This window comes from Actinomycetota bacterium (genome assembly GCA_030017835.1).
In the GTDB taxonomy this organism is placed as follows: domain Bacteria; phylum Actinomycetota; class Aquicultoria; order UBA3085; family Oleimmundimicrobiaceae; genus Yes70-04.
In genome coordinates this window covers 1-57,671 of record JASEGU010000003.1, presented here as the reverse complement: position 1 = coordinate 57,671, position 57,671 = coordinate 1, and the positions used below count along the sequence as shown (strand labels likewise).

Annotated in this window: 54 protein-coding genes, 1 tRNA gene and 1 pseudogene (1 of these 56 running past the window's edge); 52 read left to right on the top strand and 4 right to left on the bottom strand. The window is 50.3% G+C overall.

What is annotated here, in order from left to right; translation table 11 throughout:
* The 5 genes in view from QMD53_01650 to QMD53_01630 are tightly spaced (at most 60 nt apart) and all read left to right on the top strand, a layout consistent with a single transcriptional unit that may run on beyond the window.
* Positions 1–1,164, top strand: the 3' portion of a protein-coding gene (locus tag QMD53_01650; GenBank protein ID MDI6799382.1) for an argininosuccinate synthase. The gene continues 39 nt to the left of window position 1, outside the view; 1,164 of the gene's 1,203 nt are visible here — the last part of the coding sequence; its start codon lies beyond the left edge, outside the window; its stop codon occupies positions 1,162–1,164.
* Positions 1,165–2,556: an argininosuccinate lyase gene (argH, locus tag QMD53_01645; GenBank protein ID MDI6799381.1), complete on the top strand. Its 1,392-nt coding sequence runs from the start codon at positions 1,165–1,167 to the stop codon at positions 2,554–2,556. It abuts the gene before it with no gap.
* A gap of 33 nt (positions 2,557–2,589) precedes the next feature.
* Positions 2,590–4,308: a DNA polymerase/3'-5' exonuclease PolX gene (gene polX / locus QMD53_01640; GenBank protein MDI6799380.1), complete on the top strand. Its 1,719-nt coding sequence runs from the start codon at positions 2,590–2,592 to the stop codon at positions 4,306–4,308.
* A 21-nt stretch (positions 4,309–4,329) separates the two neighbouring features.
* Positions 4,330–4,905, top strand: a complete 576-nt coding sequence (locus tag QMD53_01635) for a DNA-3-methyladenine glycosylase (GenBank protein ID MDI6799379.1) — start codon at positions 4,330–4,332, stop codon at positions 4,903–4,905.
* A gap of 60 nt (positions 4,906–4,965) precedes the next feature.
* Positions 4,966–5,262 (top strand): hypothetical protein, encoded by a 297-nt coding sequence (locus QMD53_01630; GenBank protein MDI6799378.1) that lies wholly within the window; start codon positions 4,966–4,968, stop codon positions 5,260–5,262.
* On the opposite strand, the gene QMD53_01625 is transcribed toward QMD53_01630, so the two are convergent.
* Positions 5,246–7,285, bottom strand: coding sequence for a copper-translocating P-type ATPase (locus QMD53_01625; protein ID MDI6799377.1), 2,040 nt, complete (start codon positions 7,283–7,285; stop codon positions 5,246–5,248). The genes QMD53_01630 and QMD53_01625 overlap by 17 nt on opposite strands.
* A 171-nt stretch (positions 7,286–7,456) precedes the next feature.
* Between QMD53_01625 and QMD53_01620 the strand changes: the two genes are divergently transcribed.
* Positions 7,457–8,410 (top strand): NGG1p interacting factor NIF3, encoded by a 954-nt coding sequence (locus QMD53_01620; protein ID MDI6799376.1) that lies wholly within the window; start codon positions 7,457–7,459, stop codon positions 8,408–8,410.
* Positions 8,411–8,425: 15 nt separating this feature from the next.
* Here the strand turns inward: QMD53_01620 and QMD53_01615 are convergent, their stop codons facing one another.
* Positions 8,426–10,633: a PBP1A family penicillin-binding protein gene (locus tag QMD53_01615; protein ID MDI6799375.1), complete on the bottom strand. Its 2,208-nt coding sequence runs from the start codon at positions 10,631–10,633 to the stop codon at positions 8,426–8,428.
* 143 nt (positions 10,634–10,776) lie between these two features.
* On the opposite strand from QMD53_01615, the gene tyrS reads away from it, so the two are divergent.
* The 37 genes from tyrS (at position 10,777) to QMD53_01430 (ending at position 47,235) form a co-directional block, all read left to right on the top strand.
* Positions 10,777–12,003 carry a tyrosine--tRNA ligase gene (gene tyrS, locus QMD53_01610; GenBank protein MDI6799374.1) on the top strand — a complete coding sequence of 409 codons (1,227 nt, stop codon included), beginning with the start codon at positions 10,777–10,779 and terminating at the stop codon, positions 12,001–12,003.
* An 18-nt stretch (positions 12,004–12,021) separates the two neighbouring features.
* Entirely contained in the window at positions 12,022–12,228 is a 207-nt protein-coding gene (locus QMD53_01605; protein MDI6799373.1) for a hypothetical protein, read from the top strand.
* Between the two features lie 16 nt (positions 12,229–12,244).
* The gene (locus QMD53_01600) at positions 12,245–14,890 is read left to right on the top strand and encodes a valine--tRNA ligase (protein ID MDI6799372.1); all 2,646 of its coding nucleotides are present in this window, start codon (positions 12,245–12,247) and stop codon (positions 14,888–14,890) included.
* Between the two features lie 5 nt (positions 14,891–14,895).
* Complete coding sequence (locus QMD53_01595) at positions 14,896–16,209, top strand: folylpolyglutamate synthase/dihydrofolate synthase family protein (protein ID MDI6799371.1); 1,314 nt, start codon at positions 14,896–14,898, stop codon at positions 16,207–16,209.
* Positions 16,210–16,697: 488 nt separating this feature from the next.
* On the top strand, positions 16,698–17,129 hold the full coding sequence (ndk, locus tag QMD53_01590) for a nucleoside-diphosphate kinase (GenBank protein ID MDI6799370.1): 432 nt from the start codon (positions 16,698–16,700) through the stop codon (positions 17,127–17,129).
* 14 nt (positions 17,130–17,143) lie between these two features.
* Positions 17,144–18,475 carry an electron transport complex subunit RsxC gene (gene rsxC, locus QMD53_01585; GenBank protein ID MDI6799369.1) on the top strand — a complete coding sequence of 444 codons (1,332 nt, stop codon included), beginning with the start codon at positions 17,144–17,146 and terminating at the stop codon, positions 18,473–18,475.
* Entirely contained in the window at positions 18,475–19,428 is a 954-nt protein-coding gene (locus QMD53_01580) for an RnfABCDGE type electron transport complex subunit D (protein MDI6799368.1), read from the top strand. Before rsxC ends, QMD53_01580 begins: the two co-directional genes overlap by 1 nt.
* Complete coding sequence (locus QMD53_01575; GenBank protein MDI6799367.1) at positions 19,425–20,009, top strand: FMN-binding protein; 585 nt, start codon at positions 19,425–19,427, stop codon at positions 20,007–20,009. Before QMD53_01580 ends, QMD53_01575 begins: the two co-directional genes overlap by 4 nt.
* Positions 20,009–20,617, top strand: coding sequence for an electron transport complex subunit RsxE (rsxE, locus tag QMD53_01570; protein ID MDI6799366.1), 609 nt, complete (start codon positions 20,009–20,011; stop codon positions 20,615–20,617). The genes QMD53_01575 and rsxE overlap by 1 nt, the downstream gene beginning before the upstream one ends.
* Positions 20,618–21,229: an Rnf-Nqr domain containing protein gene (locus QMD53_01565; GenBank protein MDI6799365.1), complete on the top strand. Its 612-nt coding sequence runs from the start codon at positions 20,618–20,620 to the stop codon at positions 21,227–21,229. It begins immediately after the preceding gene.
* A 23-nt stretch (positions 21,230–21,252) separates the two neighbouring features.
* Positions 21,253–22,071 (top strand): RnfABCDGE type electron transport complex subunit B, encoded by an 819-nt coding sequence (locus QMD53_01560; GenBank protein MDI6799364.1) that lies wholly within the window; start codon positions 21,253–21,255, stop codon positions 22,069–22,071.
* Positions 22,072–22,127: 56 nt separating this feature from the next.
* Positions 22,128–22,505, top strand: coding sequence for a NusG domain II-containing protein (locus tag QMD53_01555; protein MDI6799363.1), 378 nt, complete (start codon positions 22,128–22,130; stop codon positions 22,503–22,505).
* A 5-nt stretch (positions 22,506–22,510) separates the two neighbouring features.
* Positions 22,511–23,080, top strand: coding sequence for a Gx transporter family protein (locus QMD53_01550; protein ID MDI6799362.1), 570 nt, complete (start codon positions 22,511–22,513; stop codon positions 23,078–23,080).
* Between the two features lie 200 nt (positions 23,081–23,280).
* Complete coding sequence (locus QMD53_01545) at positions 23,281–24,276, top strand: rod shape-determining protein (protein MDI6799361.1); 996 nt, start codon at positions 23,281–23,283, stop codon at positions 24,274–24,276.
* 35 nt (positions 24,277–24,311) lie between these two features.
* Positions 24,312–25,166 carry a rod shape-determining protein MreC gene (gene mreC / locus QMD53_01540; protein ID MDI6799360.1) on the top strand — a complete coding sequence of 285 codons (855 nt, stop codon included), beginning with the start codon at positions 24,312–24,314 and terminating at the stop codon, positions 25,164–25,166.
* Positions 25,167–25,685, top strand: a complete 519-nt coding sequence (gene mreD / locus QMD53_01535) for a rod shape-determining protein MreD (protein ID MDI6799359.1) — start codon at positions 25,167–25,169, stop codon at positions 25,683–25,685.
* An 18-nt stretch (positions 25,686–25,703) separates the two neighbouring features.
* Positions 25,704–27,560, top strand: coding sequence for a penicillin-binding protein 2 (gene mrdA, locus QMD53_01530; GenBank protein MDI6799358.1), 1,857 nt, complete (start codon positions 25,704–25,706; stop codon positions 27,558–27,560).
* Positions 27,561–27,568: 8 nt separating this feature from the next.
* The gene (gene rodA, locus QMD53_01525; protein MDI6799357.1) at positions 27,569–28,672 is read left to right on the top strand and encodes a rod shape-determining protein RodA; all 1,104 of its coding nucleotides are present in this window, start codon (positions 27,569–27,571) and stop codon (positions 28,670–28,672) included.
* Between the two features lie 40 nt (positions 28,673–28,712).
* On the top strand, positions 28,713–30,578 hold the full coding sequence (locus QMD53_01520) for a TIGR03960 family B12-binding radical SAM protein (GenBank protein ID MDI6799356.1): 1,866 nt from the start codon (positions 28,713–28,715) through the stop codon (positions 30,576–30,578).
* Positions 30,579–31,262 (top strand): TIGR03936 family radical SAM-associated protein, encoded by a 684-nt coding sequence (locus QMD53_01515; GenBank protein MDI6799355.1) that lies wholly within the window; start codon positions 30,579–30,581, stop codon positions 31,260–31,262.
* Complete coding sequence (locus tag QMD53_01510) at positions 31,263–32,807, top strand: Rne/Rng family ribonuclease (GenBank protein MDI6799354.1); 1,545 nt, start codon at positions 31,263–31,265, stop codon at positions 32,805–32,807.
* Positions 32,808–32,878: 71 nt separating this feature from the next.
* A complete protein-coding gene (rplU, locus tag QMD53_01505) occupies positions 32,879–33,583 on the top strand; it encodes a 50S ribosomal protein L21 (GenBank protein ID MDI6799353.1) in 705 nt (234 codons plus the stop codon).
* A 49-nt stretch (positions 33,584–33,632) separates the two neighbouring features.
* The gene (gene rpmA / locus QMD53_01500; protein ID MDI6799352.1) at positions 33,633–33,887 is read left to right on the top strand and encodes a 50S ribosomal protein L27; all 255 of its coding nucleotides are present in this window, start codon (positions 33,633–33,635) and stop codon (positions 33,885–33,887) included.
* A gap of 98 nt (positions 33,888–33,985) precedes the next feature.
* Entirely contained in the window at positions 33,986–35,278 is a 1,293-nt protein-coding gene (gene obgE, locus QMD53_01495) for a GTPase ObgE (protein MDI6799351.1), read from the top strand.
* Between the two features lie 34 nt (positions 35,279–35,312).
* On the top strand, positions 35,313–36,419 hold the full coding sequence (gene proB, locus QMD53_01490) for a glutamate 5-kinase (GenBank protein ID MDI6799350.1): 1,107 nt from the start codon (positions 35,313–35,315) through the stop codon (positions 36,417–36,419).
* Positions 36,420–36,452: 33 nt separating this feature from the next.
* Positions 36,453–37,703, top strand: a complete 1,251-nt coding sequence (locus QMD53_01485; GenBank protein ID MDI6799349.1) for a glutamate-5-semialdehyde dehydrogenase — start codon at positions 36,453–36,455, stop codon at positions 37,701–37,703.
* 42 nt (positions 37,704–37,745) lie between these two features.
* Positions 37,746–38,363, top strand: coding sequence for a nicotinate-nucleotide adenylyltransferase (nadD, locus tag QMD53_01480; protein MDI6799348.1), 618 nt, complete (start codon positions 37,746–37,748; stop codon positions 38,361–38,363).
* Positions 38,360–38,965: a bis(5'-nucleosyl)-tetraphosphatase (symmetrical) YqeK gene (yqeK, locus tag QMD53_01475; protein ID MDI6799347.1), complete on the top strand. Its 606-nt coding sequence runs from the start codon at positions 38,360–38,362 to the stop codon at positions 38,963–38,965. The genes nadD and yqeK overlap by 4 nt, the downstream gene beginning before the upstream one ends.
* 47 nt (positions 38,966–39,012) lie before the next feature.
* The gene (locus QMD53_01470; protein ID MDI6799346.1) at positions 39,013–39,993 is read left to right on the top strand and encodes an LCP family protein; all 981 of its coding nucleotides are present in this window, start codon (positions 39,013–39,015) and stop codon (positions 39,991–39,993) included.
* A 43-nt stretch (positions 39,994–40,036) separates the two neighbouring features.
* The gene (rsfS, locus tag QMD53_01465; protein MDI6799345.1) at positions 40,037–40,372 is read left to right on the top strand and encodes a ribosome silencing factor; all 336 of its coding nucleotides are present in this window, start codon (positions 40,037–40,039) and stop codon (positions 40,370–40,372) included.
* Positions 40,373–40,586: 214 nt separating this feature from the next.
* Positions 40,587–40,661: transfer RNA gene (locus QMD53_01460), tRNA-Ala, on the top strand.
* A gap of 82 nt (positions 40,662–40,743) precedes the next feature.
* Positions 40,744–43,221 (top strand): leucine--tRNA ligase, encoded by a 2,478-nt coding sequence (gene leuS, locus QMD53_01455; GenBank protein ID MDI6799344.1) that lies wholly within the window; start codon positions 40,744–40,746, stop codon positions 43,219–43,221.
* Complete coding sequence (gene lepB / locus QMD53_01450) at positions 43,222–43,815, top strand: signal peptidase I (protein ID MDI6799343.1); 594 nt, start codon at positions 43,222–43,224, stop codon at positions 43,813–43,815.
* 45 nt (positions 43,816–43,860) lie between these two features.
* On the top strand, positions 43,861–44,400 hold the full coding sequence (locus QMD53_01445) for a hydrolase (protein ID MDI6799342.1): 540 nt from the start codon (positions 43,861–43,863) through the stop codon (positions 44,398–44,400).
* A 258-nt stretch (positions 44,401–44,658) separates the two neighbouring features.
* A complete protein-coding gene (locus tag QMD53_01440) occupies positions 44,659–45,054 on the top strand; it encodes an EamA family transporter (protein ID MDI6799341.1) in 396 nt (131 codons plus the stop codon).
* 116 nt (positions 45,055–45,170) lie between these two features.
* The gene (locus tag QMD53_01435) at positions 45,171–46,289 is read left to right on the top strand and encodes a glycosyltransferase family 39 protein (protein ID MDI6799340.1); all 1,119 of its coding nucleotides are present in this window, start codon (positions 45,171–45,173) and stop codon (positions 46,287–46,289) included.
* Positions 46,282–47,235 (top strand): glycosyltransferase family 2 protein, encoded by a 954-nt coding sequence (locus QMD53_01430; protein MDI6799339.1) that lies wholly within the window; start codon positions 46,282–46,284, stop codon positions 47,233–47,235. The genes QMD53_01435 and QMD53_01430 overlap by 8 nt, the downstream gene beginning before the upstream one ends.
* Positions 47,236–47,242: 7 nt before the next feature.
* Here the strand turns inward: QMD53_01430 and QMD53_01425 are convergent, their stop codons facing one another.
* A complete protein-coding gene (locus QMD53_01425; protein ID MDI6799338.1) occupies positions 47,243–48,058 on the bottom strand; it encodes a polysaccharide deacetylase family protein in 816 nt (271 codons plus the stop codon).
* Positions 48,059–48,267: 209 nt separating this feature from the next.
* Between QMD53_01425 and QMD53_01420 the strand changes: the two genes are divergently transcribed.
* The 8 genes from QMD53_01420 (at position 48,268) to QMD53_01385 (ending at position 56,554) form a co-directional block, all read left to right on the top strand.
* Positions 48,268–48,501 (top strand): hypothetical protein, encoded by a 234-nt coding sequence (locus QMD53_01420; GenBank protein ID MDI6799337.1) that lies wholly within the window; start codon positions 48,268–48,270, stop codon positions 48,499–48,501.
* A gap of 70 nt (positions 48,502–48,571) precedes the next feature.
* Positions 48,572–49,771 carry an alanine--glyoxylate aminotransferase family protein gene (locus QMD53_01415; protein ID MDI6799336.1) on the top strand — a complete coding sequence of 400 codons (1,200 nt, stop codon included), beginning with the start codon at positions 48,572–48,574 and terminating at the stop codon, positions 49,769–49,771.
* Between the two features lie 5 nt (positions 49,772–49,776).
* On the top strand, positions 49,777–50,592 hold the full coding sequence (locus tag QMD53_01410; GenBank protein MDI6799335.1) for a CDP-alcohol phosphatidyltransferase family protein: 816 nt from the start codon (positions 49,777–49,779) through the stop codon (positions 50,590–50,592).
* Positions 50,593–50,620: 28 nt separating this feature from the next.
* The gene (locus QMD53_01405) at positions 50,621–51,361 is read left to right on the top strand and encodes a phosphocholine cytidylyltransferase family protein (GenBank protein ID MDI6799334.1); all 741 of its coding nucleotides are present in this window, start codon (positions 50,621–50,623) and stop codon (positions 51,359–51,361) included.
* A gap of 180 nt (positions 51,362–51,541) precedes the next feature.
* The gene (locus QMD53_01400) at positions 51,542–52,168 is read left to right on the top strand and encodes a helix-hairpin-helix domain-containing protein (protein ID MDI6799333.1); all 627 of its coding nucleotides are present in this window, start codon (positions 51,542–51,544) and stop codon (positions 52,166–52,168) included.
* 44 nt (positions 52,169–52,212) lie between these two features.
* Positions 52,213–54,483: a DNA internalization-related competence protein ComEC/Rec2 gene (locus QMD53_01395; protein MDI6799332.1), complete on the top strand. Its 2,271-nt coding sequence runs from the start codon at positions 52,213–52,215 to the stop codon at positions 54,481–54,483.
* A gap of 57 nt (positions 54,484–54,540) precedes the next feature.
* Positions 54,541–55,515: a DNA polymerase III subunit delta gene (gene holA, locus QMD53_01390; protein ID MDI6799331.1), complete on the top strand. Its 975-nt coding sequence runs from the start codon at positions 54,541–54,543 to the stop codon at positions 55,513–55,515.
* 49 nt (positions 55,516–55,564) lie between these two features.
* A complete protein-coding gene (locus QMD53_01385) occupies positions 55,565–56,554 on the top strand; it encodes a DUF4349 domain-containing protein (GenBank protein ID MDI6799330.1) in 990 nt (329 codons plus the stop codon).
* Between the two features lie 258 nt (positions 56,555–56,812).
* Here the strand turns inward: QMD53_01385 and rpsT are convergent.
* Positions 56,813–57,070 (bottom strand): annotated as a pseudogene (gene rpsT, locus QMD53_01380) (30S ribosomal protein S20).
* A gap of 165 nt (positions 57,071–57,235) precedes the next feature.
* Between rpsT and QMD53_01375 the strand changes: the two are divergent.
* Positions 57,236–57,671 (top strand): transposase (locus QMD53_01375; GenBank protein MDI6799329.1); only part of this gene is annotated, 436 nt, incomplete at its 3' end.

Sequence of the window (57,671 nt, the reverse complement as noted above, 5' to 3'; positions counted from 1 at the left end):
GATACCTCGGTCGCCATAGCCTGGCTTAAGGATAAATACGATCTTGAAGTCGTCGCTCTGGCCATAGACGTAGGACAACCTGGTGATTTGGAAGAGATTAGAAAGAAGGCCCTAAAGATTGGAGCGGTCGAATCACACGTGGTCGATGCGAGGGAAGAGTTTGCCAATGATTTTATCGCGCAGGCTTTAAAGGCAAATGCCACTTATGAGGGCAAGTACCCGCTTGCGACCTCACTTGCCCGCCCCTTGATAGCTAAACATCTGGTAGAAGTGGCAAATAAGAGCCGCTGTGGCCACATAGCTCATGGCAGCACCGGCAAGGGGAATGATCAGGTAAGGTTCGAAGTCGCGATCGCCGCCTTGGATCCCAGGCTCAAAGTCATCGCCCCGATAAGGGAGTGGAGCATGACAAGGGATGAGGCCATGAATTATGCCGCAGAGAGGGATATCCCGGTTCCAACGACCAAATCCTCACCCTACAGCATAGACGAAAATCTCTGGGGCCGAAGCTGTGAATGCGGAGTCTTGGAGGATCCCGCCATCGAGCCACCCGAGGATGCCTTCGGCTGGACCAAATCACCTCTTGAGGCTCCGGAAAGCCCGGAGTATCTTTCGATCCAATTCGAAGAAGGGGTTCCAGTCGGTTTAAATGGTCAAGGGATGAATCTCGTTGATCTCATCGTGGACTTGAACCGGATCGGAGGCGGTCACGGCGTAGGCCGGATAGACATGGTAGAGAACAGGCTGGTTGGCATAAAATCGCGCGAGATATACGAGTCTCCAGCGGCCGTCATATTAACCCAGGCTCACCGAGAGGTTGAGGCCCTTACTCTAGAAAGGGACCTCACCCATTTTAAGAGTCAATTGGAATTGAAATATGCCGAGCTGATATATTACGGTCTCTGGTTTTCGCCACTTAGAGAGGCCTTGGCCGTTTTCATCGAAGAGAGTCAGAAGAGCGTTTCGGGAGAGGTCAAAATGAAACTATACAAGGGCTCAGCCATCGTTGTGGGACGCAAGTCCAACGAGTCGCTCTATGAACACAAGCTTGCCACCTACGATGCTGACGATGCCTTTTCTCATGACTCTGCCAAGGGTTTCATAGAGCTCTTTGGCCTACCAATAAAAGTTTGGGCCTCAAAGAGGAGAGGGGGAGCCTGGTAGATGAAGCTTTGGCAAGGACGCTTCAAATTGAATACCAGCGGTCTGGTTGAGGAGTTTACCTCATCCCTCGATTTCGACCGCCGTCTTTACGCCTACGATATCAAGGGGAGCATGGCTCACGTCAAGATGCTTGCCAAGTGCGACATCATCACCGAAAAGGAGGCAGCCGAGATAGAGGAGGGTCTTTCTGAAATATATCGCGACATAGAGGCCGATGCTTTCGACTTCGACCCGGCCGATGAAGATATCCATATGGCCATAGAGTGCGCTCTGATAGACAAGATAGGAACCGTCGGTGGCAAACTACATACGGCACGGAGCCGAAATGACCAGGTTGCTCTGGATGTCAGGATGTATCTGAAGGATGAGATGAAGTCGATCATGAATTTGATAATCGAGCTCCAGAGGGTTCTAATCGAACTTGCCCTAAACAATCTGGATGTGATAATTCCTGGGCTCACTCACTTTCAGCATGCTCAACCTGTGCTCCTCTCTCACCACCTCATGGCCTACTTCTTCATGCTTGAAAGGGATTTCGATCGCTTGAAGGACTGCCGCTACCGGACCGACAGCATGCCGCTAGGCTCGGGGGCACTCGCCGGGACGGTCTTTCCTATAGACCGGTATTTCGTCGCAGAAGAGCTCGGCTTCTCGAAGGTTAGCGAGAATAGCTTGGATAGCGTGAGCGACCGTGACTTTATCGTGGAGTTTCTGGCCGCTGCCTCCTTGATCATGGTTCACTTGAGCCGCCTCTCCGAAGAGCTCATAGTCTGGTCATCGTTCGAATTCGACTTCATAGAGCTCGGTGACGACTTTACCACCGGGAGCAGCATTATGCCTCAGAAGAAGAACCCCGATGTGGCCGAGCTCGTCCGGGGCAAGAGCGGCCGGGTATTTGGTGATCTCTTAAACCTTCTAACCACGTTGAAATCCCTCCCCCTCGCCTATAACCGCGATCTTCAAGAGGATAAAGAGGCCCTCTTCGATGGGGCCGATACCGTAAAGGCCTGTCTCAACATCTATGCCGCCATGCTGGGCTCGATCAGGATAAAGCCGGAGAGGATGAGGGCCTCCGCCGAGAAGGGGTTCTTAACTGCGACTGACGTCGCCGACTATTTGACCGATAAGGGCTTGCCGTTTCGCGATTCCCATAAGACGGTCGGAGAAATGGTCGCCTATTGCATAGAGAAGTCGATCACGCTGGGTCAGCTCAAACTGAAGGAGCTTAAGAAGTTCTCCCCCCTCTTCGAGGAAGATGTTTTGAGCCTCATCTCGGTCGAGACATCGGTCGATAGGAGAGATAGCTTTGGCGGAACCTCAAGATCTAGCGTAATCAAGGAGATCGAGATAGCTCAAAAGATGTTGGAAGAAGAGAAGATCTACCTCGCTTGAGCGTAAGGCCCCTCCACTTCTTTGGGAGCCGATTTGGATAATCAGACCGTCGCCAAGGTTTTGGGTGAGATATCGGAAATCCTTCAGATCCTTGGCGAATCCCGCTTCAAAATCAACGCCTACAGCCGAGCCGCCCGGGCCATCATGGGTCTCACTCAAGACCTGGTTGAGATCTATAAAGAGGGCGGCCTAGAGAAAATACCCGGCGTAGGCAAAAGCATCGCCCAAAAGATCGAAGAGCTCCTCTTGACTGGCAGGCTCTCCTATCATGAAGAGCTTCTTGCGCTCGTCCCACGGGGCGTGATGAATCTGATGATGATCCCGCATGTCGGGCCCAAAAAGGCCAAGCTGTTCTACGATGAGCTCGCCATATCCGATGTGGAAGAGCTCTATTTGGCGGCAAAAGAGGGCAGGCTTCAAAGTCTGCCCAAGATGGGAAAGAAAGCCGAAACAGCCATCATAGCCGCCATCGAGGACTTCTGCCGCTCACGGGAGAGGATTCTCTTAAGCGAAGCTTACCCCCTGGCCGAAAAAGTTATCGGTCACCTCAAGAAGAACGACTCTGTCTGGGATATCAGTTCGGCCGGAAGCTTAAGGCGGATGAAGGAGACTATAGGTGATATAGATATACTCGTCTCAAGCAACATGAGCGAGGAAGTATTCGATGATTTTACCCAGATGGATGGGGTGCTTAGGGTCATCGAAAGGGGCAGGGCGAAGGCTTCAGTCATGACCGAAGCCGGACTTCAGGTGGACTTAAGGGTCGTCTCGCCCAATGAATACGGCTCGGCCCTGCAATACTTCACCGGCTCCAAGGAGCATAACGTCCGCTTGAGGGATTTTGCCAAGAGAAGGGGTTATAAGATAAGTGAATACGGGATATTCGATGCAGGGACGGGCACGCGCTTGGGCGGCCGGCGCGAAGAAGAGATTTACAAGGTGCTCGGCATGAAGATGATGGACCCGACTTTGCGCGAGGACAAGGGAGAGATAGAGGCGGCCCTATCGGGCAGTCTGCCTGAGCTGATCGAAATCGGTGATGTAAGGGGCGATCTTCACGTCCACTCCAACTATAGCGACGGGCTAAATAGGATTGAGGAGCTGGCCGCCTCAGCTAAGGATTTGGGTTATGAATACATTGCGATAAGCGATCACGCCGAGGGGCTTAAAGTGGCAAGGGGGCTTACCAAAAATGACCTTAAGCGACAATTTGAGGAGATAGATCTGGTCAACGAAAAGATCGATAACTTCAGGGTCCTAAAGGGAATTGAGCTCAACATCGAGCTCGAGGGAGATGTCGATTTTGAGACCGACTTCTTGGAGGAGTTTGATATCGTGATCGCCGCAATCCACAGCGGTTTCTCTATGGCCAAGGATGAACTAACAGCGCGGATGATAAGAGCGATGGAGAATCCAAACATCGACATCATCGGTCACCCGACCGGAAGGATTCTTGGCAAGCGGCCCCCGTATCAGCTCGATCTTGACCGGGTCTTTGAAGCTGCGGCAAAGACAGGGACGCTCCTGGAACTCAACTCCCTTCCTGAAAGGCTCGACTTAAAGGATGAGCACCTCAAGAAGGCCAAAGAAGCTGGGGCAAGGTTTGCGATAGACACCGATGCCCACAACTTAAATCAACTCAAATATATTTTTTTCGGGGTAGCCACAGCCAAGCGAGGCTGGTTGACCAGAGAAGATGTTGTCAATGCCCATCCCTTGAACGTGATGCTATCGATGTTGGAGAAGAATTGACGTAAAGGGGATAAAAACCGAGTGAAGCGTCTTGAGAAAGACTTCTATGAGCGGCCGACCGCAATGGTGGCAAGGGATCTTCTCGGCAAAGTCCTGGTCAGAGTCGATACATACGGCAGAACCTCCGGGATGATCGTTGAGACAGAAGCCTACCTGGGCCCAGGCGACCCGGCAAGCCACGCTCATCGAGGAAGTACGCCAAGGAGCAGTATAATGTTTGGTCCATCCGGATTTGCCTATGTCTACTTCAGCTATGGGATGCACAACCTCTTCAATGTGGTAACCGAAAAAGATGGGGTGGCTGGAGCCGTCCTCGTCAGGGCGCTTGAGCCCCTTGAGGGGGTAGATATTATGCTTAAGCGCAGGGGCCATGTAAAGAAGACAGATATCGCGAGCGGGCCGGCCAGACTGACCCAGGCCATGGGGATAGGTCTTGAGCTAAACGGTTTCTCTCTGACGGGCGAGGACCTCTTTATCGTGGAGGAAGGTCTTAAGGTGGGGGAGATGGTCTCCACGACAAGGATCGGCATTTCAGATGGCAAGGAGTCCCTCTTAAGGTTCTATATAAAGGCCAGTTCTCACGTTTCGAAGAAGTGACATAAATCGCAAGCCATGTGTTACAATTGAATCGTTCTTGATCTTAAAGAAGGGATTTTTATGCCCAAGACGCGCCCTGGAAGGATATCTATCATATCAATCCTCTTCTTTCTGCTCAGCATGGTCGTATTATTCTCGATGGTCTCGATGGGAGAGCGGGGAGGAGCGGGGTTTTTCGACAACCTCTATCTTACGATACCATTTTTGTTTGCGGCCCTCTTCGGTCTCGTTGCTTTCTTTGCGGGGACTTTCTCGATGATCTACAAGGGGGAGAGGGCGGTTTTGGTCGTCATCTCGACGGGAATAGGACTCTTTGTGCTCATCTTTCTCTTGGGCGAAATCATCTTTCCACACTAAGCCGGCGCGCATTTACGGCGACTATGATCGTCGAGAGAGACATGAGGGCGGCGCCGGTCGCAGGCGCGAGAAGGATGCCCTTGCCGATCAGAAGGCCGGCTGCAAGCGGTATGGCGATCACATTATAACCGGTTGCCCAGACCAGATTCTCGATCATCTTACCGAAAGTCTTCTTTGAGAACGAGATGAGGAGGGGAACATCGCTCGGCCTGCTTTTGACCAGGATTATGTCGGCTGCCAAGGCCACAATCTCGGTTCCCGAACCTATAGCTATCCCCACATTCGCCGTTGAAAGGGCCGGTGCGTCATTTATTCCATCTCCTGTCATGGCTACTATCTCTCCCTGAGCCTGAAGCTCAATCACCTTATCTCGCTTTTCGTGAGGGAGCACTTCAGCAAAATAACCGTTTAAGGCCAGCTCAGCCGAGACTGCTTTAGCAACCCTCTCGTTATCCCCTGTCAGCATAAAAGATTTTATTCCGGCAGCCTTAAGGCTCTCGATGGCCCGGTAGGACTCAGTCCTAATCCGGTCAGCCAGGCTTATTACGCCAGCCGGGCGTCCGGAGACGATCACATAGACGAGAGTTTCGGCCCCCTCATCCTCAGCGTTGGCTAAGGTTAGGTTGTGCTCCTTAGCATATCTCTTGCTTGTCAGCATAACCTCTCGGCCGTCAACTAACCCCTTGATCCCGACCCCTTTTATGACCTGAGCATCGGCCGCCGCGCTCGGTCTGACGCTTAAGGCCAATGCCCTCTTTAAGATGGCCTTGGCGATGGGGTGCTCCGACTTCTCCTCGAGCGCGGCGGCCAGACCGATTAAAGCCGTCTCATCGAATGAATCGTCGATAATATTCACCGAGATCACTTCAAACGTGCCTTCGGTCAGGGTGCCGGTCTTATCGAAGAGGACAGCGGTTACCCCTCTGGCCTCCTCGAAGGCGGCTTTATCTTTTATAATCAGACCTTTTTTTGCCAACAATCCCCCGGAGATTGAGCTTACGAGCGGTATGGCAAGACCTAGGGCGTGTGGGCAGGCTATGACCATGACGGCGGCCATTCTCTCGACGGCAAAACTCAGGCTTCGTCCATTCAAATACCAGAAGATGAACGTGGAAGAGCCCGAAATGATGGCTATAAAAGTCAGCAATCTAGCAGCCCGGTCGGCTAGGCGGCGGGTTCTCGATTTGCTGGCCTGAGCCTCCCTTACGAGCTCCATAACCTTGTTTAGATAGGTACCTTCTCCGCTCTTTTCCAAGTTGACCTCCATCACCCCATCTCCATTAAGCGATCCGGCCACGACCTTATTGCCGGCCTCCTTTTTTACGGGGAGCGATTCGCCGGTTAGCATCGATTCATCGACGTAACTTGCGCCTTCAAGGACGAGGCCGTCGACGGGGATCCTTTCGCCAGCCTTGATCAGAATGCGGTCACCGGGCTTTAAGTCGTTGGTTCTGATATCGGTCATCTTGCCACCTTTAATCAGATGGGCCGTATCTGGAAGCAGCCTGGCCAGTCCCTCAAGGGCTTTTCCGGCTGAGATGATCGACTTCATCTCAAGATAATGGCCTATCAACATGATATCAATCAAGGTGGCAAGCTCGAAGAAGAAGGGCTCACTCTCAAAACCCAAGAGCACGGCCAAGCTGTAGATGTACGAAATCGATATTGCCAAAGCGATTAGGGTCATCATGGCGGGGTCTTTTCGCCTCAATTCTTCGACAGATCCAGTCAAAAAAGGGAAGCCGCCACAAAAGAAGATAGCGCTGGAGGAGATAAAAAGGATTAGATCACTTCCGGCTATAACAAGACTAAAACCGAATAGATTCTGAATTAAGGGGGATAATAGTAGTATGGGAATGGTAAGAAGGGCGGATACCCAGAATCTATTTTTGAGATCTTTGGTCATGTTGCCCCGGTGGTTAGCCCCGTGCCCCTTGTGGGAAGAATGGTCAACATCGCTTTTATGGGCCCGATCGACATGGGCGTTATGACTTATCTCAGAGTGTTCATGGGACTCATCCATCAAAAACCCCCTCAATCTGCTTACTCCACAATATATCAAGAGCCCGGCCTCATCAAACCGGCCGAAAGCCAAGCCTGGCTTATCTTGACTTAAGGCTCGTCATAAGTATGATTATATTAATATTTCAAACAAGTCCAAGTTAATCAAGAGAATGTAGATATGGAGGAAGAGGTGAAGATAAAGGAGATATACGATCTGGCCTTAAAGATGGGGATGGAGGCTGACCCCAGAGGTAAAGATGAGATAGACCGGCTTTTGTCCAAAGCCAAAAAGAATTTTAAGAAGATGGAGGAGGGCGAAAGGGCTATCTTTGACCAAGAGAGCCTGACCAACCCCTACTCCGACACCAGGATACTCTTTGGAGACGCTCAGGCCGAGGTAAAAAAGCTAATTTGTGGTATCGACATCGAGGTAGGCGAAGTGGTTCTGACCGATCGTCTCAACGAAAAGGGCGAAGGAATAGATCTTCTTCTGGCCCACCATCCGGAGGGGCGCGCCCTTGCCGGTCTCTCAGAGGTCATGAAGATGCAGGCCGACATCTGGCACCGGGAAGGCGTGCCGATAAATGTGGCCGATTTTCTGATCGACAAGAGGATGAAAGAGGTAGCACGCTCACTCATGCCGGTCAACCACAACCGGGCCATCGATGCGGCAAAGCTTCTTGGCATCCCTTTCATGAACATCCACACACCTTCCGACAATATGGTAACCGCCTATCTTCAAAAGGGACTCGACGAGGCCAAGCCATACACGGTCAAGGATGTTGTCGATTTCTTAAAGAATATAGATGAGTATAAAGAGGCGGCCCGGATGGGAGCTGGGCCGACCATCCTGATTGGAGACGGCGATAAGAGGGCCGGACGGGTAGTGGTAGATATGACGGGAGGGACAGAGGGGCCCGAGGATATCTATGAGAAATTGGCCGACGCTGGAGTGGGCACGGTGGTCGGAATGCACATGAGCGATAAACTCAAGAAGAAGGCCGAGAAGCATCACGTAAACGTGGTTATAGCCGGCCATATAGCCAGCGACAATCTGGGTTTAAATCTGATATTGGATGAGATAGAGAAGAGGGGAGTCGAGGTTCTTGCCTGCTCTGGACTGGTTAGGGTCAAGAGGAAGTAAGCCTTAAATGTATCCTTAACCGGACTCTTCTTCGGGTCCGAGGCTGACGACTATCTTGACCTCGGATCCTTCCTTAAGCGTGGTGCCGGCGGCGGGGCTTTGACTGATGACCCTTCCCTTTTCGACACCTTCACTATACTCTTCGCTTCTCTTGACCAGAAACTTCTCTTCGGTCAAGAGGCTTACAGCCACCTCTTCCCGCATACCAGCAACATCGGAGAGGACCAGGCCCACATGGAGCTTACATCTTTTGGTCGGCACCGTTCCCTTGACGAAGCTTCCACTGGTTGGATTCGGGCAAAATTCATTTGGAAGAAAGCCGCTTTCGGGGCAGATGGTTGCGCTTGTAACCCCACCCTTGGGGCCGGCGAAAGCCGTCTTTGGGGTATCGGCCAGAGAATTAGACATGAATTTGCCCCATATTTGAGCCGGGAATGAACCGCCGGTTACCCTGATGCCATGAACGTTTCTCATCGGTATCGAACCTTCGGGATGTCCAACCCAGACCGCCGCTGCAAGATCTGGCGTGTAGCCGACAAACCAAGCATCCTGATATCTCTGAGCGGTTCCGGTCTTGCCGGCAGCCGGCCGGCCGATGCTTGCCCGTCTCCCGGTGCCTGCTCTTATAACGTCCTGCAAGATGTTGGTTACCAGGTAAGCGGTGGCCGGATTGACGGCATCCTTCTGTTTGATGCTATTATACTTTAAGACCTTACCCCCCGAGTCCAGAACCTTAAGTATCGCGATCGGCTCACAACGGACTCCCTCATTGGCCAGGGTGGCGTAGGCCGAAGCCATCTCGAGCGGACTGACGTTCTGTGCTCCTAAGGCTATCGAGGGGTAGGGCTTAAGGTCGGTCTTTATCCCCATCTCTTTAGCCATCTTGACAACGTTTTCGGGGCCGACGTCCATTATCAGTCTGGCATAGACCCCGTTGACCGAGAGGATTGTCGCCTGCCTAATGGTTATGGGCCCCTTTGAGCCACCGTCATAGTTGGTTACATTCCAGTCCTGACCGGGCATCTGAAAAGTTATCGGACCGGATTCATATATCCTACTCGGCGAACAGCCCTTATCGATGGCGGCCGTAAGGACGAAGGTCTTAAATGATGAACCGGGTTGTCTGATTCCCTGGATGGCCAGGTTATATTTCTGAGTGCTGAAATCCTTCCCACCAACAAGTGCTTTTATGTAGCCGGTCTTAGGCTCTATGGCCACCAAAGCGGCGCTCGGGTCCCCCTCTTTATTTAGGGCGGTCAAGATAGCTTCCTCGGCATAGGTCTGCATGTCCAGATCCAAGGTGGTATAGATTTCGAGCCCACCTTTAAAGACCGCGTTCTCTCCGAGCTCGTCTAAGAGGCTCTGCTTTACATATTCGACAAAATAGGGGGCCTTGCTGCTCCCCATCTTGAGCTCATATACCTTGATCGGGGTAGCCTTGGCAGCCGCCTCTTCTTTCTTGGTGATGAATCCGAGCTTTCTCATTTGAGTCAGGACAAGGTCGCGCCTCTCTTTAGCTCTCTTGGAATCCTTGTAAGGGGAGTAGGTGTTGGGTGCCTTGATGACGCCGGCCAAGAGGGCCGATTCGGCCAGACTCATCTGACTGGCCGGCTTGCCGAAGAAGGCCTCCGAAGCGGTCTCAATGCCATAGCAGCCGGCGCCGAAATAGATGGTATTTAGGTACTTCTCTAAGATCTTATCCTTGTTATATCGCCTCTCGAGTTGATAAGCCAAGAGGAGCTCTTTCAGCTTGCGCTCTATGGTCTTGTCGGCCGTCAGGAACATGTTCTTAGCGTATTGCTGGGTTATGGTGCTTGCTCCCTGAACGGGACGGCCTCCCGCCTTGACGTCCGCGAGCAGCGCCCCGATTATCCTTATGGGGTCGAACCCGATATGCTTGTAGAACCGTTCATCTTCAATGGCGATAACCGCATTCTTGATGTCATCTGGCATATCATCCAAGGGGATAAGAACGCGATTCTGTTCGGCATGAAGACCGGCAATCACCTTGCCGTTTACGTCATAGAGTTTCGAAGTCTGGGCGGTTGCCTTCTGCGTCTGCGCTTCAAGGCGGGGTAGTTCTTGTGCAAGGCCGAAGAGGACGCCGACCCCCATCGAAAAGAGGGCGAGAAAGGCCAGAAACGCTATGAAGAAGAACTTCTTTATGCGAAGGGTTCCTCTTTTTTTGGAATCGGTCTTACTAACCCGCTTTGCCTGATACATATCCCTCTTTAGCACGCTCTTTTTTATGTTGAAATTATATCACAATCCATCAAATAACCTTAAGGATTTAAGGTTTTTCAAGTTGGACAGGCCAAAGACGACTATGGTAAGATTTTTTCCATTCTAAGCGAAGGAAAGAGCCGATGCTAAGTCTCGAAAAGCAGCTTGAAATCATATTGAATGGACTCGAAGAGGTCCTGCCCTTAGAAGATCTCAGGGCCAAACTGAAAAGGGCCATCGATAAGGATCAGCCCTTGACGGTGAAGTACGGAGTCGATCCCACCTCGCCCGATCTTCATCTGGGCCACGCGGTTCCACTTCGAAAGCTTCGCGAGCTTCAGGACTTGGGTCATAAGATAATCCTTCTTATCGGGGACTTTACAGCCCAAATAGGGGATCCTTCTCTTAAATCGGTTACCCGCCCCCAACTCAGTGCGGATGAGGTGAGAGAGAATGCCATCACCTATACCAGTCAGGCCTTCAAAATATTGGATGAGACCGAGACAGTCGTAGATTACAACGGTCGCTGGTTCAACGAGATGAACTTCTCGGATGTGGTCAAATTAACTTCAAAATTTACCGTAGCTCGCCTTTTGGAGAGGGATGACTTTGCCAAGCGTTATCGCGAGAATTCACCCATCGGACTACATGAGTTCCTCTATCCTGTCATGCAGGGTTACGATTCGGTTATGCTCAAATCAGATATAGAGATAGGCGGGACCGACCAGACCTTCAACATGCTGGCCGGTCGTGATCTGCAGAAGTTATACCATCAAGAGGCTCAGGTCGTCTTGACTCTTCCCATCTTGGAGGGGACGGACGGCGTCCAGAAGATGAGCAAGAGCCTGGGCAACCAGATCGGTCTGACCGACCCCCCAAACGATATGTTCGGCAAGGTAATGTCGGTGCCAGACAGCATAATGATCAAATACTTCAGACTGGCCTCGACCTTTTCAGTCGAAGAGATAGATAGGATAGAAAAGGGCCTCAAAGACGAGACCGTCCATCCGGCCGAAGCCAAGAGGCGTCTCGCCTCAAATGTTGTCCAGATCTATCATGGCAGAGAGGCGGGCGAGGCGGCTGAGGCCGAATTTGACGCCATCTTCAAACTTGGCGATTTACCATCCGAGATAGATGAGATAATAATCGACAAAGGCCTTTTCTCAGATGGCAAGATATGGATAGTCAAACTCATCACCCACTTGGGCTTTGCCAAGACCAACGGCGAGGCGAGGAGACTGATAGAGCAGGGCGGAGTGAGTCTGGGCGATAAGGTGATATCATCGACTGATGCCGAAATAACCGTCGAGGGCGGAGAGATTATAAGGGTTGGCAAGCGGAGATTTGCCAGGCTTGTAAGGGATAAATAAAGTTAAAAGGGAAAGACCATGCAGAGTTCCAGGTGTAAGAATTGCAAATGGTATATTGAGGTGGCCGGCGCCTGCATCCTTGGACGAAAGGAAGAGAATTGCGATTCCCCCAAGGCCAGAAGGGGCGACGACGGCCTGGCGGTGCGCCTTCTCGACTCCTTCAAAGAGGGCCGGATCCAGGTTGAACAGATGAGGAAGGACGATGAACCGGTAGATGGATCCTAAGGTGGTTTTAGCGTAGATGTCAAAGAATGAGCTGAGCAAGGGCTATGAGCCCAATGATGTTGAGAGTAAATGGTATGAAGGGTGGCTCAAGGAAGGCTATTTTACCGCTGAGGCGGATCCGTCAAAAGAGTCCTTTACCATCGTAATCCCCCCGCCCAATGTGACCGGATCGCTCCACATGGGTCACGCCCTAAACAATACCATCCAAGATATTCTGATAAGGAAGGCCAGGATGGAGGGGAAAGCCGTCCTCTGGCTGCCCGGCACGGATCATGCCGGTATCGCCACCCAAAATGTGGTCGAAAAAGAACTGGCCAAAGAAGGTCTGACCAAAGAGGACCTAGGCCGCGACGGCTTCATTGAACGGGTCTGGAAGTGGAAGGAAGAATATGGCAGCACCATAATTGGCCAACTGAAAAGGATGGGTTGCTCCTGCGACTGGAGCCGGGAACGTTTCACCATGGATGAGCTTTATTCGACCGCCGTAAAGAAAGTCTTTGTAGATCTTTACCAAGATGGTCTCATATATCGAGGCAACAGGATAATCAATTGGTGTCCCCGCTGCCTTACCGCCTTATCCGACATCGAGGTCGAACACGAGGATACCGAGGGCTACCTCTGGCATATAAAATATCCCGTCAAGGGGGCCAAAGATCACATAACCGTCGCGACCACCAGGCCCGAGACTATGCTCGGCGATGTGGCCGTGGCCATCCATCCAGATGACCCCCGTTACAAAAAATATATAGGCGCAACCCTGATTCTGCCCGTGGTAGGGCGTGAGATACTGGTCATAGCCGACGAGGCGGTCGAGATGGGATTTGGAACGGGAGCCGTCAAGGTCACCCCGGCTCACGACATGAACGACTTTGAGATGGGTGAGCGCCACGGCCTTGAGATGATAAATATCTTTACCCCCAATGCCAAGATAAATGAAGATGGCGGCGCCTATTTGGGCCTGGACAGATATAGCGCAAGAAAGGCAATCTTAAAGGATCTTGAAGAGGCTGGGTTTTTAGACAAGTCGGTTTCACACTCCCACACAATCGGTAAGTGCTACCGCTGCCACACCGTGATCGAACCCTATCTCTCGGATCAATGGTTCGTCAAAATGAGACCCTTGGCCGAGCCGGCCATCGAGGCGGTAAAGGAAGGCAGAATAGTCTTCTCCCCCAGACGCTGGGAGAAGGTCTATTTTGACTGGATGGAAAATATCAAAGACTGGTGCATCTCCCGTCAGCTCTGGTGGGGTCATCAGATCCCGGCCTGGTATTGCGAGTGCGGGGCAATCACGGTTACCCTCAAAACCCCATCGAGTTGCTCCACATGTGGCTCAAGCGAATTGATTCAAGACGAAGATGTCTTGGACACCTGGTTTAGCTCGGCTCTCTGGCCATTTGCCACCATGGGTTGGCCAAGTGAGACCGAAGACCTAAAATTCTTCTATCCCACCTCGGTCCTTAGCACGGCCAGAGACATCATATATCTCTGGGTGGCCAGGATGAACATGATGGGGCTCAAATTCATGGGCGATGTGCCCTATAAGACCGTGATCGTCCATCCCACCGTTATGACGATCGACGGAAAAAGGATGAGCAAATCGCTTGGAACGGGCGTAGATCCCTTGGATTTGATCGAAAAGTATGGCACCGATGCTACCAGATTCGGTCTGATAATTCAGTCGCAAGCCCAGGACATGAGATTTTCTGAAGAGAAGCTCGAGATGAGCCGAAATTTCGTCAACAAGATCTGGAATGGCTCACGGCTCGTCATCATGAATATGGAGGGCTACTCTAGGGACTTACCTCCAGAATTCGACTTTGCCGACCGCTGGATATTATCCAAGTTTTCCAGCCTCATCGAAGGGGTCGAATCCGATTTTAAATCATACAATTTAAGCCATACGGCAAAGAGGATATACGACTTCTTCTGGGGCGAATTCTGCGACTGGTATCTGGAGATCTCCAAAGAGAGCCTCTATTCCATCGGCGAGGATGGTAAGACCAACCTTCAAAGAAATACCGTTCAATCAGTCTTATGGACCATAATGGAGAGCTTTTTGAGGCTTATGCATCCCTTTATGCCCTTTGTAACCGAAGAGATATGGGCAAGATTTGAATTTTCGAAAGAGAGCATAATGATCTCCGACTGGCCTTCAAGTTTTGAATTTAAGGTCGATTCGAAACTGGAGGACGATTTTGAGCTGGTCCAGAAGATCATTGTGGCCATAAGATCGATAAGGGCGAGTTTTTCTATACCACCCTCAAAATCGATCGAGGTCAGAATCGAGTGTGAAGAGGATCTTCTGGAGGGACCTTTTGCCAGCATGCTCTCTTATATAAAGACCCTGGCCAATGTGGAGACGGTGAAGATAGGACGGGGCATCGAGATTCCAGCAAAGTCGGCTGTTGCCGTCGAAGGCCCATTTGAGATACATGTCCTTTTGGAGGGGCTAATAGATATCGATCTTGAAAAAGAACGCCTCTCAAAGAGGCTTGGGGCGATAGAAGATGATCTCAAAGTCATAGGGGGAAAACTCAAAAATCAGAGTTTCATCGAGAAGGCCCCAAAGGAGATCGTTGCAAAAGAAGAGGCCAAAGAGGCCGAACTTCTTTATGAGAGGGATAAATTGCTTGGCCAGCTCGGCCAGCTTGGAAGCTAGCGGCCATGTCAATCGACTTCGACCAAGCCTTAAGTTACCTAAATTCATTCGGATATAATGAGATAAATCCAGGCCTCGAAAGGATCGAAGCTCTCCTTTTTGAACTGGGCTCTCCCCATAGAGGATATGACGCGATCCAAGTTACCGGCACCAACGGCAAGACCTCGACCTCGAGAATACTCTCTCTCCTTCTTTCGGCCCACGGCTTGAAGACCGGTCTTTTCACCTCACCCCATCTGATATCTCCGACCGAAAGATATGAGATATCGGGCGAAGAGATCGATAAGGAGACCTTCCATAAAGCCGTCTTTTACTTAAAGCCCTACGTCGAGAGGCTGAACGAACGGATTTACCCGGATTCTTTGAGCTACTTTGAGCTCTCAACGGCGCTCGCCTTTCTAATCTTCAAAGAGGCCGAGGTCGATCTGGCCGTCCTTGAGGTCGGAATGGGCGGCCGCTGGGATGCGACCAGCGTTTGTCGACCCAAAGTCTCGGTCATCACCAATGTGGCCCTCGATCATACCGATCGTCTCGGTGATACCGTGGCAGAGATCGCCTTCGAAAAGGCGCACATAATTAAGGAGGGCTCCTTGGCCCTGGTCGGCGACCTATGTCCGCAAGCAAGGCCGGTCATCGAGGAGCGCACAAGAAAAGAGGGGTCTAAGCTGAAGGCTCTTGGTGAAGACTTCTTTCTTGTGGCTACGGCCAGTGCTTTTTCGGTCAAAGGGCTCTATGGCAACTACGAAGATCTCAAAACGAGCTTGCTTGGTGAACATCAGATGAAGAATGCCGCCTTGGCCCTTGTAGCCGCCGAAGCGACGTTGAATAGAGCGCTCGATATTGAGCTTACGAAAAGGGTCCTTAAAGACGCAAGGTCTCCCGGACGTCTCGAGATCGTTTCCGTAAATCCGACCATAATCTTTGATGGCGCCCACAATCCAGCCGGGGCAAAAGAACTCGTAAAATCACTAAAAAGCGGGTTTAAATATGATAAGCTTGAGTTCATACTGGCAATATTGGACGACAAGGATGTTGAAGGCATCTTGAGCGAACTCGCCTTGCTCGATGCCTCATTCATCTTGACCAAGAATAATAACCAGCGCTCTGCTCAGCCCGAGAGGCTGGCTCGCTCACTTCGCAAAAGAGAAGTCCTCTTTGCTCAAGACGTGGAATCGGCCATTGAGATGGCCCTGGCAAGATCGGCTTCTTCGGATGTTATATGCGTAACGGGATCGCTATCGACCGTCGCCGAAGCCAAGGCGGCCATCAGGAAAGGGGGCTCTTTTGGAAAGCAATCACGCTCCTTCGACCAAGGGTAAGAAGAGAGGCAATGGAATGTCAAAAAACCTGATAGCAATCTTCTTTTTCTGCCTATTCTTCTTCCTTATCGGCTATCTTTTGACCAATTATCTATTCTAATGCCTCAACCTCCAAGCAAAGCATCACTCAAGCCGATAATGGTTTCAACAAGCTGTTCTATTTAGTTGAGTCATCCATCCTCTTTTGATATTTTGATTACAAGGGCATTGAGGATGAGAGCTTAGCGACCGGTATTTTGCAGATATTCCGGCTAGAGCCCAACCTGGGGCGCCAATTTTGGTAGTTTGATAAGAGATGGCAAGAGAGTTGCCGATTTTGCTAGTTTTTTTTAAAGCCCATTCAAGCCTGGTTTTAGCCGATTCCAATAATTAACCCCAACAACAAAGCGGAATTTTTTTTGCAAATCTTCTTGAAGGGAGAGTTTGCGTGTTGTACAATCCATTAATTGTTAGATTGTAATTAAAAGTTACAAATATTTGGAGCAGTTTTGGAGAAGACGTTTTTGATGGTGAAGCCGGATGGAGTAAAAAGGGGCCTGGTAGGAGAGGTGATTGGCCGCCTGGAGAGAAAGGGCTTTGCGATCGAAGCGATGAAGATGATGACAATCGAGAGGAGCCTGGCCGAGCGGCATTACGCTGCCCATGACGGCAAGCCCTTCTTTAAGGATCTGATCGATTATGTAACCTCCGGGCCCGTTGTGGCCATGGTGATAAGCGGGAGGAGTGCGGTTTCATCTGTCAGGAAGATGATGGGTGCAACGGATCCCTCCGAAGCTGAGCCAGGCAGCGTAAGAGGAGACTTAGCCACAGATATATCTGAGAACATCGTTCACGGTTCCGATTCGCTCGAAAGTGCAAAACGTGAGATCGAGCTCTTTTTCGGATTGACTTCCAAATGGAGGGATGAGCCCTGTCAATAAGCATATTTAGCGAGATCAAGAGAATAAAGAGGGGACTGATATTTCCCGAGAGGTATGATGAGGCCAAGAAGGCTCTTGGGCGCAAAAAGATAGAGGAGATCTCCCTGCCCGAAGAGATCATAATACCGATGTCTCAACATATCGGGGCGCCGGCAAGCCCGATCGTCTCGGTCGGGGAGCGGGTTCTGGTCGGACAGAAGGTTGCCGACTCCGAAGCCTTCATCTCAGCTCCCATGCATTCTAGCGTGTCGGGCGAAGTAAAAGCCATAGAGCCCAGGCTTGGCGGGGATGGGAAGAAGGTCTTGAGCATCGTCATAACCCCAGACGACAAGGAGGAGACCATATCCTTCAAGGGGCTCAGCGATGAGGAGGCAAAAGATCCCGATAGGGTCAGGGCGGCCGTTCGCGAGGCCGGAGTAGTCGGCATGGGTGGAGCGGGTTTTCCGACCCACGTGAAACTTACCCCTCCCAAGGATAAGCCCATATTCGATGTGATAATCAACGGTGGTGAATGCGAGCCCTATCTGGCGGCAGACCACCGTAATTTTTTAGAGAGAGGCGATAAGATATTAGACGGCCTAAAGATTATCATGGCCACCGTCGGGGCCAAGAGGGGTTATATCGGTATCGAGACCAATAAGATAGATGCCATCTATCACATGGATAAGCTGGCCTCGTCCGAAGGGAATATCAAAGTAATGCCCCTAAATGCTATCTATCCTCAAGGGGCCGAAAAGCAGCTCATCGAGACGATACTGGGAAAAGAGGTTCCAAGTGGCGGCCTTCCCTCAGACGTAGGGGCGCTGGTCCAAAATGCCGGAACAGCGGCCGCCATCAGCGAAGCGGTTAGAGGGGGTAGGCCCCTGATCGAACGGACCATCTCCGTCTCTGGTCACGGCATGGCGAGCTTCACCAATATCAGAGCCAAGATAGGAACCCCGATATCTCATATCATCGAGGAGTGCGGTGGCTTTAAGGGCAAGATAGGCAAAGTTGTAGTGGGTGGTCCGATGACAGGAGTCGCCCTATTCGACCTAAGTGTGCCCGTCATCAAAGGAACCTCCGGGGTGATCGCCTTTACGGTCGAAGACACCTCTATCCCGAATCCGAGGCCCTGCATAAGGTGCGGCCGTTGCGTCGATATCTGCCCCGTTCGTATAATGCCAAATTACATAAGTCAATATATCGAAGTCGATCAGGTAGATAGAGCGGATGACTTTGATGTCATGGACTGCATAGAATGCGGCCTCTGTAGTTATGTCTGTCCTGCAACAAGGCCTTTTATTCAGCTCATCAGACACGCTAAAGCAAAGATCATCGCCGAACAAAAAAGGGAGGAGAAGTAGTGGGCTCCGATTACATTGTTTCCACCCCGCCTCATATCAGAAGCGGCGAGACGATAGAGAAATTCATGGCCTGGACCTTCCTCGCCTTAACCCCGCTAGTCGTTGCGGGCCTCTACGCCTTTGGGTTCTTCGCCTTCAGGACGTTGATTCTCTCGATACTATCGGCTGTTGCGATGGAGGCTGCCGTCTTGAGATATCGCAAAATGCCGATCGTGATAAGCGACGGCAGCGCGATCATAACCGGCCTCATTCTAGCCCTCACTCTACCGCCCAAGGTTCCCTACTGGATACCGATAGTCGGCGGCGCTCTTGCGATATTCTTTGGCAAGCAGCTCTTTGGCGGACTTGGCTACAATGTCTTCAATCCGGCCTTAGTCGGCCGAGCGATGCTCGTGCTCTCCTGGCCCTCCATAATGTCTGGCAGCTGGTTTACAACTTTGAGGGAATTAGATGGCATAACGACCGCCACTCCGCTCACAGCCGCCAAGGCGATTAAGGCGGGAACACTGATCGGCGACATATCGGTGGTTTATAAGCCGCTCCTATTCTTAAATAGAGGCGGTTGTATGGGGGAGGTCTCAGCCCTGCTCTTAATAATCGGCGGTTTGGTGCTGATTGCAAGGAGGGTGGTTGATTGGAGAATACCCCTCTTTTACCTGGGAACCGTATTTGTAATGAGCATACTCACCGGCAATAACGGCGTATTCAACATATTGGCCGGTGCTCTCATCTTCGGAGCCTTCTTTCTTGCGAGCGATCCGGTGACCTCGCCGGTGACCAGAAGGGCCAAGATGATCTACGGGATCTGTCTCGGTCTGGTTACCATCCTAATCAGGTTTTATACCAGCTACTCCGAGGGAGTAATGTTTGCCATCCTCTTCATGAACTCTTTTGCGGCGCTGATAGACAGATATACCAGACCCATTACTTTCGGGACGGTGAAGGCCAAATGAAAAACTTTCTCTTCTACTTAAAACTCGGGGCAGTCTTGATGATATTCTGTATTATAGCTGCAGCATCGCTCGCCTTCACTTATTCGATTACCGAGCCCATCGTTAAAGAGCGTGAGACGAAAGAGAAGATCGAGAAGTATAAGGATGTCCTTGCCATGTTCGAGGTCGAAGGGGCAGCGCCCGAAGAGGATTTAGAAGGGCTCGAAGAAGGTAAGGCCATTGCCGACAGTCTGCTGATGGTCTATCGGATCGTCAGCGGCGAAGAAGAGGTCGGCATGGCCATCGAGACCGGAGCCAGCGGTTATGGTGGTCCAGTGAAGATAGCGGTTGCTATAAGGCCGGACGGCAGCATAGCGGGCGTTAAGATCCTCGATGTCTCCGGCGAGACCAAGGGTGTGGGCAGCCGGGTTCTCGAAGATCCTTCGTTCGTGGCCCAATTCCCCGGCAAAACGGTGGAGGATCCTCTAAAACTCAAGACGGATATAGACGTCATTTCGGGTGCCAGCTTGTCCTCTGGGGCTGTGGCCAAGGGCGTAAGTGATGCTGCGCAAGTATTTAAAGCGATCTCCGGAGGTAACTGATGCAAAGGAGCATTTGGCATGATTTCAAGATAGGGATAATAGAGGAGAATCCGTTATTCGGCCTGATGATCGGCCTCTGCTCGGCCCTGGCCGTCTCGACCAAGGTTGAAAACGCCATTTTTATGAGCGCGGCCGCCAGCTTCGTTCTCATCTGTTCCAACATACTCATCTCTATGATAAGGAAGCTGATCTTTGACGAGATAAGGATACCCATCTTTATCGTGGTCATCGCCTCCTTTGTTACCATCGTCGATTTGACGATGAAGGCCTTCTTCCCGGTAGGCTACGCAGCTCTTGGGGTCTGGATACCCCTCATCGTGGTCAACTGCATCATCCTAGGTCGGGCCGAGGCGTTCGCCTACACCCACGGGGTGGTCAGATCCATTGCCGATGGAATCGGAATGAGCCTCGGTTATACCTTCGTGCTTCTGGCGATGGCGATAGTTAGAGAACTCGGCGGGACCGGAGAGATAGTCGCCTTCAATGCCACGCTGATATCTCTTAAAGGCTTCAATCCGCCTCAGCTTCTCCAGAGTTTTCCCGGAGCCTTTTTGACGTTTGGTCTTCTGATGGGGTTGCTTCGTAAAATTCAAGGGAGGGCTCAATAAATGGAGAGGTTATTCTTAATATTTCTAGCGGCTTTTCTGATAAACAACATCCTTCTTATAAGGTTCATCGCTCTCTGTTCGTTCTTCGGAGTCTCGACAAATTTTGAGACCTCCATAGGCATGAGCATGGCCGTAGTCTTCGTCATGACCATGGCTTCGGCCGTCTGTTGGGGGGTCTGGAGATTCGTGCTGGAGCCGATGGGGGTCGGAGAATTCTTATATATACCCGCTTTTATCCTGGTCATTGCCGCCCTAGTCCAATTCGTGGAGATGGTGATAAAGAAGGTCAGCCCGACGCTATTTAAGGCTATGGGTATATACCTTCCGCTAATCACCACCAACTGCGCGGTGCTGGCTGCCGCGACCGAGAGTGTCAAGCCGGGGTTCTGGAAGCTGAGTCTCCAATATAACTATACGCTTGGAGAGTCGCTGGTCCATACGGTCGGTGTTGCCCTCGGCTACTCCTTAGTAATAATAATGTTCGCTGCCATGAGAGAGAGGATAACGATTGCGCCTATCCCCCGTTCAATGAGGGGTTTTCCGATCTCTTTCATAGCGGCAGGCCTATCGTCACTGGCTTTTCTGGGCTTTAAAGGACTCTTTGGAATTTAATATCGATAGGGGGTGGGTCGGATATGGATACATCGATGATCGTAAAAGCATCAATCGCACTTGGTGGGACGGGACTCATTATGGGGGGTCTGCTTGCGGTCGCCTCCAAGGTATTTTATGTTGAGGTGGACGCCAGGGTCGAGTTGATCCGGGCGGTCTTGCCGGGAATAAATTGCGGTGCTTGCGGGCTTCCCGGTTGTGATGGGGCAGCCGAAGCAATTGTTGCCGGGGAGGCCTCCAATACCGCATGTGTGGCTGGCGGGTCGGATGTGGCCAAACAGATCGGGGCGCTCCTTGGAATGGACGTCAGCGAGGTTACCGGAGTTGCCAACAAGGCTCTAGTAAGATGCGGTGGCGGAAAGAATGAGGTTGCTCATCGCTATATATATGACGGGCAACACGATTGTCAGATGGCCCAACAGGTCTCAGGGGGGCCGCTTCTCTGTCCTTACGGTTGTTTGGGCCTTGGAAGTTGCATAACCTCATGTCCCTTTGTGGCCATAACTCTTGGCGAGGATGGGCTGCCCAAGATCGATTGGGATAAATGCACGAGCTGCGGAGCCTGTGTCAAGGCCTGCCCAAGGGGGATAATCTCTCTCGTTGCTGAAGATAAAGAGGTTCATGTCCTCTGCCGTTCACATAACGCAGGCAAAGAGGTAAGGGCCGTCTGTAAGAAGGGTTGCATAGCCTGCAAGGCTTGTGAGAAGGTTTGTGAGTTCGATGCGATTCACGTCATCGATAACCTTGCCGTCATAGATAAAGATAAATGCACCGATTGCAAGAAGTGCGTTGAGAAGTGTCCGACCGGATGTCTGGCTGATCTCACGGCGACAAGGGGTTAAAGCTTATTTTGATGATGAGACTGATTTGCAGTTTTTGAGCCCAAGGCGGGAATATTATGATAACCCGTTACGACAAGGCGTTGATTCTCTCGATAATTTTGGTTGCGATTCTCCTCTTCCTTTCAAATCTGGTTGTTTTGGGAAAATCGGCTAAAGAGGAGAATTGCTCCATCTTGATCGTAAGCGATAAGGCGAATCTAAATTTTTCGTTTGACCAGCAAGGCCTCCACCCCATCAAGGGACCTCTTGGCGAAACGATAGTTGAGGTCTCGGGCGATGGAGTTCGAGTCATCTCTTCCCCCTGTCCTAATCATGACTGTGTCTCCAAAGGCTGGATAAGATCGCAAGGAGAGGCGATCATCTGTGCTCCAAACCAGATTATGATCAGGATAACGAGCCAAGAAGATGTTGAAATGGATGCCTTAAATGGGTGATGAGATTGGTTGAAAATGGTGGCTCAAAAAGACTTGTATTTTTAGCGCTCCTTCTTGCCCTCGGCATAGCCCTTCATCTGATAGAATCCATCTACATGCCTCCCCTACCGATCCCAGGAGCGAAGCTTGGGCTTGCCAATATCGTGAGCCTTATCATAATAAGCTCTTACTCCTTAAGGGAGGCGGCAGTGAATGCTCTGGCAAGGACCCTGATCGCCTCAATTCTGCTTGGCACATTTCTCTCTGCGACTTTTGTCTTCAGCTTGAGCGGAGCCTTGGTCAGCACCATTGTTATGCTCGCCGCTCATAGGTCTCTCTCCAAGCATTTAAGCCTTTCAGGTATCAGTATCTTGGGCGCGCTGGCTCACAATCTGACACAGATGATCGTGGCTTATTTCATCTTCATCAGACATTCGGCTCTCTTTTTCGAGCTTCCCATACTAATGGTCCTGGCCGTCCTCTGCGGCCTCTTCAACGGCGTGCTGGCAAGCCTTATCCTGTCCAGAGCACTCACTCCAGCCGGTCTTCGAGCCTCAAGTAAAAGGCCGTCATTTGTCAAGGGCGGTCTTGATTAGAAGCATCAATTTTTTAAAAGCTGCCCGCCTGATATCACTTTTTGATCCTTCCCTTGCGGTCGCTTGGTCCAAAGTTATAGAATTTGCCCTTGGTTTATTATTTGGTCCAGTTTTGCTAATATTTACTAATCTTATTTGCCCGCTGGGGCGCAAGGAAGGATTGATATTTGGTGTACGACTTTTTGTCACTTGGCCAGGATATGGCCGTGGATCTTGGAACGGCCACAACCTTGGTGCTGGTCAAGGGTAAGGGTATAGTCCTGCGTGAACCATCGGTTGTCTCCATTGAGAAGAATTCTGGAAAGATACTGGCCGTCGGCACTGAGGCCAAACAGATGCTCGGAAGGACTCCGGGTAGCATTGTCGCCATACGGCCGATGAAGGACGGCGTCATCGCCGACTTTGATGTGACCGAGAGCATGATTCGCTACTTCATCCAAAAGGTCCACAAACGGCGCTTTGCTATCAAGCCCCGCATCGTAGTCTGTGTGCCATCCGGTGTTACCGAGGTAGAGAGGAGAGCCGTCTTCGAGGCCACCATGCAGGCCGGGGCGAGGGCCGCCTATCTAATTGAGGAGCCGATGGCGGCCGCCATCGGGGTCGGACTTCCGATTCATGAGCCGACCGGCAACATGATCTGTGATATTGGAGGCGGCACGACCGAGGTGGCCGTCCTCTCTTTGGGGGGCATAGTCTGTAGCGAATCGGTCAGGGTTGGGGGCGACGAATTCGATGAGGCGATTATCAATCACATCAAGAAGGAGTACAACGTAATAATTGGCGAGAGGACGGCCGAAGAAGTCAAGATTGAGATCGGGTCGGCCTATCCCCTCGAACACGAAGAGGATGTTGAGGTGAGGGGAAGAGACCTTTTGACGGGACTTCCCAGAAACGTTAATTTATCTTCGGAGGAGATAAGGAACGCCCTAGAAGAGCCGTTAGCGGCCGTCCTGGGAGCCATAAAGTCCACTCTTGAGATGACACCACCCGAGCTATCAGGCGACATCATGGATCGGGGCTTGGTTCTGGCGGGAGGCGGATCTCTTTTGAGGGGTCTAGACGAGAGGCTTAGAAGTGAGACCGGGATGCCGGTATATCTGGCTGACGATCCACTTACCTGTGTGGTTATCGGATCAGGCAAAGCCTTGGAAGAGATGAAGACTTTAAAAAAAGTTTTGATAGGTGCGCATAGATAATCTCTTGCTTCACCTATTTTAAAGAGGTGTAGATTTTGCGGTTTAAGAGGGGATTTTTTGGCTCGAGCAGATTGACTCTCCTCATCTTGGTGATCTTTAGCATACTTATCCTCACCACCTATCTTCGAGAGACGGACGAAGGAGTCATCCACGGCATGCAGTCATCATTCTTGGGGAGAGTTACGTCCGTACAATCTCCGACAAGCAGCGTTATCATGCCTCTCATAAACTTGCGAAAATTTCTGGGCAACGTCGGTGGCCTCTCGGCAGAAAATTCAAGGCTCAAAAAGGAGATATCCGATTTAAAGCAGGAAATTATTTCGCTTGCCGAAGCGAAAGAGGAGAACATTCGCTTAAAGGAGCTCATAAATTTCAAAGAGGGGACTCCTCACAGAACCGCCTTGGCTAGGGTAATAGGCAGGTCCACCAATGAGTGGCAATCGACCCTCATTCTCGACAAGGGGAGCGACGATGGAGTCTATAAGAATATGCCGGTTGTGGTGGCGGAAGGTCTGGTCGGACAGACGATAATGGTTACTGAGAGCGCTTCCAAGGTGCGCCTATTGATCGACCCCAGAAGCGGCGTCTCGGCCCAACTGATGAAGTCGCGGGGAATCGGTATTGCCGAGGGTAACTTAAATACGGGGATAACATTGAACTATATCGAGAGCAGCGATTCCATCTCCGAGGGAGAACTGGTTTTGACCTCAGGTCTTGGCGGCGTCTACCCGAGGGGGCTTCTGATAGGTCAAGTCGAGAGTTACAAGGAGACCCCCGATATGCTTTATAAAAAGGCAAAGATAAAGAGCAAAGTCGACTTCTCCAGCTTAGAAGAGGTGCTGGTCATTTTGGACGATTTTGCGCTACCCACCTTTGAGGAGGCCACCTAAGTGCAGCCGATTCTGGTTATCTGCCTTATTTTATCAGCTTCGACCGTCGTTCATGTCGCGCTCATCCCATATCTTAGGATATTTGGCGTTGGCCCCGATCTGATATTGGTCACCGTATCGATCATAGGCTTCTTGGAAGGCCAGAACTTGGGAGCCATATCTGGCTTTCTGGGCGGCCTCCTTCAGGATTTGGCCGGATCGAGGGTGGTTGGACTTAGCTCCCTCACCAAGACGATAACAGGTTATCTTGCCGGGTCGATGAAGAGCGGACTGACCGATGAGACCGCCCTACTTCCCGCAAGTCTGGTCATCTTCTTCTCCTTCTTTCATCGCCTAATCTATATGCTTCTTTCGTTTCTTATATCCCAACCGATTGCAAAAGGTTGGGCTGCGGCTTCCCATCTGATTATCGGACCGCTCTATGATGCGCTCCTTGCCATCCCGGTATTCTTGATATGTAGGCGGGCTCTTGTGAGGCGCTCTGGCGGCGATTACGTCAAAGAGTTCAAAATCAGCTGATCAACAGGAAGGTCAGAATTGCGTCCCATAAACGATCTCATACAGAAGAGACTATTTATGGCCAGTATGATAGTTACGGTTATATTCGGCCTGCTCTTCTTTCGCCTCTGGACCCTTCAAGTTGTAGCAAGAGACGAGTACGTAAATTTATCGAATAACAACAGGATAAGGACGGTAACGACGAGTGCTCCAAGGGGCAATATATATGATCGGAGCGGCCTGCTTCTGGCCAACAACCTTCCGACGCTGGCGGTTACCGTCGATTATCAAGAGATAAACAATGAGGAGATGCTTGCCGAGCTGGCAAAGATCTTAAATATGAAACTTGCCGCCGTAAGGGAGAGGGTAAATGATAAGAAGTATGCTCCCTTCTATCCTCGCATCGTGAAGCAGGGAATATCCAAAGAGACCGCCTCATATATCAAAGAGAACTCCTCAAATCTGCCCGGTGTCGATATCACGACCAATTTTTATCGCAACTATCCAAAGCTCTCTTTGGCCCCTCACGTCATAGGCTACATTGGAGAGATCAGTCAGGAGGAGTTGGCGTTCTCGGAAGCTCTCACCCATACCAGCGGTGATTTGATCGGCAAAAGCGGCATTGAAGGGGAGTATGAGGAGATTCTCTGCGGGACCAAAGGGATAAAACAGTTTGAGATCGATAGGACCGGCAGCATAACTCATATGCTTGACGAGAGGGAGCCGGTAGCCGGAAACCATGTTCAACTTACGATAGACTCAGCCCTGCAATCGGCCACCGAGAGCTCGCTAAAAAGCGCCGTCATGGCTGCAAGGGCCAATGGTTATCCCGACGCCAACGGTGGGGCGGCCATAGTTTTAAATCCCAACAATGGAGAGATTCTGGCTCTTGCGAGCTATCCCACTTACGATCAGACCCTCTTCGTGAGGGGGATGACCTCGAGAGAGTGGGAGTCATTGAATGCTAAAGGATCTGGCTATCCCCTCTTCAATAGGGCCGTTATGGCCTCCTATGCTCCGGCCTCTGTCTTCAAGCCCGTCACTTACGTTGCCGGGCTCAGCGATGGGGTGGTTTCGGCCAAAGATAGCTTTCTCTGTGAGGGGACTTGGCTCGGAATGGGCGAGATGTGGCCCAAGAATTGCTGGCGGAAGGAGGGCCATGGGGAGACCGGCTTTACGGCCGGTCTTAAGGACTCCTGCGATGTGGTCTTCTACGAAGTCGGCTACAGGCTCTATAAACGGGGAGGCGAAAGGCTCCAGCATTGGTCCAGAAAATTTGGATTTGGCAAGGCGACCGGCGTCGATCTGCCCTCAGAGGTTATTGGCCGGGTGCCGGATAGAAAATGGAAGAAGGAGACCCATGAAGATCTGGAAGAGCAGAAATGGCTGCCCGGCGATACGGTCAACCTCGCTATTGGTCAAGGAGATCTGTTGACCTCCCCGCTTCAAGTGGCCGATCTCTATGCGGCTATCGCCAACGATGGCCTGATCTGGAAGCCTCACGTCGTCAGCAAGGTCTTCACCCCAGAAGGCGATGAGATAAGGACCGCCAAGAGAAAGAAATTGGCCGATATCGACATCTCGAAGGATGTTTTGGACGGCCTCAAGAAGGGTCTTGTCAGCGTCATCAAAGAGGGGACGGCGAGCAACGCCTTTGCGGGTTTTCCCGTACCTGTGGCCGGAAAGACCGGAACATCCGAGGTAAAGGGGAGAGATGACTTTGCCTGGTTCGCCTGTTTCGCTCCGGTAAATAATCCCAAATACGTTGTTGTCGTCATGGTCGAGGAGGGAGGCCATGGCGGATCCATCGCCGCTCCGGCTGCCAGGCGGATACTCTCAACGGCCTTCAATGTATCTTCGGTCGGGCCGGTCAGCGTCTCAGATGATTCGAGATAGGTGATCGATTGAGAAACAGGGTCTACTTGAATTGGTTCAACTACATAAATAGGGGACTCATCTTCACAGTTCTTGCCATCATGCTATTCGGCAACCTGATGGTCTATAGCGCAACCCATGTGTATGATAACCCCTACCAGTTTCTCCAGAAGCAATTGGTATTCTCCTTCCTCGGGTTGGCCGTTGCTGTAGGTTTCATGTTCTTCGACTACAATAGGCTTAGACAGTTCATAGTCCCCTTCTATGTCTTGAACATATTTCTGCTCATAGTCGTCTTTTTTATCGGCAAAGATGTATATGGCTCGACTCGCTGGATACCGCTCGGCTTCTTCAACCTTCAACCCTCAGAGCTCGCCAAGTTGGTCTTGATAATAACATTCGGTGAATTTTTGGCCGACCGCAAGGGCGACATCAAAGAGGTTAAAGACTGGCTGATAGTGGCCGCTCACGTCGGCGTTCCGATGTTTCTCATCATGCTTCAGCCGGATCTTGGAACCTCCCTCGTCCTTCTGGCTATAATGCTTGGAATGCTCTCGGTCTCCGGCCTTCGTTGGCAACAGGCTCTGGCCATATTCTCAATCGGGCTCTCTGTTGTCTTTGCCGTTCTAAAGTTTGGTCTGCTTCATGAATACCAAATGAAGAGGATACTCGTCTTTTTGGATCCTAGCATAGATCCGACCGGGGTCGGCTACAACTTAAAACAATCCAAGATCGCCATCGGCTCGGGTGGGTTTCTTGGCAAGGGTCTATTTTCGGGGACGCAGAGTTCACTTGGTTTTCTGCCTGTCAGATATGCCGACTTCATATTCTCGGTCGTCGCAGAGGAGTTGGGGTTCTTGGGAGCGGGCGCCGTCTTGCTCCTATTTCTTGCCCTTTTGATCAAGTGCATATCCATCGCGAAGTCATCTGGCAATCTCTTCGGCAGCTTGATGGCCATCGGCATCGGCTCTATGTGGCTCTTTCAAATATTCGTAAACATTGGGATGACGATGGGCATGATGCCTGTTACCGGCGTGCCTCTACCCTTCATGAGCTACGGCGGGAGCGCGATGATGATGAATATGATGTCGGTCGGCCTCCTTGCCAACATATACGCCCATAGGCTCAAGTGATTCCATTTCAAAGAAAATTATAGGGAGTTGATCGCCGAGGTTGGACAGTCTCTGGCCAAAGATAGAGAAGCTTCTTCATTTGGTGGAGAAGCCCGTAAGATACATAGACGATGAGTGGAATTCGATCAAAAAGCCTTGCCAAAAAGGAGATATTCTCTTCGCTCTAGCCTACCCCGATATATATGAGATAGGAATGTCGAGTCTGGCCATCCACGTCCTCTATGATCTCTTGAATAATAAGATGGATGGAGTCGTATGCGAGAGGGTTTTTGCTCCCTGGAGCGATATGGAGGCGCTCATGCGAAGAGAGGATCTGCCCCTCTTCTCCTTGGAATCGGCCCTGCCCGTCTCTTCGTTCGATGTAGTCGGCTTCACCTTGCAACACGAGCTGACCTTCACCAATGTTCTCTCCATGCTCGATCTGGCCTCCATCCCCTTAGCCTCAATCGAGAGAAATGCTTCTTATCCTCTGATAATCGGGGGCGGCCCCTCAGCCTTCAACCCCGAGCCGCTCGCCTCATTCTTCGATCTTTTTCTTTTGGGAGATGGCGAAGTGGCTCTTCCTGAAATCCTGGAGGTGATAGCCAAGCAGAAGAAGAAAGGCTGGGAGAGGGGCGACCTCTTGGTGGAGTTTGCTAAGGTCAAAGGGGTATATGTTCCAAGCCTCTACAAGGTGGATCGATCGGAGCCTGGGAAGATCTCTAAAATAAGACCTCTTGCGCCCGGAATTTTTGAGCAGGTTGAAAGGAGGTGGGCACCTGATCTTAACAAGTTGGACGTTCCGACCGAGCAGGTGGTTCCCTTCACAGAATCGATACACGATAGATGTTCAATCGAGATCGCCAGGGGTTGCGGTCGGGGTTGCCGCTTCTGTCAGGCTGGGATCATTTATAGGCCGAGGCGGGAGAGGTCTAAGGAACTAATCCTGTCCAAGATGAAAGAGCTCCTTAGAAGCACCGGATACGAGGAGATCTCACTCGCCTCCTTGAGCAGCAGTGATCATCGAGACATCGAGGAGATCGTAAGATTTGCTGCAGCCGAGCTTGGCAGCGAGAAGATAGCGATCTCACTTCCTTCGCTCAGGATGGATAATTTCTCTGTTGAGCTTGCCAAAGAGATTCAAAGCATCAGAAAGACCGGGCTCACCTTCGCTCCCGAGGCCGGCACCCAGAGGCTTAGGAATGTCATAAATAAGAACTTGAGCGAGGAGGAGATCCTTGCCACCGCAAAGGCCGTCTTCGAGAGCGGCTGGGAGAAGATAAAGCTCTATTTCATGATCGGACTTCCCACAGAGACCATGGATGATGTCGAGGGTATAGTCGATTTAAGTGGCAAGATATATGAGCTAGGCAGAAAGACCCTGCCAAGGAACAAAGTGGGCAGATTAAAGATAAACGTCAGCATCTCTTCGTTTGTGCCCAAACCCCACACCCCCTTCCAGTGGGCGGCTCAGGATGATTTGCTTACGATCGAGTCGAAGCAGGAGTATTTGAAGAAGAATCTCACCCAGAGGGCAATCTCTTTAAGATGGCATGATGCTAAGCTGACCCAGCTTGAAGGCCTTCTTTCCAGGGGGGATCGAAGGCTTTCCTCCGTCATCTTAAGGGCCTACAGGGCTGGGGCCAGATTCGACTCCTGGAAAGAGATCTTCGATTTCGATCGGTGGGATAATGCACTTGCCGAGGAGGGCATCTCGCTTGCCTCCTATCTAAGTGAGAGGGAGCTTCAAGAGATACTTCCCTGGCAGCATCTTTCGACCGGCGTAAAAACAGATTTCTTAATAAGGGAGCTAGAGCTGGCAAAAGAGGAGAAGGCGAGCCCAGGTTGTCTTGGGCCAGGCTGCACAGCTTGTGGCGTTTGTCATTCCACTTTGGCCAAGGTGGCCCCAGAAAGCGAGGGGGGCTGATTGATCAGGGTCAGGTTAAAATTTGCCAAAGAGGGAAGGCTCATCTATATATCTCACCTGGACTTGATCAGGAGCATTGAAAGGACCCTAAGGCGGGCCCGGGTTAAGGTGGCCCTGACGGAAGGCTTTCATCCCAGGCCCAAAATATCCTATGGTCCTCCGCTTCCGATCGGAATCTCCAGTGAATCTGAGTATCTTGACATCAATTTGGATGACGCCCCTGAAATGGACGAGCTGCTTAAGGGGCTAAATTCTAAGTCGCCAGCCGGTTTAAGATTTCTTGAAGCTAGCCTTCTGGGTCCAAAAGTTCCCCAGATAAGCAAGTCGGTCAGAGCCGCCAAATATTCAATCCGTTTCGAAGCGAGCGGCGCAGAGAAATTGCAACTTGAAACGGCCCTAAGCCGCCTCTTGAGCTCCGCTGAATTGACTTTCCCCAAAAAGGGGAGCGAGAAGACGGTCAAAACAAAAGAAGCCATTTTTGCAGGCGAAATAGAGGACCAAGGGGGCTCGGTCTTTCTACTATCCGTGGTCCTCTCGGTCGGTTCCGTAAATGATATACGAGCCGATTCTTTCGGAGACCTCTTTTTGGCTGAGATTTTACCCAAAGAAGCTAGGATAATTGATATTAGAAGACTGGGTCTATATGCTAAAATCTTTGATGGGTTTTTCAAGTCATACGAATAATTGGAGACCGTCATATTAGACGAGACAAAAAAAAGGGCTGATGAACTAAAAGAGATACTGATCTCGGTCGACGATGATGAGACTAGGGTAGCCATAGTCGAAGATAGAAGACTTGCAGAGATATACACAGAGCGGACATCCTCATTCTCAGCTGTAGGCAACATCTACTTTGGAAAGGTAAAAGACGTCCTTCCCGGCTTGGAAGCAGCCTTCGTCGATATTGGTCTTCTCAAAAACGGCTTTCTATACGTCGACGAGGTCATCTTTCCCAAAGATGCTCCCGATCTGGCAAACCTAAAGATCCAGGATGTCTTGAAAAAGGGTCAGGATATTTTGGTTCAAGTCATCAAGGATCCGATGGGAACCAAGGGAGCCAGGGTTACGACTCACATCAGCCTGGCCGGGAAATACTTGGTTTTGATGGTTCTAGGGGGTGGAGTCGGAGTATCGAAGAAGCTTTCCGATGATGAGAAGGCGAGGCTGAAGGAGATCGCTCAGAAGATAAAGCCCAAGGACATGGGCATAATCGTAAGGACTGATGCTGAGGATGCGACCCTCGCCGATCTCAACAAGGACTTAAATTACCTCAAATCTACCTGGAGGGATATCAAGTCAAGGATAAGCAAAGCAAAGGCTCCAAAACTCGTTCACTTCGAGGAGGAGCTCTCCTTGAAAATTGTAAGGGATGTATTTTCCAGTGACTTTAAGAGCCTGATCGTCGACTGTCCGGTCAAATTCAAAAAAATCCTCGCCTATCTCAAGAAGGCCAACCCCGAGCTGGTAGGTGCCGTAAGCTTTTACCGCGATCAGGTCCCACTATTTGATAAATACGGCATCAATCCTCAGGTCGATGATTCTCTCCAGCGCAAAGTATGGCTCCGCTCCGGTGGACACCTCAGCATAGACAGAACCGAGGCCCTGACAGCCATCGACGTTAATACAGGCAAATATATTGGCAAAACCAGTCTGGAGGAGACGATCATCAAGACAAACCTCGAGGCCGCAGCCGAGGTGGTAAGGCAGATTCGTCTGCGCGACATTGGCGGCATAATCGTCATCGACTTCATCGATATGGCTGAGTCTAAAAATCGCAAGAAGGTGACCAAAGCGCTGAATGAGGCCTTGGCCAAAGATAGGACCAAGAGCAAGGTGGTAGAGATATCCAAGCTGGGTCTGATCGAGATGACCAGGAAAAACGTCTCCGAGGGTCTTTCCGGAATAGTGCTTGAGGACTGCAACTGCTGCTCGGGTACGGGCAAGGTAAAGTCGAAGGAGACGATCCTGATCGAGCTGAAACGGGCTCTTCATGCTTTTTGTATATCCAATCAGGAGAAGGCCTTCATCTTCGGGCTCAATCTCGAGGCGGTCAAATTTCTGACCGATAACAATCAGACCAAGCTAAAGAATCTTAAAAAACGGACGAACAAAGCGATATATGTGTTGGAGGATGAATCGGTCTCTCTTGGCGAATTTACCGTAATGGCCAAGGGCAATCGGTTCAATTTACGAAGGATTCTTGCGGGTATTTTAAAGAATTCCAATTGACATCACAGGGTTTCTGATATAACATTTTACGCTGTGTCAATATAAAGGAGGCCGTTACCCTGTACGCGTTCATAAAGAGTGGGGGAAAACAATTAAAGGTTGAACCCGGCAAAATTGTCTCCATGGAGAAGCTTGATTCCAAGGTGGGAGACGTGGTTGAGTTCAATGAAGTCTTACTCCTCTCATCGGAAAAAGAGAAGCTCATCACCCCAGGCGAGTTAGAGAAGGTGAAGGTTATGGGGACCGTAGTCGAGCAGACTAAGGCCTCCAAAATAATCGTCTTCAAATATAAGGCCAGGAAGGGCTATAAGAGAAAGAATGGCCACCGCCAGCTCGTCACCAAGGTGATGATAGATGAGTTTTCAGTGGGCGGCAAAACCCTCGGCCCCGCGGAAACGGCGAAACCGGTCTCTAAAAAGGTCAAAGAAGAGACCGAGGTGAAGGTTTCAACCGAGATTAAAGAGGATATAAAGCCGGCAGTTATCAGCGAGGTCCAGCCGGTTGAAGAAAAGACAGAAGCAGCTAAGAAGGCACCGGTCAAGAAGGCCACAGCTCAAAAGCCGAAGGAGAAGGCACCGGCAAAGACGGCCAAAGCTAAAGAATCTAAGGAGACGGCGGCTGTCAAAAAAGAGGCCAAGCCGGCTCAGAAGAAGGCGGCAATAAAGTCGGTCGCAAGCAAAGAGGCAAAACCCGCTACGAAGGCGGCCGCAAAGCCAGCTGCCAAAAAAGCAGAACCAAAGGCTAAGGCCAAAGAGAACAAGGCAAAGGAAAAATAGACAAAAATATTCAAACTTCAACTGGAAGTTATAGATTTTGGGGGTTTAGATGGCACATAAAAAAGGAATGGGCAGCACCAGGAATGGCAGAGATAGCAAGGCCAAAAGACTTGGTGTAAAGAGTCATGGCGGACAGATGGTCAGAGCCGGGAGCATAATCGTTCGTCAGAGGGGAACCAAGATCGCTCCGGGCATAAATGTCGGTCGGGGTAGCGATGATACCCTGTTTGCCCTAAAAGATGGCGTAGTCAAGTTCTACGAGAGCAGAAACAAGAAGAAAGTTGACATTATCGTAGGCGCTTAGTCAAGCAAAAGTCGCGAGTTTAGTTCGAATCGGTCAAAATAGAAAAGTTCTGACTTGTAGGTCAGGACTTTTTGTTTTTTACTGGTTATGGTGATCAAATGTTTATAGATGAGGCAAGGATCTATGTGAAGGGCGGCGACGGCGGCAGTGGCTGCGTCAGCCTTCACAGAGAGAAATATAGACCCAAGGGCGGTCCCGACGGCGGCGACGGCGGGGATGGGGGAAGCGTCATATTCGAGGTGGACGAGGGTCTAAGGACCCTGGTCGATTTTTGCTACCGCAAGCAGTTCAAGGCCGAGCGGGGAGTCCACGGTCAGGGCAACAATAAGCACGGCAAGCGAGGCGAAGACCTCGTCTTACGAGCCCCCCCCGGCACGGTTGTCAAAGACGAGAAAGGTGAAATACTATTCGATCTCACCTACCATGGTCAGCAGGGAATTGTGGCGCACGGCGGCCGGGGCGGACGAGGCAACGCTCACTTCGTCTCAGCATCGAGAAAGTTACCCAGATTCGCTGAGAAGGGGGAGCCGGGTGAAGAGAGATGGCTCAATCTAGAACTTAAACTCTTGGCTGATGTAGGCTTGATAGGTTACCCAAACGTTGGAAAGTCGACCTTGATATCGAGGCTTTCAGCGGCTAAACCCAAAATTGCCGACTATCATTTCACCACCATAGTTCCGAATCTTGGCGTGGTAACCCTTGCGGATGGTCAGAGCTTCGTCATGGCCGACATTCCTGGCTTGATTGAAGGAGCCCACAAGGGAGTAGGCCTAGTAGGCCACGACTTTTTGCGTCACATCTCACGGACGGCCATTCTGGTTCATGTCCTAGATCTTGCCCAGGTCGAAGGGAGGTCCTTCAAGGATGACTTCGAGAAGGTCAACAACGAGCTTAAATTGTATGATGAAAGGATCTTTGCAAGGCCGCAGATAGTTGTGGGCAATAAGACGGATCTTGGCTCAGCCAAGGCTGAGGTTGACGGGGCCAAAGAGTACTTTAAGTCCAAGGGGTATCCGTTTGTCGCCATATCGGCCATAACTGGAGAGGGGATCGATGATCTCCTCTGGCTTATCAAAGAGAAGCTTGATCTTACGCCGGGCGAGGAACTTTTGGGCCAGATAAAATCCTTTAGGGTCTACAAGTACGATAAACGAGAGGAAGACGACTTTTTCGAGGTCAAAAAGGAGAAGGGCACGTATCATGTCGTCGGCAAGTCGGTCGAGAGGATGGTTGTCATGACCGATCTCGGCAACGAAGAGGCCTTATCATATCTTCAGCAGAGGCTGAAGAAGCTTGGGGTAGAAGAGGCTTTGACCAGAGCTGGAGCCAAGGGTGGCGATCAGATCATGATCAGCAAGGTCATATTTGACTTTCAACCATCTGAGAATTAAATTTATTTAAAACTTTAAGGATGGACTAGAACCCGTGAGCAGTCAAAAGAGGATAGTCGTAAAGGTCGGATCAAGCCTTATAACCGCCGCCTCGGGGCGCCTGGACGATGCCAAGCTGGAGAAGCTGGTCGCCCAAACGGCCAAGGTGAGAAAACATGGCGACTTCATCATCATTGTTACCTCGGGAGCGATAGCCGCCGGGATGGAGAGCCTCGGTATCGACAAGAGACCTAAGGATATTCCCTCTCTTCAGGCGGCGGCCTCGGTCGGTCAAGGTCTATTGATAGAACGCTATTCGAATCTCTTCGATAAATACGGGGTCAGGGTCGGTCAAGTCCTGGTCACCCAGTTTGATACCACCCATCGTCAACAGTATCTAAATACCAGAAACACCCTAAACAAACTCTTCGAGCTAGGCGTCGTCCCAATCGTGAATGAAAATGATACGACCGCTGTTGATGAGATAAAATTTGGCGAAAATGACACCCTGGCTGCCTTGGTGGCAAGCCTGGTCGGAGCCGATCTTTTGATACTTCTCTCCGACATAAAGGGCCTCTGCACCACCGACCCCAACCTAGATGAAAATGCCGAGATGATCTGCGTGGTCGAGGAGATAACCGATGAGATAGAAGCTTTGGCCGGTGGAGCGGGCAGTAAATTCGGCTCGGGTGGCATGATAACCAAGATAAGGGCGGCCAAGATTGCGACAATGAGCGGGGTCTCCATGGTCATCGCAGATGGCATGAGAGAGGACGTGATAGTCGATGCGGTGGCTGGCAGAGAGGTCGGTACCCTGTTTAAGCCCTCAAAGAAGAGGCTTTCCGCAAGGAAGCTTTGGATAGCCTTTGGAAAGGCGTCCAAGGGCGTAGTGGTGGTAGATGCCGGAGCCAAAAAGGCGGTAATAGAGGGAAGAAAGAGCCTGCTTCCTGCCGGTATCTTGAGTTATACGGGAAAATTTTCGGTCGGCGATGCGGTCGATGTTGCAGATGAAGAGGCCAAGGTTTTTGCCAAGGGATTGACCAATTATGCCTCTGAGGAGATGGATAAGATCAAGGGGCTTAGGGGCAGAGAGGCCCTTGGCGAGATATCCGAAGGAGCGAGCGACGAGCTGATACACAGAGATTGCCTCGTCGTCTTTTAACTCTTTTGAGACGGGACAGAGAGAGGAAGGGATATGAGCGAAGTATTCGATCTTGGTAAGATGGCCAAGGCCGCTTCGGTCGAGCTTGCTTTGGCATCGACGGCGACAAAGGATGAGGCCCTTTTTGCGATGGCCGAGGCTCTGATGAGCGAGAAGGATGAGATACTTTTGGCCAATGCCAAGGATATGGCCGAAGGAGAGGTAAGGAAGATATCGGCCGCCCTCATGGATCGCCTCCTATTGACCGAGGAGAGGATAGCGGACATGGCGAGCGGTCTTAGAGCGATAGCCGTTCTCAAGAATCCCATCGGCGAGGTTATGGCGGGGTGGCGTCTCAAGAACGGTCTAAAGATTCAGCGCGTCAGAGTCCCCCTTGGCGTCATCGCCATAATCTATGAAGCTCGTCCCAATGTGACGGTCGATGCGGCTGGTCTTTGCGTCAAAGCTTCTAATGCCGTGATCCTTAAAGGAAGTTCGATAGCGGTAAATTCTAACCTGGCTCTGACCAAAGTTATCTCAAACGCTGCGGTGAAGGCAGGTCTTCCCGAAAACGTTATTCAATCGGTCAGAGATACCGACCGGGCAGCCACGACCGAACTGATGAAGCTGAATCGGTTTGTCGATGTCCTGATACCCAGGGGAGGGGCCTCTCTGATAAATTCTGTCATCGAGAACTCGACCATCCCCGTCATTGAGACGGGTGTTGGAAATTGTCACGTCTATCTGGATAGAGCCGCCAACTTGGAGAATGCTAAAAAGATCGTCATTAATGCCAAATGTCAGAGACCGGGCGTCTGTAACGCGGCCGAAAGCCTCTTGATCCACGAAGAGCTCTTTAAGAGCGGGTTTGCCAAAGAGATCCTTGCCGAGCTATCGGGCTCCGGGGTTGAGATATTCGGCTGTGAAAGGATAGTCTCCGTGTTTGAGAGCGCTAAACCTGCTAGCGATGAGGATTGGGCAACCGAGTATCTCGATTTGAAGATGGCTGTTAAGGTAGTATCCTCGCTGGATGAGGCGATTTTACATATTCAAAAGTACGGAACCAAGCACTCCGAGGCAATCGTGACGGAAGACTATTCGGCGGCAAAGAGGTTTTCTGACGAAGTCGATGCGGCCGCCGTCTATGTAAATGCCTCAACCCGTTTTACCGACGGCGGCCAGTATGGTCTCGGAGCCGAGATGGGTATAAGTACGCAAAAGCTTCACGTGAGAGGTCCGATGGGCTTAGAATCACTGACCTCGATGAAGTACTTGGTTGAGGGGACCGGCCAGATCCGTTTGTAGGACTTTAGGATTTTGATTCGAATTTAAGGGGGGTTTAAGGGATTGAGAATAGGGATCATGGGGGGGACATTCGACCCCATACATAATGGTCACTTGGTCACAGCCGAGGAGGCCTTTGTTCAATTCGAACTTTCTAAGGTCATCTTCGTTCCGGCTGGAATTCCGCCCCACAAGGATGGCCGGATTTCCTTAGATCCTGTTGAACGTTATCTGATGTGCGTGATTGCGACCGCATCCAACCCAGATTTTGAGGTCTCAAAGGTAGAGGTGGATCGGCCCGGTCCCTCATATACCGTCGATACCATAAGGCATTTTAAAAAGGTATTCGGGAGCGAGGTCGAGCTCTTTTTCATAACCGGTGCCGATGCGATACTTGAGATAATCACCTGGAAAGACGATCGCAAGATCGCTGAGATGTGCCGGTTCATCGCGGCGACTCGGCCCGGCTATTGTCTAAAGAAGTTCGAAGAGCTTCACGTCCTTCCCTATCAAGGCCGGGATGTAGAGCCGAGGCGGCCAAGAATCGATATCATGGAGATACCGGCCCTTGCCATCTCATCTACGGATATAAGAGAGCGGGTTAAGAAGTTCCACCCCATAAGGTATCTCTTGCCGGAAGGGGTGGCCAACTACATCTTAAAGTCGGGTTTTTACGGATGACGGGGAGAGGAGTCGGCCAAAAGGAGATGATTCAGAGGCTAAAAGGCTTTCTTAGCGAGGATATCTTAAGTCACTCCTTAAGGGTGAAGGATGAGGCCGTAAGGCTGGCTTATGAATTTGGCGTAAACGAAGAGAAGGCGGCAGTGGCCGCCCTAATGCACGATCTTGCCAAGGACTTAAAAGGAGAAGATCTGATCGAAAGGGCCAGGTTGATGGGATATGATTTATCAGACTTTGATGAGATGGAACCCCACTTGCTGCATGGCCCGGTCGGCGCGCATATAGCCAGGAAGGAGCTTGCCATCGGCGATGAGGAGATCCTAAGGGCCATAGCCAGCCATACGATCGCCGATGTGCCCATGAGCCGCCTCGATATGCTAATATATATAGCTGACAAGATAGAGAAAACTAGATCATATGAGGGAGTTGAAGAGATTCGCAACTATCAGGGCAAGGATATTATTGACGTCTTTGAGACGGCATGTAAGCACTCCCTAAATTATCTATTGAAGACGGGCAAATTAATTCATCCACGATCCTTTGAGGTGTGGAATTGGCTCCAATTATCAAAAAGCGGAAGATCATCTCGAGTAATGGGATAAGGTTAAGCAGAAGGCTCGCCAAAAAAAGGAGGAATAAGAGGTTATTTATGTTCCTCATATTAATGGCCGCCCTTCTTAGCGTCTTCTTTACCGTCTTTGACGGCCAGCTCCCCGAGCCTGCCAAGGAGTTGCCCGAAAAAGTTGTTCTCTTCTTCTCCAACATAAATCCCTTCTCCTCGAAGTCGGACGATACCGTGACCCCGAGCTCTAGAAAGCTGGATGACGATCCCAAGAGGACGATAGTCTTGGTTCTTGGGATCAACAGCGAATCTGGCAAAGAGCTGATAGATGGCGCCACGGTCCTCTCTCTCGACTTCTCGGAGGAATCTGTCAACGGAATCTCAATACCGAAGGATACCTTCGTTGCCGTTCCGCCACTAGGTTTTAAAAGGCTTAGCGACGTAATAACCTTAGGGGACGAGTCGAAGGCCATCGGAGCCATTCAAGACCTTCTGGGCGTAAAAATAACGGGTTTTGTCAAATTGAAGGCGGCCGATTACCAGACGATCTTGACAGATCAATTCGAGGGCATCTTCGACAAGGATATCGGCAGCGATCTCTCCGAGGCGGATAAGACCAAAATAGACTCACTTATAACCAAGACCAGGAGCTTTGATGATATCGGCATAGTACCTCTGCCGGTAAAGAGCTACGTGGTCGGCAACGAGAGCTACTTCGAGCCCATTGATGATGAGCTGGAAGGCTTGATCGAGCGGATCTGGGGTATAAAAGTGGAGCGGGTGGCCAAGATCAGCGTCATGGTCTATAATGGCTCGGGCATTCCCGGAGTTGCGGCCGATGCGGCAAGCAAGCTCATAAACGGAGGATTTGAGGTAATTAGAAGCAAAAATGCCGATAACTTCGATTATAAAGAGACGGAAGTTTGGGACTATGGCCAGGGTAGTGAGGCTCCCCAGAGGATCTTGGAGATTCTAAAAGTCGGCAAAATAGTCAAGAAACCGGTCACTCAAGATATCGCCGACGTTTTAGTCGTCATAGGTCATGATTACAAGCCAGAGACTCAATAGAGTATCTTAAAACACAAGGAGTAAGATTCTGGATCCAATCGAGATAGCCAAGAAGGCGGCCAATGCTGCCTGGCAGAAGAAGGCCGAGAATATCATGCTTTTAGACATGCGCGACCTCTTCTCTATCTTTGATTACTTCCTGATTTTAAGCGCCAAATCATCCCGCCAACTCGATTCCTTGGTTCAAGCCATTAAGGACGAACTGATAGAGGAAAAGGTCAAACCGATCGGCATCGAAGGCGATGGCGAGGCTGGCTGGGTCTTGATGGATTATGGCAGCGTGGTAATCCATATCTTTACTGAAGGACTTAGGGATTACTACTGCATAGAGCGGCTCTTTAAGGACGCTCCAAGCCTCGAGGTCGAAGGGATAGGTTGAGTCAAACTCCCTTTTACGCCATTGACTTGAGCCATCTTCATCTATATAATTACGACGCAATTGAAGATCCGGCGCTAAGTTGATCGGTAAAATTTATACTTAAAGCCGGCTCTGGGCAGATGCGGGGTCCCAAAAGGTCCGAAGGCCCAAAGCGAGAGGTATGATAGAATCTTTGCGTTAACGATCTTTGATCGCGTAATTTAAAGGCAAATTTGGGGATGTAGCTCAGGGGGAGAGCGCCTCCTTGGCGTGGAGGAGGTCGAGGGTTCAATTCCCTCCATCTCCACCAATTTTGCAAGCTGGATCAAAACGCGAAGAGGCCTTTCGTCCCAAGGGACGAAAGGCCTCTTAACTTTAGGGGCGGCAGAGAGATGAGCACGGAGAGATACGATTTTACCTCGGTCGAGGCGAAATGGCAGAAGAGGTGGGAGGAGCTCGGTATCTACCGGTCCAAAGCCGACTCTGCCAAAGAGAAGAAATATATTCTGGAGATGTTCCCCTATCCTTCGGGCAATATCCACATGGGCCACGTCAGAAACTATTCTATAGGCGACGTTCTGGCCCGCTATAACAGGATGCGCGGCTTTAACGTCCTCCATCCCATCGGCTACGATGCCTTCGGTATGCCGGCCGAAAATGCCGCCATCGAGCGGGGTGTCCATCCCAAGGACTGGACCTATCAAAATATCGAAACGATGAGGGGCCAACTGAAGAGACTTGGCTTAAGCTATGACTGGGACCGGGAGATAATCACCTGTAGCCCCGAATATTACCGCTGGGGCCAATGGCTCTTTTTGAAATTTTTTGAAAAGGGGCTCGCTTACCAGAAGAAAGCCAATGTAAATTGGTGCCCATCCTGCGAGACGGTTCTTGCCAATGAGCAGGTTGAGGGGGGCGGCTGCTGGAGATGCTCAACCCAGGTAGTTAAGAGGGAACTCAAACAGTGGTTCTTCAAGATATGCGACTATGCCAAAGAACTCCTAGATGACCTTGGAGAGCTCGGCGGCTGGCCCGAAAAAGTCAAGGTGATGCAGGAGAACTGGATCGGCCGCAGCGAAGGGGCTATGGTCGACTTCACCTTGGAAAGCGGCAAGACCGTCACGGTCTTTACCACCCGTCCAGATACCCTCTTTGGCTGCACCTTCTTTCTTTTGGCTCCCGAGCATCCCCTGGTAGATGAGCTCGAGATGGACTCAGGCCGCAAAGCGGCCGTGGATGAATTTCGAAAAAGCTTGGCTGCGGTGAGTGAGATAGACAGGACTTCTGCTGAGATCGAAAAGAGGGGTGTCTTTACTGGCTCATACATAATAAATCCAGTAAATGGCAAGAGGGTTCCGATCTGGCTTGCCGATTACGTCCTGATGGATTACGGAACCGGGGCCGTCATGGCGGTGCCGGCTCACGACGAGCGCGATTTTGCCTTTGCCAAAAAGTATGACCTTGCGATAAGAGAGGTCGTCGCCGAGGAGAAGGGGGCCGCCCCAAAAGACGGGGCTCAAATGAGAGAGGCCTTCAGCGGCAATGGCTTTCTGGTAAATTCGGCCCGCTTCACCGGTCTTGAGAGCGATGCCGCAAAAAGGGCCATCGTAGAGGAGCTTGAAGGCCAAAAGAAGGGCAAGTCAGCCGTGAACTACAGGCTTAAAGATTGGCTCATCTCCCGCCAGCGCTATTGGGGAAACCCGATACCGATAATCCACTGCGAGCGCTGCGGAGCGGTTGCCGTAAAGGAGGAGGACCTTCCCGTAATCCTTCCCGAGGATGTTGTGATAAGCGAAAAGGGCGGCTCGCCCTTGGCCAAGCATGAAGGATTTTTGAATGTCTCCTGCCCCAAGTGTGGTGGAGAAGGAAGACGCGAGACCGATACCATGGATACTTTCACCTGTTCCTCGTGGTATTTTCTAAGATATGTGAGCCCTAAAGATGATGTCGCCCCCTTCGACAAGGAGGCTGCCGCCTACTGGATGCCGGTCGATCAATATATCGGCGGTATCGAGCATGCCATCTTACATCTTCTCTATTCCAGATTTTTCACCAAGGTCATGAGAGACATAGGCCTCATTGATGTCGGCGAGCCGTTCAAAAACCTTTTAACCCAAGGCATGGTCATCAAGGACGGGGCCAAGATGTCAAAATCCAAAGGGAACGTCGTCGATCCTAGAGAAATAATAGAGCGGTATGGGGCCGATACGGCAAGACTATTTATCCTCTTTGCCTCCCCGCCAGAGAAGGAACTCGATTGGAGCGATCAAGGCGTTCAGGGTGCGTACCGCTTCTTAAATAGACTTTATCGCATAGTTATGAGAAATATTGAAGCGACCTCGGCAGGCTCGAAGGCCCTGGCCGATGAGTCGGACAAAGAACTATTAAGGGCTCTCCACATAAGCATAAAAAAGGTCACCGGCGATATAGAGCGATTCAATTTAAACACGGCCATAAGCGCCATAATGGAACTGGTAAATGCGAATTATAAGCATTATGATGATGGGGGCTCAAGAGGGGCAGAGGTTGAGACCATCTCGGCGGTCACCGAAGGTCTGCTTCTTCTTCTCTCTCCCTTCGCTCCTCATCTGGCCGACGAGCTCTTCGAGGCCGGTGGTGGGGAGGGGAGCATTCACTTAAGAGCTTGGCCGGCCTATGATCCCGATTTGGCAAAGGCCGACGAGTTAACGATAATCCTTCAAGTCAACGGTAAGGTCAGAGATAGGGTAACCGCCCCTGCCGATGTCGATGAAGAGGAGATGAAGAGACTGGCTTTGACCAGTGAAAGGCTTAGTGAGTTTATAAAAGACAAAGAGGTAGTCAAGGTGATAGTAGTTCCCAAAAAAATTATTAATCTGGTTGTGAAGTAGATGGATGAAGAGATAAAAGAGAGTGCCGAAGAGTTTGCTTTCAAAAACGAAAAAACCGTAAGAAGCGCCGAAGTTAAGAGACCCTCCGGTTTTATAACTCTGGTCAAAGAGACGGTGCTCATAGTAATTATCGCAGTCCTGCTCTCGCTCATCATCCGCCTCTTTGTTGTGGAGGCTACCATAATCGAGCAGCACTCGATGGAGCCGACTCTGCATGATAACGACAAGGTCTTTGTGAGCAAGATCACCTACCAGTTCAGCTCGATTGAAAGGGGAGACATCGTCATTCTTAAAGCCCCCGACGGCTCTAAGAATCTTGTCAAAAGGGTTATAGCTTTGGCCGGCGAGACGGTTCAAATAATAGACGGAGATACCTACCTGAACGGCGAGCTCTTGAGTGAACCATACGTTGAGTACTTCGATTCTACCAATTATGGTCCGGCAACAATCGGGGAGAACGAGGTATTCGTGCTGGGAGACAATCGCAGGAATAGCATGGATAGCAGGTCTTTTGGGCCGATCTCTCTCGAATACGTAACCAGCAAAGTCTTCTATCGCTACTGGCCGGTCTCGGGCGTCGGGCCGATCGTCTGAATGAATCCGGTTAAAAAATAGACTTATTAAAAGGCTGCAAGCGAAATGATCAACACAGATGAGACATTTTTAGTTCTGATAGATGTCCAAGAAAAGCTGCTTAGGGCCATGCACGATTCTCAAGGAGTCCTTGATAACGTGGTAAGACTCGTCAAGGGGGCCAAGGTTCTAGGTCTTCCAATTGTATGGCTCGAGCAGAATCCAAACGGTCTTGGCCCAACCGCTCAACCTGTCGCAGAGGTCCTTGATGGCGAGGAGCCCATCGTAAAGCTCTCGTTCAGCTGCTGCGGCAATCAGGATTTCATGAGGACGATCAAGGCGCTTGATAGAAAGACCGCCCTTATCTGTGGGATCGAAGCTCACGTTTGTGTCTATCAGACCGCGCGGGATTTGAAGGAGGCGGGCTATGAAGTTCAAGTTGCCTTCGATGCCACCTCATCGAGAAAGCTCGAAAATAAGATGATAGCTTTAGAGAGCCTGAAGGCGGCGGGCTCAAACATAACGAGCGTGGAGACGGCCCTCTTCGAACTCTTAAAGGTGGCCGAAGGGGACATGTTCAAGAAGATCCTCGCCGTCATTAAGTGATCGAGCCTTTGCCATCGCTCAAGCTTCAAACTGATCAATAAGGACATTGGGGCGGCTTAAATTCATTCGATGCCCAAATCCTCTTTGGAAGCATCATCTTAAATTAGGTCGCAATCGTATTCTTTTTTAGCGTATTTGGCGGGAGTCACCACGCCTTCAGTCTTCAAGAAGAGATAATGACCAGGGTCTGCTTGACCGAGGATAATGGTTATTATAGACTTCTGTTTTGAAACGAAGTCAAGATTTAAGCGGGTGTTTATGGATAGAAGCACTATAGAGGCCCTACTATCGGTCTCTCTGAGTTCGATCTTTGCGGTCTTTGGGCAATTATTCTTAAAAATCGGGATGAACAAGATCGGTGAGATCGCTCTCGACGGTCCCATCGCGGTCTTGTCTAAACTCTTTACATCGTTCAAAACGATTGATGTTTTGATAGGATTCATTCTCTATGCGGCCGGAGCCATGCTCTGGATGATCGCTCTGTCAAAAGTCGATTTGAGTTATGCCTATCCCTTCGTGATCCTGGCGTACATGGGCGTCATCTTAGTTTCCTGGCTCTTCCTCAAAGAGAGCATCCCAGTAACGCGAGGGATTGGAATATTTGTGATCCTACTCGGGACCATCCTGGTTGCCATAAGCTATAAGACACAATGAAAAAACCTCTTCAAGTGGGTTTGGGATTGAAAAAGAGACCTTATCAATTAGCCTTACTGTTCATAATATTAATTTATCTTTTTATCACGATTAACTCCATTGTCAACTTCGGCGATATGCCTATCTATGCCACTCCCGATGCCATCCATTATGAAATGATGGCAAAGCAGCTCATAAATAAGGGGATTTATGGCTACGCCTCCGAGAGCCCGAATGCTTTTGTCACCCCAACTTACCCGCTCTTCTTAACCTTGATTTACTGGATAAGCGGATATGCCAACAAAGCGGGCGGTCCCCATCTCTTCATCCGCATCTTTCAAGCCATCCTTGGCGCGTTCACTCTCTATTTCACTTTCCTCTTAGGAAAACGTATATCGTGCGAGAAGGTCGGTCTTATGGCCGCAATTCTGCTCGCCCTGCACCCGTCCTTCCTCCGGGGACCGATATTTCTGCTTACCGAATCTTTGTCCACATTCCTCTTCATCGGCTATATATATTACCAGATGGTGGCGCTAGACAAGAGGGATAAAAGGCTCTTTTTCTTGACGGGAATCCTTTTCGGCTTGGCCGTCCTGTCAAGGCCGAGCACCTTCATCGTACTGATCGTCCCCTTCGCCTACAGTTGGTTCACCACAAACAGGGAGGGTCTGGTCAGGTCATTTGCGATCACCTTGATCGGATTCTCTCTGATAATGCTGCCTTGGGTTGCAAGGAATGCCCTTATTCTGGGCACGCCGGCTCCGTTCTCAACTCACGGCGGCGATCCGCTTCTTTCAGGAGTCGATCCATACCATTATGAACTGGGGTCAGAATATCGGCATCGCTGCCCCACCTATAAGGAGTTCATCAAAGAAGAGCCGGCGGGCGAGACGATGACCGGTTATGCCGTCAAGGCGATAGCCAAGGGCTTCAAAGAACAACCTCTCCTCTACTTCAAGTGGTTCACCTGGGGCAAGTTCTGGAGGATGTTTGAGGCTCCTTGGGTTACGCAGGATAAAAATATGTATCGCTCCGTGATATTCGACCACTATATGATAGTAATCTTGGGCTGGGTCGGCGTAGCGATGAGCCCAAAAGCCAAGAATTTGAGGATGATCTCCTTGATTCTCTTGGTCTTTACGGCCGGGCTACTTCCCTTCATGGCCGAGACTAGATTCGTCTATTGCATAATACCGCTTCTGTCGCTGACTGCGGCCGAGGTCATTCATCGCGCTTGGAGCTTTGAAGATGTATAAGGGAAAGAAGATCGCGGCCGTTGTTCCGGCCCATAATGAGGAGAGCTTTATCGCAGAGGTTTTGGGCTCGATTCCCGACTTCTTCGACAACGTCTTTGCGGTCGATGATTCGAGCAGCGATGGCACATTGAGGATGATCGAGGAGCTGGCCGCCTCAAATCCAAAGATAAAGTCGCTTAAGACGCCAAAGAATCTGGGAGTCGGCGGTGCGACCACGACCGGATTCAAGGAGATTATAAAGTCTCACCGAGATGTCGAGATAGTCGTCAAGATAGATGGCGATGGGCAGATGCCCCTTGAGCGGCTCGAAGATCTATTGTCTCCCCTGATCGAGGGGGATTACGATTATGCCAAGGGTAACAGGTTTTTGAAGGGGCACGATTTGGAGAGGATGCCAAAAGTCAGACTATTGGGCAACCTGATCCTGACCCTTTTGACGAAAATAGTCTCCGGTTACTGGAATATCTTCGACTCTCAAAACGGCTTCTTTGCCGTCAAGCTTAAGTGCTTGGAAGAGATATCTCTGGATAAATTACATCCCGGCTATTTTTTTGAAAACGACCTCTTGATCGCACTAAATGTCTATGATTTTCGGGTGAAGGACGTTGCTATTCCATCCATTTATGGGGAAGAGAAGTCGGGTGTGAGTATCTTCAAAACTGGTCTAACATTCCCGTTTCTGCTCTTTCATCGCTACTGGCGAAGGTTCTATGCCAAGCATATCCTAAGGAATTTTTCGCCGGTCGCCCTCTTCATGATACCTGGCTCAATCCTTTTTACCATGGGGCTATTTTCCAGCATCTACCTATGGCTAAGGTCTATTTTCAACCCCAAGCCGACTCCGGTTGGCACGCTCCTCATCGTTCTGGTCCTTCTAGTCTTCGGCTTCCAACTGATATTACAGGCGGCCGTACTCGATATCCAGGAGTCTCAAAAACTCTCCTAGAGCTCATCTATTTCAGCTTGGATAAATCCTTATCCCCGTAATCGGATGAGACTGCTATTCGTTTTATCACGAAGGGATCGAAGAGGGAATCATCTTCGATGACGGTCCGGCCATGGACGAAGAGAGACCTATAGCCAACTTCACGGGCGATTTGTCTCACCCTCTCATCCGATTTGCCGTAAGGGGCGACTAGATGCGAGCACGGGCCCAGGTTCTTCTCGATGATCCTCTTTGAGGCGGTGAGCTGATATCGCAACTCGTCTTGAGCAAGCGAGGTCAAATCGAAGTGATCGAAAGAGTGGCTGGCCACCTCGACCAGACCGGACTCCTTCATCTCCCCAAGCTCCTGCCAAGTCATTTTGCCATCGATCGGATAGGGCTCACGTCCGCTTGGCAGATAAGCGACGGTGAATTCGACGCCGTATTCTTTTGCTAAGGGGAAGGCGTATTCATAAACTGATCTTAGGCCGTCGTCGAAGAATATGAGAATCGGCCTCTTTTCTGTAAATTCCAGCTCCAGGCGGTAGTAGGCCAAGAGCTCGTCCACTGTGATGGGCTCGAAGTTTTGAGATATGTATTTGAAGTGCTCTTCCAGCTTATCTTCTGCGATGGTGTCGTAGTTCTTTATCCTTACATTTTCAACCTGAACGCCGTGATAGGCCAAGACCGGTATCTCAGGAAGGTCTTGGTAGCTCTTTCTTTTGAGTGCTTCGCTTTTCATGTCGCCCTGGCCCGGGATCGAAGTCCTCCCCTCCCAAAAAAAGAGGAAAGAAGAGATGGTAAGGGCCAGGATGATTAGAATCCAGAAAGTTTTAAGTCGCAAGTGTCCTCCAAAAAATCTTTGCCCAAGCTGTTTTGAGCGGCTCTTAGCCCTTCGTATTCTAATTCTTTTATTTAGATTTGCCAACGCAAGCGGACTGATGGCAAGTTAACATACATTTAACCTCAAGATAACATCAGTGAAACCGAGCGGCCTTACCATAGTCATTAGAGCCAAGTAGCTCAAATCCAAATTTTACGGGGGTGATCAAATTGGGAAGTTTTTTAAATTTTTCAAACGGCGGTGCCATTAGGTTTATGAAGAGGGCGGCGGTCAGGACCTTTATTTTCATGATGGCCGCCCTCTTCCTGACCACGGGCCTCGCTTGGGCGGGAGATCCGAGCGGAGCTGTGACCGGAGGGGTGGCCGATGTGATGGCGGTAAACGTTGGCAGTCCGACGCTTCTGGGGGTGGCTCAGGATCTCGGTCACCTGCTTGACAATTAACGAATTGTTAACCTATCCTAAAAGCTCTTTGTATAGACACGATTTTAATTTAAGTTAGGGGCAGATAGAGATGAAGCAGACCTTTATCGATAAAACGAAAAAGAGACAAAAAAGAGAGATCCTATTCAATCCCGGTCCTGTAAATGTGGCAGATAATGTGAAGCGGGCAACTATATTTCAGGACATCTGTCATCGTGAGGCCGAATTCTCTCATCTTCTATCAAGCGTCGAAAGCAGGTTGCTTGACCTGTTTGAGATGGAAGATGAATCTCTCTATCGGGTGGTCTTTTTGACCGGATCGGGAAGCGCAGCCAATGAATCCATCCTCTCCTCGGTCGTCGGTGAGAAGAGGATACTCATCCTCTCCAACGGTGAGTTCGGCGAGCGGCTATATAAGATATCTAAAATACATAACGAGCAGACCGTCCAGCTTAAATTCTGTTGGGGCGAACCGCTGGATACCGAGGTCATCGAGTCCTGTGTTGCAAAGGGCCAGGTGGATATCGTTGCGATGGTTCATCATGAGACCAGCACCGGGATGCTAAATCCCATCGAGTCAATAGGCAAAATCTGCAAGAACCATGGGAAGATGTTCATCGTCGATGCGGTCAGCAGCGCAGGCGGCGATGAGATTGACGTGGAGAAGTCCGGCATCGATTTTCTTTCCGGATCATCTTCCAAGGCGATCTCCTCGCTCCCCGGTCTCTCGTTTGTCCTTGGCAAGAAGGCTGAATTCGAGAAACTCAAGGAGGTCAAGTCCAAGACCTCTTACCTCAGCCTTTATAAGCACTATCGTTTTCTTGCGGGTCATCTTCAGACGCCAAATACTCCCGCGGTTAACCTCTTTTTTGCCCTTGATGTCGCTCTTGAGAATATTCTGACCCAAGGGGTAGCCCAAAGAAGGCTGCACACGGCCGCACTTGCCAAAAGACTTAGGGCGGGACTGAAAAGGTTGAATCTTCAGCTTTTGATAGACGAGAGTCGGATGTCATCGGTTGTGACTACCGTCAAGATGCCGGATTATATCGAGTTTAATGACTTAAAGGATAACCTTAAAGATAGGGGAATCGTCATCTATGGCGGCAAGGGCCCCCTTAAAGAAAAGGTGTTTCAAGTCGGCAGCATAGGCGAGCTGAGCCTGAATGATATCGATTATTTTCTTGAGGCTCTGGGAGAGATACTCCAAGTATTCATGTTTCCCGATCTCTCGGTCCCATCTTCCCCAGGTCAAGAGGAGATAGATTCAGCCGGCTTGGAGAATCTGGTATAGCTTGGATGGTTAACGAAACCGAGCGGGCCGAGCTGAAGAGAAGGCTAAAAGAAGCCGCAAAACCAGCTTGCTTCGGTAATTGGGCCGATAATTACGGGTATCCTCTGACCAGTTTGATACTTCCCGCTGCTGTCAAGATCGGCTGGCTGACTCCAAATGTTGTGACCATACTATCATTTATCATATACGTCATCGGATCGATGTTTCTCTTCTTGAACTTCTCCGGTCGCCTCCAACTGGCAGCCCTTCTCTTGGTCCTCGGCTATATTGGAGACCAGCTCGATGGCCAGATTGCAAGGGCGAGGGGGCTTTCGAGTCATATTGGAAATTACCTCGATAAGGTCGTCGATGTCTTAAAAATCTACGTGATAACCATCTCTCTTTCTATCTCACAATATATTAGATATGACGATGTCCTCTGGGTCTTTCTCGGCTTCACCGCTTGCTTCTTCTTCAATTTTCGCTATTACATAAAGCTCGAGACCGTCTTGAGTGAGGCCATGAGGGACGAAGCCTACCTTAAGGCCTCCGCCCTTAGGCAAGAAGAGCTTTTCAAGGAGACCCTGGCCGAGCGGAAAGAGTTGAGGGCAAGTCTTGGCGGCCAGATAAAACTATTCTTCAAGAAAAACGCAAGCATAATACTGGTCGACGAGGCCGAATTTGCGATTTTTACAGCCTTCTTCGCCCTTATCAATAGACTTAAGATTGCCCTTATACTTCTGGCTGCAAGTCAGGTCTTAATCGCGTTTTTTAGACTATTTCAGAGGGGGAGCCAGATATTGAGGGCCAAGGACGGGCTTTTGGATCCGATGCGCAAGTAAAGCTTACGATATGCGACTGGGAGTTGGATTGGGCGATAACTTGAAAGCTGTGATCCTTGCGGCCGGAGTCGGCTCGAGAATTAGGCCTCTCACCGATGATAGACCAAAGAGCTTGATAGAGATAAATGGAAGGGCGATCCTTGAGAGGATGCTAGGCGGCATTATCGGAGCTGGAATCGATGAAGTCGTGGTTGTAACCGGCTATCTCAAGGATAACATAGAGAAGCTAGTACATGATAAGCCTTATGATATCGAGATAGAGATAATCGAGAACGCCAGATACGCCGAGACCAATACCGCCTATTCTCTCATGCTCGCCAAAAGCCATCTTGCGGGATCAAGCTTTCTTAAGTTCGATGCGGACGTCATATTTGAAGAACGGGTTCTTGCTCGTTTGCTTGAAGCAGGTGGAGCAAACATTCTTTTAGTTGACGGGGATATCCATCTGGGTCAAGAGGAGGTCAAGGTGGAAGCCGATCAAACTGGCAAGGTCACAAGGGTCGGCAAAGAGGTCGACCCTAAAAAGGCGATTGGTGAATCGATAGGGATAGAGAGGATAGATGCTTCAACTTCTCGCAATCTCTTCCATGAGCTTGAAACGATGATGGAAGATCCATCCAACCTTAACGCCTACTATGAAGCGGCTTACGAACGCCTGATAGAGGCGGGAGAGGTTTTTTTAGCTCTTGATATAACCGGTCTCAGATGGGTTGAGATAGACACGATCGAAGACTTCAATCTCGCCAAAAAGCTCTTTACCCGCCCCTAATTTTAAGGCCTCTTTGGACTATCTCTAAATCATTCCTTCAGCACAGGCCAATCTTTATAGCTAAAATAATTCGATTTAAAAACATATCATTTTGCTCTAAAATTAGAAGGGTTTATTTTCTAGTTATAGAATAGATTATCATGTGCAGAAGATAGTCATATAAAACGAAGAGTGGTCCTTTTGGAAGAGCTTAAAGAGTTGCTCCAACGAATAAAAGAGGCTTCAATCTTTAGTAATAGGCAGTTGGCCGGTCTCATCCTTCTGTCCGTCATTCTTTTTGGGGGCATACTGATCGTCCAGAAATCGTCAAAGCCAAAAAGGGTAGAATTCAAGGAGTATGATATGCTTGCGGAGGGTGAGGCTCAGGAGGCCGCAGAAAAAGAGATAGTCATTCACGTCTGCGGCGCGGTTAACGCAGAGGATGTCTATACTTGCCTTGAAGGAGACAGGGTTAAGGACGCCATAGACAAGGCTGGGGGAGCCAGGGCTGATGCCGATTTAAATTCACTCAATCTTGCAGCAAAACTGGTAGATGGCCAGAGGGTCTACATCCCGACGATTGATGAGAGATTGGCCGCCCAACCCTTCACGGGCTCTAATTTTATCGAAAATAGTTTGATAAATATCAACCAGGCGACATCGGATGAGCTTGAAAAACTTACCGGCATAGGTCCGACGATCGCAGAGCGGATCGTAGAATATCGCAATGATAATGGTCCATTTCAAAGAGCCGAAGATCTTCTGAAGGTGAAGGGGATCGGTGAGAAGAAGTTCGAATCACTCAAGGACGAGGTCTCGGTCTATTGAGACCTAAGATCCCACCCCTTTTCCTTTTTGCCGCATTTCAGATTTTGGGTCTCAGCTTAACCTACCACTTCAGACTCGATTTAAAGATCATCATCCCTTTTGTTTTTTTAACATTCCCAATTCTGCTCTTTCGATGGTCTCAACGATCGGGAGCAAATAGCATTCTTATCATCTTGATCTCCTTAATCCTTGGCGCTCTTGCGATGAGCCTTCAGATAGCTCGCGTGGAAAACGGCATTTTGCCCAGGCTCGCTAATGAGAAGAGGGAGGCTCAGGTTTCCGGCAAGATAACATCGGCTCCGAAAAGGTCAGGTGATGGGTCTTCTCTTGAGATAGAAGTGGAAGCCGTCTCATTTGATGGGGGTTTTTACAGAACCTCTGAGCGGACGAGGGTGGAGATCCAGGGGGAGGGGCTAGATCTCAAAGATGGGGAGAGGATAATCTTTTCGGGCAAACCGTATCGCCCAAGTGAGGTGGTGGGCACATCATTTGATTACCGAGATTATCTTTTGAAGCGTCATGTAGCCACCATCTTTTTGATCTCCCCACAAGATATAATACATAGAGAGAGCAGCAGCGGCAGACTTGAAACTTTCAAAAGACGATTGATCGACGGCTCCAAATCGGCTTTGACCAAGGAGGAGTCGGCGGTATTGAGCGGCCTTCTCTTTGGCAAGCGATCTGAGATACCGGCTAAGGTCAGAGAGGATTTTTCAGACGCCGGCGTAGCCCACGTATTGGCCGTATCTGGTCTTCATGTCGGGATTATCGGAGCCCTTCTCTTTCTACTCTTTTCAAGATTTTCCGGCCGGTTAAAACATCTATTCGCTATCTTGGGAGTTGGATTTTATGCTTTTCTGGTCGGCCCGGCTCCGTCACTTATCCGGGCGGCCGTCATGCTGATCCTCGGATATATCGGATGGTATCTTGGGAGGGAGAAGAATTCTCTTTCGGCCATGTCGCTGGCCGCTATTTTAATCTTGACCTTCAGTCCGCTCTCGATTTTCAATGTTGGTTTCCAGCTCTCTTTTCTGGCCACCCTGGGGATAATCCTCATCTCTCCAATTATCGAGGGGTTTTGTGATACCGGCTTTAAATGGCTTGACAAGTCCTTGGCAGTAACGGTTGGCGCCCAAATTTTAGTCTTTCCGCTCTTAATCAAATATTTCAAGGAGTTCTTCATCTTAACCCCGGCTGCAAATCTCATCATCACCCCGATCTTGGCCCCCATACTATTTTTAGGCCTTATCGCCTCTCTGCTCTTTCTGATCTCACCCATCTTGGCCTGGCCGGTTTATAAGGTTGCAGCCATCTTGATCGATCTGATGCTCGCCCTTGTCCGTCTCTTCTCATCACTTCCGGGTATGAATATCTCAGCAACGGAGCCTTCGCTCTGGATCATCATCCTCTATTATCTGGTTGCGATGGTGATCTTGGAGCTCCTGAGAAGAAAAGGGGCAAAGTTGAACATGAAAAAAATCATCTATGCGGGCCTGGTGACCCTGACCATTACGATATCAATCCAGGTGATCGCACTTCATTTTGCACCTAGCGGGCCGTCTGTGACATTTTTTGACGTAGGTCAAGGGGACTCCGCCCTCGTCCTTGGCGAGAGCGGAGAGACGATCCTGATAGACGGTGGCGGCAATTACGGAGCCCTAAGCGAGCGCTTAAGAAAGATGAGAGTACGCAAGTTGGATCTGATAATCCTGAGCCATCCACACGAGGATCACATGGAAGGTCTCTTTGGAGTTATTGACGACTACGAAGTCGGTCTGGTGCTGGATTCCAAAAAGGAGTCGTATTCAGCATCATATCTCGACTTCTTAACGGTCGTAAAAAAGAGGGGCATAGAGCACAAAGATGGCGCAAGGGGCGATGAGATCCTGCTTGGAGAGGAGATCAAGGTCGAGGTTTTGACTCCGGATCGAGATGATGAGGAGGCGAGCTTAAACCCAAATGACGACTCGATGGTCGTAATGCTTGACTTAAGCGGGATGAGGGTGTTATTTACTGGAGACATCGAGGAAGGGGGCCAAGCTGAGATGATAAGGGCGGGGTTGAATGTAAAAAGTGATGTATACAAGGTCGCACACCACGGCAGCGCAGACGGCTCTCTGATCGAGTTCTTAGAGCTTGTCGATCCAAAAGTGGCCGTGATCTCAGTCGGAGCCAATAACCGGTTCAATCATCCAGACAAGGAGGCCCTCCTTGAGCTTGAGAGCCTTGGGGTAGACATATACCGGACCGATCGGGACGGTGATGTGACCGTAAGGCTTAGCGATTTTGCAATAAGGGTTGAGAAGGGGCGCTGACTTCGCTTAATATTATTCCCCTAGGACTAATGAGCAAGAATGGTTGGTGGAGAGGCCTTGGCCAAGAAGAACAAGAAGGAGATAAAACCGGTCTTTTTGATTTACAGTAAGGAGCGCCTGCTCTTGGAGGAGGCGATAGGAAGGCTGAAGGAGAGGCTGGACGAAGAGGCCAGCTCGAAGATCGATTTTGAGATGTTGCGGGGGGGCGAGGTAGCTCCGGACCACCTTCTCCAGGCCCTAAATAGTGGCTCTCTATTTTCGGCCAATCGTCTTGTCCTGGTCGATCAGGCCGACCGTCTGGAAGTTAGCGACGAGGTCTTATCCTACATTGAAAATCCCATGGAATCGACCTATCTGGTCCTTATGGCTGAGAAGTTCGACAAGAGAAGTCGACTCTACAAGCTCGCGGATAGATTGGGCTACGCCTTTGAATATAAGCCCCCAAGCCGCTCCGAGCTTCCGGACTGGGTCAAGAAGAGGTTTTTGGATAAGGGGGCGAAAGTAAGTCTTGAGGCCGCACAATATCTCTGCTCCAATGTCGATAACGATCTTATGGTGTTAAGCGGTGAGATAGAAAAAGTCCTCCTCTATAACATGGGCAAAAAGGAGATATCTCTCTCCGGTCTTAAGCCGCTCATAACCAAGTCGTTTGAGATGAGCGTATTTGAACTGGTTGAACTCATAGGCGAGCGAAAAAAGACGGAATCATTTACGGTTTTAAGGACTCTGATCGCCCAAGGTCAGGCCCCCTCCTATCTCTTTCATATGATTCTGCGTCAATTCAGACTGATCCTAAAGACCAAGGTCCTTCTGGAGAGGCGGGCCTTGGCCCGCTCAGGTCTTGCGGCCGCCCTAAAACTCCCCCCCTTCGTGGTCTTAAGATATGAGAAACAGAGCAAAAGATTCTCCTTTGGCGAACTAACCAGAGTCCACTCCCACCTTCTTGCTGCCGATGTTGAGCTCAAGAGCGGTAAGAAGGCGGCAGATCTCATCCTCGAGATGTTGATAGAAAAGATAATCGAAGAGAGTTGAGTAGAAATTGGAACACCCACTCTGCTTCCATCGTCAAATCGACGAAACGATGGAAAGGATGTGTGATATGAGAATCAGAATCGAGAGGGATTGGAAGACATTTTTACTGGTTGCGGCCATCGCCGGCGCGATAATCACCCCGGTTCTCTTTGGGTCTCTAAATTACTGGTTTGCCGAGAGTGAGAGCGGGGTATTTATCGATGATTCACAGAGGATGGCCGGGGATCTGCCCGCACCTGAGGCTTTTCAAGAGGAGTCAGCCAAGCTTGCCGGGGATGAGCCGGCTTTACCCGCTCTCCTTGAAGGAGAGGGGCTCTCTTCAAGCGATAGGCTGGTCATAAAGAACAAGTTCATCGAGATGGCGGTGGATGATCTTAGGGAGAGCTTTCGCAAGATTGATGAGGTGGCCAAGAAGTTTGGCGGCTATACCTTAAGCTCAAACATCTATTCCAATGAAGACGACTATCCCGTCCTGCTCAGAGAGGGGGGAGGCGGAGAGGAGATCTCGCTTTCTGGAAACATTATCATCAAGGTTGCCGCCGAAAATTTCGAAGCGGCCGTGATCGAGCTGAAAGAACTGGGCAGGATAGAGTCCGAGCAGGAGACCCTGGCCGAAGTCAGCGAAGAGCACATAGATCTTACGGCTAGACTTGGCAATTACGAAAGGCAGGAGCAGCGCTATCTTGAGATATTGAATGCGGCCAAGACGGTTGAGGATATGGTCAAGATAGAAGAGGCTCTGACCAGGGTGAGAGGAGAGATCGAGTCGATCAAAGGTCAACTCGATTATCTTGATAGAAATATTGCCATGGCGACCATAACCTTGGATCTTACGGAGCCAAGATCGATAACCCAGCCCATCTTCGACTTTCGGATCGCCGATGCCTTAAGGGCCGTCTCCAAGAACCTGATAGGTATCGTGGGCTTCCTTATAGTCATGATCGGCACTCTCATGCCCTTCGTCCTCCTTGGCTATCTGGGTTGGAGGGTATATATAAGGTTTGTTGAGAAGAAGAAGGTCAAGGAGACGGGAGCATAACGCGACTAATCAAGGTCAAAAAAATCAGGGGTGCTAGCCAAAGGCTAGCACCCCTAAAACATGTAAATCCTTCTCTGTCTATTCAGTCTTCTTGGCAGCCGGCTTTTTAGGAGCTGGCTTCTTTGCGTCTTTCTTGTCTTCAACCTTCTTGACAACCGCCTTCTTTGCGGTCGTCTTCTTTGCTGTCTTCTCTTCGGCCGGGGTCTCTACCGCGGTCTCCTCAACCTTCTCTTCAACCTTGGGCGCTACCTTCTCGGGCATTGCCGAAAAACGCCTGGACAAACCGGATTTCTTGTTTGCGGCATTGTTCTTGTGGATTATTCCCCTTGAAACCGACTTATCGAGAGCCTTTACTGCGTTCTTGAGCGAGGTCTCTGCCAAGGTCTTATCCTCTTTATCAACCGCCACGTTGAACTTTTTAATCAGGGTTTTCAGTGCTGACTTGGCATCCTTATTCCTCTTGTGTCTCACCTCAGCCTGCCGAGCCCTTTTGATTTGAGATTTAATATTTGCCAAAATTTCCTCCCATATTGTTAAAACAGTGCGCAGTATAACACATCGATTTTTAACTGACAAGTTAATGTGTCACGAGTGTCACGAGCAAATAAACTGTCCTCATCTGTAGCACATAAATTGTCCGGTTATTGATTAGAATGTATGACTATAGAAAGGAGGTCATACATGAGACGAACGGAGATACTACAGGAGGCTTTGAAGATGAGATTTGAGGAAACATATAAAGGATGGAAGAAGGGGAGTTTAACCCAGGAAGAGGCGGCGATTTTACTTGGTGTCTGTGCCCGTACATTTCGGCGTTATCTGGTTCGGTATGAGGATGAGGGGACGGGTGGCCTTTCTGATAGGCGATTAGGGCAGGTATCACACCGATGCGCGCCGGTGGATGAGATTATGGCCTTATCTGACCTGTATAGCAACCGGTATAGAGGATTTGCCGTCAAACATTTTTATAGTTGGTATCGCAGGGAACATAGCGGCCAACGGAGCTATACATGGGTAAAGAACAGACTACAAACAAAGGGATTGGCGCCAAAGACCTCAAGGAAAGGGAGACACCGTAAACAGCGTCCCCGCGCGCCCTATGCCGGCATGATGCTGC

What these genes read in the sequence shown, in the direction of transcription:
- argH (MDI6799381.1), top strand. Translation starts at nt 1,165, where the DNA reads ATGAAGCTTTGGCAAGGACGCTTCAAATTGAATACCAGCGGTCTGGTT.
- QMD53_01630 (MDI6799378.1), top strand. Translation starts at nt 4,966, where the DNA reads ATGCCCAAGACGCGCCCTGGAAGGATATCTATCATATCAATCCTCTTC.
- QMD53_01625 (MDI6799377.1), bottom strand. Translation starts at nt 7,285, where the DNA reads ATGGATGAGTCCCATGAACACTCTGAGATAAGTCATAACGCCCATGTC.
- QMD53_01615 (MDI6799375.1), bottom strand. Translation starts at nt 10,633, where the DNA reads ATGTATCAGGCAAAGCGGGTTAGTAAGACCGATTCCAAAAAAAGAGGA.
- tyrS (MDI6799374.1), top strand. Translation starts at nt 10,777, where the DNA reads ATGCTAAGTCTCGAAAAGCAGCTTGAAATCATATTGAATGGACTCGAA.
- QMD53_01605 (MDI6799373.1), top strand. Translation starts at nt 12,022, where the DNA reads ATGCAGAGTTCCAGGTGTAAGAATTGCAAATGGTATATTGAGGTGGCC.
- QMD53_01600 (MDI6799372.1), top strand. Translation starts at nt 12,245, where the DNA reads ATGTCAAAGAATGAGCTGAGCAAGGGCTATGAGCCCAATGATGTTGAG.
- QMD53_01595 (MDI6799371.1), top strand. Translation starts at nt 14,896, where the DNA reads ATGTCAATCGACTTCGACCAAGCCTTAAGTTACCTAAATTCATTCGGA.
- QMD53_01575 (MDI6799367.1), top strand. Translation starts at nt 19,425, where the DNA reads ATGAAAAACTTTCTCTTCTACTTAAAACTCGGGGCAGTCTTGATGATA.
- rsxE (MDI6799366.1), top strand. Translation starts at nt 20,009, where the DNA reads ATGCAAAGGAGCATTTGGCATGATTTCAAGATAGGGATAATAGAGGAG.
- QMD53_01565 (MDI6799365.1), top strand. Translation starts at nt 20,618, where the DNA reads ATGGAGAGGTTATTCTTAATATTTCTAGCGGCTTTTCTGATAAACAAC.
- QMD53_01560 (MDI6799364.1), top strand. Translation starts at nt 21,253, where the DNA reads ATGGATACATCGATGATCGTAAAAGCATCAATCGCACTTGGTGGGACG.
- QMD53_01555 (MDI6799363.1), top strand. Translation starts at nt 22,128, where the DNA reads ATGATAACCCGTTACGACAAGGCGTTGATTCTCTCGATAATTTTGGTT.
- QMD53_01545 (MDI6799361.1), top strand. Translation starts at nt 23,281, where the DNA reads ATGGCCGTGGATCTTGGAACGGCCACAACCTTGGTGCTGGTCAAGGGT.
- rpmA (MDI6799352.1), top strand. Translation starts at nt 33,633, where the DNA reads ATGGCACATAAAAAAGGAATGGGCAGCACCAGGAATGGCAGAGATAGC.
- obgE (MDI6799351.1), top strand. Translation starts at nt 33,986, where the DNA reads ATGTTTATAGATGAGGCAAGGATCTATGTGAAGGGCGGCGACGGCGGC.
- QMD53_01485 (MDI6799349.1), top strand. Translation starts at nt 36,453, where the DNA reads ATGAGCGAAGTATTCGATCTTGGTAAGATGGCCAAGGCCGCTTCGGTC.
- yqeK (MDI6799347.1), top strand. Translation starts at nt 38,360, where the DNA reads ATGACGGGGAGAGGAGTCGGCCAAAAGGAGATGATTCAGAGGCTAAAA.
- QMD53_01470 (MDI6799346.1), top strand. Translation starts at nt 39,013, where the DNA reads ATGTTCCTCATATTAATGGCCGCCCTTCTTAGCGTCTTCTTTACCGTC.
- leuS (MDI6799344.1), top strand. Translation starts at nt 40,744, where the DNA reads ATGAGCACGGAGAGATACGATTTTACCTCGGTCGAGGCGAAATGGCAG.
- lepB (MDI6799343.1), top strand. Translation starts at nt 43,222, where the DNA reads ATGGATGAAGAGATAAAAGAGAGTGCCGAAGAGTTTGCTTTCAAAAAC.
- QMD53_01445 (MDI6799342.1), top strand. Translation starts at nt 43,861, where the DNA reads ATGATCAACACAGATGAGACATTTTTAGTTCTGATAGATGTCCAAGAA.
- QMD53_01440 (MDI6799341.1), top strand. Translation starts at nt 44,659, where the DNA reads ATGGATAGAAGCACTATAGAGGCCCTACTATCGGTCTCTCTGAGTTCG.
- QMD53_01435 (MDI6799340.1), top strand. Translation starts at nt 45,171, where the DNA reads ATGCCTATCTATGCCACTCCCGATGCCATCCATTATGAAATGATGGCA.
- QMD53_01430 (MDI6799339.1), top strand. Translation starts at nt 46,282, where the DNA reads ATGTATAAGGGAAAGAAGATCGCGGCCGTTGTTCCGGCCCATAATGAG.
- QMD53_01415 (MDI6799336.1), top strand. Translation starts at nt 48,572, where the DNA reads ATGAAGCAGACCTTTATCGATAAAACGAAAAAGAGACAAAAAAGAGAG.
- QMD53_01410 (MDI6799335.1), top strand. Translation starts at nt 49,777, where the DNA reads ATGGTTAACGAAACCGAGCGGGCCGAGCTGAAGAGAAGGCTAAAAGAA.
- QMD53_01385 (MDI6799330.1), top strand. Translation starts at nt 55,565, where the DNA reads ATGGAAAGGATGTGTGATATGAGAATCAGAATCGAGAGGGATTGGAAG.